Source organism: Kitasatospora sp. NPDC015121 (genome assembly GCF_055562955.1).
Genome location: NZ_JBVHEH010000025.1, coordinates 56,132 through 110,273, shown reverse-complemented (window position 1 = coordinate 110,273; position 54,142 = coordinate 56,132). Strand labels below are relative to the sequence as shown.

Here is a 54,142-nt window from a genome sequence, read left to right as displayed (position 1 = left end):
GCGGGTTCCTCACATCCACTGAACGAGTTGCCACACGATGCCGTTGGGATCGACGAACTGGCAGTAGCGCTCGCCCCACGGTTCGGTCTCCGGCTCGGTGACGACGGAGGCGCCTTCGGCGGCGATGCGGGTGAACTCCGCGTCGACGTCATCGACCACGAATGCGATGAGCATGCCCTGGCCGGCCGGACCTGCGACGAAGTCGGGCTTGAACGTCCCGAGCCCGGTGCGCAGGAAGACCACGTTGACCCCGGTATCCGGATGATTCAGGGAAACGAAGCCGTCGTCGGCCATGGCCTCGGTGAAACCGAAATGAGTTTTCGCGAAGTGGGCCGAGGCGTCCGTGTCGGTGACGTTCAAGGACAGAGCAGTGCTGGTGATTTTCATCGTGGCCTCCATGATCATAAACCTTGTGCAGTGCATACAGTATGCACCGTATAAGGTATACCACCGTTGAGGTATTCCCGATTTCTGGAGACGACTGATGGCACGCGAACTGATCGACCTACTCTGGCGCGATCACCCCCTGGCACCGAAGGGTGGCGCCCGTGGCCCGCGCGCGAAGGTCACCACCTCACAGGCGGTCGACGTCGCCATCTCCGTCGCGAACACCGACGGCCTCGACGCCGTGACCGTGCGTCGCTTGGCCACCGACCTCGGCATCTCGGGAATGGCGCTCTACACCCACGTCGGATCCCGCGACGATCTGCTGGTGCTCATGGTCGACGCCGTACACGCGAACAGCCCACGTCTGCCGTACGGAAACCTGACGTGGCGCCAACGCGTTCGTCGGGTCGCAGAGGAAGAACTTGCCCTCTATGCGGAGCATTGGTGGCTCCTCGACATCACCGATCAGCGCTCCGCGTTGGGTCCGGGAACTATCGCGAAGTACGACCACGAACTTCACGCGTTCGACCGCACGGGACTGACCGACATCGACCGGGACTCCGCCCTGACATTTGTCGCCGACTTCGCCCGATCCTCGGCGCAAGCACGGCGCCCCGACCCTCGCGCAGCCGACATGGCCGAGGTGTGGTCCTCCTGGAACCAACGCCTGGCCGCTTACCTCGGCGACGACTTCCCGTTGGCTCAGCGCGTCGGCGGCGCGGCGGGAGAAGCGAAGAACACCCCGTACAGCCCCGAGGCGGCGTGGGAGTTCGGGCTCGACCGGGTACTGGACGCTCTCGAGGGGCTTGTTCACATCGAATGACTCGTTCAGATCGAATGACATTCTTGCAATTCGTGGGTGACAATATGTCCGTGCAGCGCTTCGCTTGGTCTCGACGGTTCGGTGGGAAACCTTCGTTATTCGAATCGCGAGAGCTGTTGCACGCCTATGAGAATCGGTCGACCCGAGAGGTGCGGGATTCCGGCGAGCTTCTGATCGAGATTCCGCTGAGCGACGCGAGCATCCTGGAGATCACCATCCTCGATCCCTCCGCGGACTGGATCGAGCCCCGAGTTCGAGGGCTCTGCAGTTCGCTGGACGAGATCCACCGACGAGCCCAACGCATCCTCCGCGGGGGATTCAGCATCGGCTGGATCGAACTCGAATCAGAGCGACACGGCATCATCGACTATTGGGAAGACGGCGTGAACAACGAGTACCCCGTCGCCATTGTGTGGAACGGAAATTCCTGGGAAGAAGCGACGACCACCTAGCCCCGAATTCAGCGGCATATATCCGCGAAGACGGGGTAGACGAGTAGATACCAGCGGCACATCGACTCAACTCCAGGCGTGGTGGACAATGTTTCTCAGCGACCAGTCAATTCGTCGTCACACCCGCCGTTTCGGAGCAGCTCTGTCGCCTTCACACAAGTGGCCTCCGCCCACCGAAACACAGCGCATCGCACGCTGGAGTGAGCGGTCGGAGATGCTCGGCGCGCTGTCGGTACTCCTGTTCTGGGCTTTCGGTTTCGGCATCCTGCTCGGGGCGGGCGCGATTACAACAGGAATCTTCGCGCTCCGACGTCACCCGAAGAAGTCTGGCGGGCATCTGCTCTCGAATGCCCGCCAGCTGCCCTGGGATGCAATAGTCGGCCTCTTCACCGGCGTCATCGGTCTTGCCCTGAGCGGTTGGTTCTTCGTCGTGGTCCTACCTAACATGTAGGCGTCCGCTAGCCGAGACCGTTGGCGTGCGTGGCCAATGTTCGGAGTTCCCGTCGCAGTATCTTGCCGGTGGTGGTGAGCGGCAAGCTGTCGATGAACGTGATCTGCCTGGGATACTGATAGAAAGCAAGGCGACTTTTCACGTGGGTCTGCAACTCTTGGCGAAGCTCTTCCGAAGACTCCGTTCCTTCGGACAGAACGACAAAAGCATGAACAGCTTCCCCTCGCAACGGATCCGGCACACCGATGACACCGGCCATGGCTACCTCGTCGTGCGAGAGCAGGCACTCCTCGATCTCTCCGGGACCGATTCGGTACCCGGCGGACGAAATGACGTCATCTGCGCGTCCCTGGTACCAGAAGTTCCCGGCGTCATCGGTTCGACCCAGATCGCCAGTGTGAATCCAACCGTCGTACACCTTTTCATCGGTCTTCGACGGTTGGTTCCAATAGCCGAGGAACTGTCCGGGATTGCCTGCCTTCACACAGATTTCACCTACCTGTCCCACCTCGACCGGCTCGCCGAACGGATCCCGCAGGGTGATCTCGAAGCCGGGAAAGGCCCGACCCATCGAACCGCTGGCGGGGTTCCACCTCGAACGTGAAGTCCCGATGGTCAGATTCATTTCTGTCTGCCCGTAGAACTCGTTGACATCTACGCCGAACGTGCTCGCCACCCAGGCTTGCAGGGCGTCACCGAGCGCCTCGCCACCAGTTCCCAATGCCCGCAACTGAATACCACGCGCAGCAGTCTTGTCGATGCCGATACTTCGCATCTGCTTGAGCGCGGTGGGCGGAATGAAGGCGCCCGTCACCTTGTGACGGCTCAGTATCTCGACCGCACGCGCCGGCGTGAATTTGTCGGGCGTCGCGACCACGGGACACCCCAACGCAAGTGCGGGGAACAGTACGTCGAACAGACCACCGATCCAGGCCCAGTCTGCCGGCGTCCAGAAGACGTCTCCCCGCTGGGGAGCATTGTCGAACGCCGTCCGCACACCGGGCATGTGCGCCAGGAGGATTCGGTGCCCGTGGAGCGCACCTTTCGGATTACCGGTCGTTCCCGAGGTGTAGATGATGATGGCGTGTGAATCGGGGCCCGTCGCTGCCAATTCCGCGCTTTCTGCGGCATTGTCGACGAGGTTGTGGAAATCGAGGAGTTGAACGGGCGTCGGATGAAACTGCTGATCGAACTCTCCGACAACGATTACGGCTTCGAGGCCAGGGATGTCGCTGATTCCGTCGACGACTCGTTCGTAACAGTCCTTGTCGATCACAAGAACCTTTGCACCGGAGTCACGCATTCGATGGACTAGCGCATCCGCGCCGAACTTGACCGAAAGCGGAACGGTGACCATTCCGGATCGGAAGGCGCCCAGATGTGTCGCGAGAACCTCGATCCCCTGTGGGACCATCACACCGACGCGGTCCCCTGAGACAAGGCCGAGGTCCGCGAGCACGGTTGCGAACTTTCGGCTTCTCGTGGCAACTTCACCGAATGTGTACCGAGTCCAGTGTCCAGCGGTGTCTACGACCAAGGCTGGATCATCTGGATTCTGCACATCGACACATGCGTGCGCGATGTTGAATTGCTCTGGCACAGTCCATTCGAAGTGTTCTGCTTCGAGGTCCTGCCACCATGGCATATGCTGCCGAGAACTCACCGAACACCCACTTCGAGGTCGAGGGAATGGGTCTCGCCCACCAGGAAAGAGAATTCGCCGGAGAAGACAAGGTCTCCGTCTTGGTTGACGAGTGAACCTTTCGACGTCACGATCGCGGTCTCACCGTCCGAGCGCGGGCGCACCGACAGCACTTCCGACACCGCATGCACCGAGTCACCGAGGTAGGTCGGCCTGTGGAATCTGACCTGGTCGAGCCCATAGAAGCACTGCAGATACCGGGGATCCAACTCCACCAGGCCGAGCAAGGTGGACAACATGAGAGCACCGTGGGCGATCTGTCGACCGAAGCGCGTCTGCTGCGCGTAGTCGGGGTCGAGGTGAAGAGGATGGCGGTCCCAGGTGAGGTCGGCGAAACTTCGCACATAGTCTTCGGTGACGACTCGCGGGTCCGTTACCGCAATGTCTCCGACAGAGATCTCTTCGAAACTCTTTGTGATCATTGAAGTTTCCTCTATTAGTTGACAACCGTTGAGCGCTGATCGACCGGCGGCAGATACGCCCCGTTGTCATCGATGTACATGTCGCGACTTCCTTCGTCGAGGTCGGTGTCACGGACGAAGTAGACGCTGATCAGCGAAATAACCGACAGGGCAGCGATATACACAGCGACCGCAAACGATCCTCCGGTTGCGCGAACCAACATGGCGGCAACCATCGGCGCGATTGCACCACCCAAGAGCACCCCGATCTGAAAAGCGATGGACGCTGCGCTGTACCGCACCCGTGCGTCGAACAATTCGGCGATGAACGTCGCCTGCGGCCCGTACGAAATGCTGAGCATGAATGCGCCGACTGCCAATGCGCCGGTGGTGATCCAGAAGTTGCCGGTATCTATCGCGGCGAATGCAACGAAGACCCACACTCCCATGCCGGTGATTCCGACCATCAGGATCCGGCGTCGGCCGAATTTCTCGGACAGTTGGCCGAAGATCGGAATGAAGATGACTGCAACGAGCGCGGACACCATGACGGCGCCGAGCATGAGGTTTCCGGACAGCAGATCGAACTGATCGGCGTATGTCAGGCTGTAGGTGTTGAGGATGTAGAAGTAAGCACCCGTGCTTATCATCGAACCTGCGGCAAGAATGATTTGACGAGGATAGTTCTTGAACGCGTCGACCATCGGAATCTTGACCGCGGTGTTCTGCTGCTTCACGCGAGCGAACGCAGGTGTCTCTTCCAACGCGGTGCGAATGTAAAGTCCCACGGCAACCAACGCGATACTCAGCAGGAAGGGAATTCTCCACCCCCACACCAGGAATTGGTCTCCGGTGAGCGCCTTGGTGCCGAACATGACGGCCGTCGCCAGCAGAAGGCCGGCCGGCACACCGACCTGCGGCATGCTGCCGTAGAAGCCGCGGCGATTCTTGGGTGCGTATTCCACAGCAGTCAGAACTGCACCGCCCCACTCACCGCCGACGCCGAAGCCTTGAATCAGTCTCAGCAATACGAGAAGAATCGGGGCCCACACGCCGATCTGGGCGGAGGTCGGAAGGACGCCGACCAGGAACGTCGCGGCTCCCATCAAGAGAAGTGCAAGAACCAGGACCTTCTTGCGTCCGATGCGGTCACCGAAGTGGCCCATCACAACGCCCCCGAGCGGCCGCGCCAGGAAGCCGACCGCGAAGGTGGCGAACGAGAGAATCGTCGCGAGCGCGGGATCTGCACCCGAAAAGAACAGTGGCGCAAAGACCAGCGCGGCGGATGCGCCGTAGATCTGAAAGTCGTACCACTCGATCGTGGTGCCAACCAGAACCGATCCCGCCACACGCCGCAGGGCAGGCCTGTCGACAGTTGCGGGAGATGGAGGATTCGCGTCGTTCATGTCATTGCTCCTTGTATGGAGTGCCCTGTTAGCTCTCGCACCGAGAGGGAGGCTCGACAAGGAGACTATGCAGTGACCCAGGGCACAGTCAAGCTTTTTTCAATCGATCGATTGATTAGTCGAGACGCAATTCGCCAGTATATGAACAGCTATCAATCAACTGATTGACGGTCAGTCGATTTCGGCGGCGATGCTAGCATGATTGGGCAACCAACCGAAATGAGGATCATGGACCTGGGGCGCGTTCAACGGGCGGCAGTCACGCTGTTCGCGACGAAAGGGTTCGCCGCCACCGGCATTCGTGAACTCGGAGCAGAAGCCGGCATCAACTCGGCAACGCTCTATCACTACGTCGGCAGCAAAGAATCACTGTTGGCTTCGATCATTCGGTCGTGCCTCGACGAGCTGACGCAGTCGGGAGAGCGGGCCATGCGTCGCAGCGCCGATCCCGTAGTCCAGCTCGCCGGCTTGGTGTCCTCACACGTCGGCATTACCGCCGTCAACCAACTGACTGCCCGCGTCGCCGAGTACGAGATGCGCGGGTTGACCGGCGACAACAGAATCGAGTTGCAGACGCTGCGCGACGAGTACGAGCTTCTTTTCGGACAGATCCTCGAACGCGGCCAACGCGTGGGAGCCTTCGACATCGAAGATCTGGCCTTGAGTCGACTCGCGATACTCGAGATGTGCACCGGGGTCGCGCACTGGTACCGGCCCGGTGGGCGCCTCGAGTTGGAAGATGTACAACGATTCTTCGTGAGCACGACGTGCAAGCTTCTGTCGGTTCCGTCTGACGAACTGAACGGCGTGGAATTCATTCACGACGTTCGAAAGCTGGACAGCGAGCCCGAGACTCAGTCCTCTGAAATTTGGGGCACCCACGCACAGAGCGACTTCGTGCGCCGGTCCGAACCGTAATCACACCAGAACTCCCGGGCTGTGGTACGCACTGAACATGCACCTACCCGCGGACAGCCATGTTCACAGCGAGTGGTCGTGGGACACCGGCGGACCACAGTCCGACGCTTCCGGGCGAATGCAACAGACTTGCGCGCGTGCCGAAGCAATCGGATTGTCCGCGTTGGTGTTCACCGAACATCTCGACTTCGATGCTCGTTGGCGCACAACCGCCGCAGATCTGATGCCCCATCAAATTCATCTGCTGAGCACCGACGGCTACGTCCGCGTACCGATCCTCGACCTCGACGGCTATCTCGACAGCATCGAACGATGTCGACACCGTTTTCCTGAATTGCAGATTCTCACCGGAGTCGAGTTCGGGCAACCGCACCTGCACGAAGCGCAGGCGACGCAACTCCTTGATCTCGGTGTCATCGACCGAGTATTGGGTTCCTTGCACACGCTCGAAGTCGGCGAAGATCGAAGTGAACCGAACACTCTGTTCCGCATTTGGGACGCCGACGAGGTCATGTGGGCGTACCTCGAAGAGATTCCGCGCATGGTCGCGGGTTCCCGTGTCTTCGAAGTGTTCACCCACATCGACTACGCGGTGCGCGCATGGCCGACCGAAAGTGCGGGACCGTTCGATCCCCGCCGATTCGAAGAGGGATTCCGAAATGCCATGCGCGCCATAGCCAACAGCGACCGAGCCCTCGAGATGAACACCCGTCGGCTGTGGCCCTGGATACCCCAATGGTGGAGCGAAGAGGGAGGCAAAGCGGTGACATTCGGCAGCGATGCACATGTGCCCGAAGCTTTGGCAGCCAACTTCCCGGAAGCGACAGCGATGCTCGAGCACTACGGATTCCGTCCGGGTCAACGTCCGGAAGAGTATTGGACCCGCTGATCCACCTGATTCCAAGACCTACATTTTCCGTGAACTCGGGTTGTCGGAGACGGATCAACCCGCAATAGTCGATGTATGGATCGGTACAAGATCACGATGCCCGACGGCTCTTCGACCGAGGAACCTTTCAACTCCGACATGGAAGCAATCACTTGCGCAGTGGATGCCAACCGAGGAGTCAGCAAGAACCTCGTAGTCGAAAAATACACGGCCGACGGTCATCTGGTTCCTATCGCGCAGGCACCTGCGAAACAAACAGGTCGTCACAAGAAGAACCGTTCGAAGCGTTGAATAGTCGACTAGATCCCAACTCTCGAAATCGGTGTGTGACGACCGGATGCGTGACGCAGAAGTAGTTGGATCGCATGCTCGACGGTCGCTCCCAGGACTGCTTCGGGGTCACCTGAGAAAACCTGTTTCTCTGTTTCCGCGGTCCCATGGTCGACGACACCGAACCACACTGTTCCCGGTGGAACGTTCTCCTGGGTATCCGGACCGGCTTCGCCAGTGACAGCCAGTGCCAACGTCGCGCCGAACAGTGTGGCAGTGCTGTGTGCCATGACCCGAGCAGCGTCCTCGCAGACGACCGGGCCGTCAGGAACATGAAGAACGGAATGCTTGACCGCTCGGGTATAGGCGACGATCCCGCCACAAAACCACGATCCCGCGTTCGGTGCCTTCCCCAGATGTGCAGCGATGTTCCCGGCAGTCAACGATTCCGCTGTGGCGACTGTCAGGCCACGCTCTTCGACCACGGTGGCCAGCCGACGGCACAGCGCGTCGAGGTCCTTGTTCGACTGAATTTCGGGACGTGGATCGTCAGTCATATGTTGCCACTCTTGTCTTCGCTCCTCCCTACGCCGGTCTGATGTGCCGGCCCCACTCCGCTTTCGCTGGAATTCGATTCAGTGGTCTCCGCGGCAGGTTGCTCGTCCGCGGGGGATGCAGTTCGACCACCGGCAGTCTCTTCCGCCGGTGGTGCCTTGAACTCGGAATCGGTGACCGGTTCGCCGGCCCCTCCGGTATTCGGCCCACCAGAACTCTCGGCCTCCTTGAAGGCCGACTTCTTTGCGGACTCCTGACGTCCGTCGTAGGGCGGCACAGCCGGTTCAGACGCGGTGGGCTCGGCAGGAGTCGTCTCAGTTCCTTCCACCCCCGAGATCGTCTCCTCGTCGTCGAACGAGCCGGAAGGGCGATCTACCGGACCGCCTCCGGGTTCATTCGAGCCCGTGCCTCGCGAGCCTACGGCTCCACGCGCAGACTGAGGTTCCTCGGACGCCCGCTCGCCAGATTCGTTTTTCATGACCAACCCTTCGCCATCCTGCAACTCGCGACGCGGCCTACAGACGGGATGACTTCTGCACGGGGAGCCGACAAGTCCTCATTTCCAGTGAACTCGGCACGAAATTGGAAGTCAACGCCTCCCCGTTTCCAGTAGGCCCCGTTATCTGCAGGTCCCGGCTGCCTACAGCTCACTGACCTCTTGCGAACTGCACCCATCGAAAGTGCGTCGGGCGCACTCGCCGATCACATCGGCCACCCGTGACCGGCGTGCGAGTTGCCGGCGCTGCACGATCGCTCCGTTTCCGTTACTGAAGACCTTGTCCAAGGAAGCCGTGACCTGCTCGAATTCTCCGAATGCGGTCAGAGCAGGTTCGACATGATCGACCAGTCGCCGAACCGCCTGGTGCGCAGTCAGCAAGCGTACCGATTCGACGTCGAGCGACCTCCCGTCGAGTCCGTCACGCGCCGCCCGCCAGCAAGCCGCGCGGAGTAGCTCTTGATCGACGGCAGGCGCAACCTCACCTTTGGTGATCGCAGCGGATGCGGTGCCGACGAGCGCCTGCACCAGTGTGGCCAGAGTCATCGTCTCCTCCACGGTGGCGGGAACGTCACTGATCCGAATCTCCACGGTGGGAAGGTGATCCGACATGCGCACGTCCCAATAGACCATGTGCGGATCGAGAATGACCCCAGTCTCCAGCATCGCTGCAACAGCATCTTCGTAGTGCCCCACAGACTCGAAGAAGGGCGGCGGACCCGAACTCGGCCACCTGCCGAACAAAACGTAACGCCAACTCGCATAACCGGTATCGCGTCCGGCACTGATCGGCGAGTTCGCCGTCAATGCCAACAAGGTAGGTAACCACGGACGCAGATGATTGATGATCTGGACCGATCGTTCTCGATCTTCGACACCCACGTGGATATGGCAGCCACACATCACACCTTCGGTGATCGCACCGAATTGACCGGCCATTCGTTGGTATCGCGACTTCTGCGTGATCTCGTCGACCGGTGGATCGTAGAACGGCGTCCCGACTGCGATGAGTTGACATCCCACACGGGAAGCAGCTTCGGCAGTGAGGGCACGAGACTCACAGAGTTGATCACGAAGATCACGAATATGGCTGCCGACCGAAGTGGAAGTCTCCACCTGACAACGTGTGAGTTCGAGTTGCAGAGAGATCCCGAGTTCTTGCCCCGCGGCAGCCACCTCGGCGTTGCGCGGAGCGGGATGCCCAGTCTGCGGATCACAGAGCAAAAACTCCTCTTCGACACCGAGAGTCGGTGCACCTGACAAAAATAGGTCGGGAGTCGCCTTCGCATTCATAGGACTTCCTCGCACCGGTTTCCATCCACATCCGTTACTTAGAGCGTACGTCCTTCTACCTATTTCGGCACTACTCAAACTGTTTCATTCAGCCACCGATCGGGTAGTTGCTTGCGAACCGACCACAGGCCGAAGGATCACAATTCTTCATGAACTCAGGATGGAGTGTGCCATGACAAACGCAAGCGGGAGTTCACCGGTAGACGACGAACACACCAATCGATCGCACGTCGGGGAGGCAATCAGCGACGGTCGCAACTATCCCGGGTACCTGCTGATCGGACTGGGTCTGGCAACACTCGGATTAACCTTGGTAGCAGCAGGTTACGGATTTCGTGGTTGGGCAGTCATTGCCGGCGCCGTGTGCGTGGTGTCCTTCATCGTCGGAACACTGGCCATCTTGATGGAACACCGTCGGGTCAAGCGACTGGAAGGTCAGGAACTCTCCGATCAAGAAGGGCACTGAACGGACGGCTCGAGTCGTATTCTGCACAAGCAGAATACGACTCGAGCAGAATGGAGCTCAGTGATTTCGGAGTTTCTCGATCAGCTCACCCTTGTTCAGCTTCGAATAGCCGTGCAGATCGAGTTCCTTGGCGCGTTCTTTCAGCTCGTCGACCGTCCACTCCTCATAAGGCGAGGATTGCCCGCCCGACTTAGCGACATTCGACCGCCCTCGATTGGCGGCCGCATTGGAGATTCGGGCCGCTTTCTCCTTGGAATCACCCTTCTCGCGTAGCTCTTCGTAGAGTTCTTGATCCTTGAGTTGAGGTTGTGAGTCCTTGCGAGCCACTGTTTCGTCCCTTCACTCGTCTTCACTCCGGCGGTGTGGCCGAATTGGCAGTTCGGCCACACCGCAAGTTCGAACGTACGCCGGCACTCAGGATGTGGGCGGCACCTCGAAACGCCCCCACACGCGGTGCGTCTTCAGAAGCTGAGCCAGCGAGGCCAGGGCCCCTTCCGCGTCCGCATCGACCACGACTCCCAATGCAGACTCGTCGATACCGGCGGCGGCCAGCGCACTCATGCTCTCACCCCAACCACCAATTGCCTTGCTGTGACGATACATTTCGTTCAGCAGAGTCTCCACCCGTGGATCCAACTTGCCCTCGCCGATCCGAGAAACGTCGCCGCTCAGCAGGATTGCGTCGAATTCGATCGATCGAGCTGTGAGGTACGTTCGCTGCACCGTCACCGCGTCGTCACCGTCCCCGATGGTTCCGCCGTGCGGGCCGAGGATCAGCGGCACCATACCGGCATCGAAGATCTTGTCTCTAACGGCGACAACCGTTTCGAGGTCGGAGTTCTCGTCGACCAGTAGTGCGATGATCCTTCCGTCTACCGGCCATTCCTCACCGACCTGGGACAGCGCAGGGCTGAGCTCCGGATCACTCAACGGCTCCGTCGGTTCGGGAACCGGAAGGCCAAGCCCCCCTGCGACGATCGACACGAGACCCGCGTCGATGTTTGCCAAGATTCCCAGATTCCGGGTCTTGATGTTCTCTTCGTAGCACTTGCCCAGTTCGAAGGTATACGCCTGCGCGACGTGCTCCTGTTCGACAGGGGAGAGGCTGCGATAGAAGAGTCGAGCTTGCGAGAAGTGATCGTCGAACGATGCCGGCGCCTGCCTCACCTTTCGCCCTGAAACTTCCTCGGGCACCTCGATGTAGGCCGCGCTGTCCGCCGAGGCCAGGAACGGGCACCCGCCGTCCAACGAATTGGGATGGTACGGCGCGACTCCGGTATGCACACCGTCCTGATGGAAGCCGTCGCGGAGCATGTCGTTGACGGGCGAGTGAGGACGGTTGATCGGAATCTGGTCGAAGTTGGGGCCACCGAGTCGCGTGATCTGGGTGTCGAGGTACGAGAACAAACGCGCCTGCAGGAGACGATCGTTGGTGATGTCGACGCCCGGGACCAAGTGCCCCGGATGGAATGCAACCTGCTCGGTCTCGGCGAAAAAGTTCGTCGGATTGGCATCGAGTGTCATCGTTCCGATGACCTGAACCGGCGCGAGTTCTTCGGGCACGATCTTGGTGGGATCCAAAAGATCTATGCCTTCGAACATTTCGTCTGCGGTATCGGGGAACACCTGCACGCCCAGATCCCAGGACGGATATGCGCCCGCCTCGATGGCGTCGGCAAGATCGCGGCGATGGAAATCCGGATCCACACCGCCGGCGATCTGCGCTTCCTCCCACACGAGTGAATGCACTCCAGCGGCCGGCTTCCAGTGAAATTTCACCAGATTCGTCTCGCCGTCGGCATTCACGAGCCTGAACGTGTGAATGCCGAAGCCCTCCATCATGCGATAGGAGCGCGGGATGCCTCGATCGGACATGTTCCACAATGTGTGCGCCGTGGCTTCGGTGTGCAGCGACACGAAATCCCAGAAGGTGTCGTGAGCACTCTGCGCCTGCGGAATCTCCCGGTCCGGGTGAGGTTTAGCGGCATGGATGATGTCCGGGAACTTGATTCCGTCCTGAATGAAGAACACCGGGATGTTGTTGCCCACCAGATCGAAGACACCTTCGTCGGTGTAGAACTTGGTGGCGAAGCCGCGTGTGTCTCGGACGGTATCCGCCGAACCGCGTGAACCCAGAACTGTGGAGAAGCGTACGAATACCGGGGTTCTGGCACCGGAAGCGAACAACGAGGCTTTACAGATGTTTTCGGCTGCACCATTGGCCAGGAACGTGCCGTGCGCGGCCGCACCGCGAGCGTGGACGACGCGCTCCGGAATTCGCTCGTGATCGAAATGTGTGATCTTCTCACGCAGATGGTGATCCTGGAGAAGAGTCGGGCCCCGCTCGCCTGCGGTGAGTGAGTGGTCGGTCTCGTAAAGCCGTGTACCGGTTGCAGTGGTGAGGTACTCCCCCCGCTGGCCGCGACCGTTTCCCTTCACCTTCTCCTCGGCACCCGCGACGGTACGCACCTCCGGCTGCCGCTGGTCGTCCTTGGGCGGCAATGGCTGTCGAGGCTTGACCGGCTCTTTCAGGTCCGGCGCTTTCGGGGCCGGTGCACCTGGGACGGACTGAGATGAAGGCATCGAACAGCTCCTCTTGATCGTCATGCTGGGCGCACGAATTCTGGTACGCCCTAAGTAAGTAGAGATTTCAAACTGAATGCGGAGCCACGACTCACCCCCGGGCTGGGATCAATCCCAGGCCGAGGGCGACGAGTGCGTCAGGGCTATTGCTCGGACTTCTGTCGCGCTTCGTCCGCGGCCGCTTCAGCGCGAGCCTTCTCGGCTTCTGCCTCTTTCTTCGCGACTTCTCGCTGGCTTTCGGCTTTGTCCTGCTGAGCACGGCCCTCTCGGGTCAAACTGTCGTTTCCGGAGACCGCACCAACGGCTTCCTTCGCCTTACCCTTGACGTCCTCTACAACGCCTTTGATGCCCTCGCTGGGGCCGCTCTTGTCGTCTGGCACGTTGACCCTCCAATTCGTTCGGATTCTCGCTCGGGGTTCCCGCGCAGGCAGGACTCCCACACAGAAGGCCCTACCCCGTCGAAATTCGCATAAACATTTAGTGCTGGGACGAGGTGCGGGCATGACTCCTGTGGTCGAACTGCGACGTTGTTGCACCAGTGCGAATTTCGTTCAGCGTTACGTGCGCGACGCTTTTGTTCAGTCCGGCATCGAGTAGCGATCAACCGTTCTCAGAAACTGTCTACCGGGCACAGGAATTGGCGGGACTCGTTCCAGAAGGGGAAGAGGTCTGTGGTCGTGGCCGCGGGGTGGTCGATCCCGGCGAGAGTGTAGAAATCGAGAATCGTCCGACCAGCGGTTGCGCTGACCTCGCATGCCTGCAAGCTCAGCTTTGCCTCCGCCACGAAGCCGATGCTGCGGGCAAAGGGCCCGAGAGTCCCGGCATTGACGAAGCTCTCGAGATTTTGTCCCCACTGGTTGTAGTCCGACTGCATAGCAAAGCTGCATGTTTCGCCGAACAACTCGGTGCAGGTGGTCGGCTGCCCACCGATCGTGTGCTCCGTATCGGCAAGCTCGTGAGAGGTGCGTTCGCGCGGGGATCCGGAAAGCAACAGCAAGATGGCGACGGCCAAGGCAACCACCAGAAGGATGCTTGCGGCCGTTGCCAGTATCGCCTTCACAATCCCTCGATCCACGTAAGTTCATGAGGGCAACCGATTTTCGAACACCGGCCATTACATTTGTACCCGCGGCGTTCAGGGTCCAAACATCGACCAGGCTGGGAGCCGTCCGTCAGTCCGGGGGATCTGTGAGAGAACCTGTGGGGAGGATCGACACTCCCTTCCACTATCAATGTAATATCTCACCGGGGGCCTTGCGGCAAGGCCCGGGTAGTGCCGCAGAATGGCTCTTCCGATCCCGCACGACCGACTACGGGATCGGAACAGCCAGCGGAAGTGAGGGCACGTGCCAACCCAGGGATACGAAGAAGAACTGCGATCCGAGCGGAACTATGTGGAGGGGCTCTACGCACGCCTCGATGCGGAGCGCGCCCGAGTCAAAGGCAGGTACAACACCGCTCTGCGCGGAAACGGCGAGGCACTCATGGAACGCGACGCCGAGGTGCGCGCACTTGCCAAAGAGGTGAAAAGGCTGGACGTAGCCGACAACGGACTGTGCTTCGGCCGGTTGGACTCGCTGTCGGGTGAGACTTCGTACATCGGCCGAATCGGCCTTCTCGATGCGGACAACGACTACGAACCGGTGCTGCTCGATTGGCGGGCGCCGGCGTCTCGCGCGTTCTATGTGGCCACCGCTGCCAACCCGGAAAACATGCGTCGACGCCGTCAGTTCCACACCCGTAGTCGACGCGTGGTCGATTTCACCGACGAGGTACTCGGACGCCCCGACGGCGTAGAACACGACGCGCACAGCGACTCCGCCCTGCTCGCGGCAGTCAACGCACCCCGCGGTGAAGGAATGCGGGACATCGTGGCGACGATCCAGGCCGAGCAGGACGACATCGTCCGGCTCGAGCACCCAGGGGTGTTGGTGATCGAGGGTGGCCCGGGTACCGGGAAGACCGTCGTCGCCTTGCACCGCGTCGCCTACCTGCTCTACACGCAGCGAGAGCGGATGGAACGTCACGGCGTTCTCGTGGTCGGGCCGAACCCGGCGTTCTTGAACCACATCGGCCGCGTACTGCCCTCGCTGGGAGAGTCCGACGTGGTGTTCATAACCACCGGTGATCTCGTTCCCGGCCTGCGCGTCACCGCCGAGGACACCCCGGCCGCCGCCGAACTCAAAGGTTCGCTGAAGATCCTCGACGTTCTCGGCGCAGCGATTGCCGATCATCAGCGATTACCCGAGAACCCGCTGTTGATCGAATTGGCGGACGTCACCGTGCGAATCGACGCCGAAACCGCGGAGTGGGCCCGAGAAGAAGCCCGTTCGAGCGGACTCCCCCACAACGACGCTCGCACTGTGTTCACCGAAATCCTCACCTGGGCGCTGACCGAACGGGCGATAGCGCGGATCGGCAAGGGGTGGTTGACACGCAGTGACCGTGAAGCCTGGGAGCAAGTGCGAGCAGACCTGACCGCAGAGCTGGTGGGAAACAGCGCGTTTGGCGCGGCGCTCGACACCCTCTGGCCGATCCTGACTCCGAAAGAGCTACTGACACAGCTGTTTACTTCTCCGGCACGACTACGTGCGGCAGGCGCGGACGAGAAGCTGCTTCGCCAGGACGGTGACGGCTGGACCGTCTCGGACGTTCCGTTGCTCGACGAGTTGGCGGACATGCTCGGCCGGGACAAGCCCGTCGACCAAAGTGCCGAACGTGAACGCCGCGACGAGGCTGCGTATGCAGCGGGCGTACTGGACATGATGATCAGCCGCGAGGACCTGATGGACGACGAGGATCACCTTCTCGCCCAGGACATGCTGTACGCCGAGGACCTGGCTGACCGCTTCGTCGAACGTGATACCCGGGAACTCGCCGAACGCGCTGCTGCAGACCGTGACTGGACGTACCGGCATATCGTCGTCGACGAGGCACAAGAACTGTCCGAGATGGATTGGCGGGTCCTGATGCGCCGTTGTCCTGACCGGTCTTTCACCGTGGTAGGCGATCTCGCGCAACGACGTTCACCGGCCGGTGCCCGCTCGTGGTCGACGATGATGGAGCCGTATGTCCCCGGTCGCTGGATCTACCGATCACTGTCGGTGAACTACCGCACGCCGGCCGAGATCATGAGCGTCGCCGCCGCATTGCTCGCCGAGTTCGCGCCGGGAGTCCAACCACCCGAGTCCGTCCGCGCCTGCGGGATCGCGCCGTGGTCCAGACAGATCTCGGCCGACGAACTGGCCTCCGCCATCGACGAATTCAATCAGGACGAGGATGGGCGCGAAGGTACGAGCATCGTCATCGGACCTGCGGATGTGCCCGGCGCCGTGCCGGTTTCGGAAACGAAGGGCCTGGAGTTCGATGCCGTACTCGTGGTGGAACCGGAACGAATCATCGCCGACGGTCCACGCGGCGCATCGGAGCTCTATGTCGCCCTCACCCGCGCCACCCAACGTCTCGGCGTCTTGCACGAGGGTCCGCTGCCGCAAGCCCTGAGCGGACTCGTCCAGTTCGAGACGGCGAGGTCACCGCAATCGTTCGCGACGAGCGATCGTGCTGTGTAGCCCTTCGGCAGCCGCGCGAACGTAAGGCACTTGGCTCTCGGGAACGAAGCGGCTGGTGGGGCCGGTGACACTGATGGCGGCGACCGGTTTGTCGTTGGTTCCGAATACCGGAGCCGCGACACACGCAAGACCAGGGGCCGATTCCTCACGCTCGAACGCAATGCCGGTCTCGACAACTCTGTTCAGTTGAGTGTTGAGAATGCCGGGCGCGACAATTGTGTGCGGGGTGCGCCTGGTCATCGGTTCCGACAGCACTTCGCGGCGAAAATCGCTGTCGGAGAACGCCAGGAGTGCCTTTCCGATCGCAGTGCAGTACAGCGGTATCCGGCCACCGGTCCGAGAGGGGGAGTTCGCTTGTCGATGTCCGCCGATCTTCGCGACGTACACGACGTCGTGGCCGTCACGGACCCCCAGGTGGACTGTCTCGTGGGTCCGCTCGTACAAGTCTTGGAGGAACGGCATCGCCATCTCCAGGAGGCTACGTTCGAGAGAGGCGAGCATGCCGAGTTCGAAGAGACCGCCGCTGAGTCGGTAACCGCCGTCGATGCGGTCGAGTAGTCGGTTCGCGACCAGTTCGTTGGCCAGGCGGTGCACCGTCGCCTTGTGCAGTCCTGTCCGTTGGACCAGGACGGCCAGAGGCAACATGTGGTCGTCGGCCCGAAAAGCTCGCAGGATCGTCACCGCCTTGCCCAGCACGGTGTCGAGGTTTGCGCCGCCAGTCACGTGCCCAGCGTATCGCTGAGTGAGACAGTTCCCTGGCGCAACCTCGGTACTGCGGCGAAGGTAGTGGTCATGAGCCAGCCCACGAATACCAGTACAGCTAGCGAGACCGACATCGCAGCTGCTGCGGACCGCCTCGCAGCCGCCATTGCGAGCGGTACTCCCTGCGCGCCTGTGCGCGATCTGATCGGCGCCGACGATCTCGTCGCCGCCTACGCTGTCCAGCGCCGCGTCGATGAAATCCGTCGGCAGGCGGGTGCCGTCGTCGTAGGCCGCAAGATCGGCCTGACCTCGGTGGCAGTCCAGCAGCAGCTCGGTGTCGACCAGCCCGACCTCGGCGTTCTGTACGCCGACATGGAGTTCCCCGCCGGTGGCGCCATCCCCATGAGTCGTTTGATCCAGCCCAAGGTCGAAGCGGAAGTTGCCTTCGTGCTCGGTGCCGACCTTGTGGACGGACCTCTCGACAGCGCACAGGTGCGCGGCGCAATCGACTACGCCGTCGCCGCGATCGAGATCTGCGACAGCCGCATCGCGTCGTGGGACATCAAGTTCGGTGACACCGTCGCAGACAATGCGTCCTCGGGCGTGTACGTCCTGGGAACCGAACGTCGGACCCTCGACGAGGTGGAGCCCGCCGGCGTCGTCATGTCGATGTCCGTCGACGGCACCGAGGTGTCCTCCGGCGTCGGAACCGCCTGCCTGGGCGATCCGATCGAAGCAGTCGTCTGGCTCGCCCGCACGGCACGCGAGTTGGGGCAGCCACTGACGGCAGGCCAGGTGATCCTGTCCGGCGCACTCGGCCCCATGGCGCCGGTCACCGCAGGCAACGAAGTCACCGTGACCGTCTCCGGGTTCGGTTCCGTCACCACCAGTTTTTCCAGCGAAGAGGACAAAGCATGAGCAAGGTCAAGGTCGCGATCATCGGATCGGGCAACATCGGCACGGATCTGATGATCAAGGTGCTGCGCAACTCCGACTACCTGGAGATGGGCGCGATGGTCGGCATCGACCCGGCGTCGGACGGCCTCGCCCGTGCTGCGCGTCTGAACGTGCCGATCACGGCTGAAGGTGTCGAGGGTTTGATCGGTCTCCCGAACTTCGACGAGATCGAGATCGTCTTCGACGCCACCTCGGCAAAGGCTCACGTCGCCAACAACGCGCGGCTGGCTCCCCTCGGCAAGCGCATGATCGACCTGACGCCTGCAGCGATCGGCCCGTACGTCGTGCCGGCCGTCAACGCGGACGAGCACCTGGATGCACCCAACGTCAACATGGTGACGTGTGGTGGCCAGGCCACGATCCCGATGGTTGCCGCCGTTTCTCGGGTGGTCCCGGTGGCGTATGCGGAGATCGTCGCGTCCATCGCCTCCAAGTCCGCAGGTCCCGGAACGCGCGCCAACATCGACGAGTTCACCGAGACCACGTCCGAGGCGATCGTGGCTGTCGGCGGCGCCCGCCGCGGCAAGGCCATCATCATCCTCAACCCCGCTGAGCCGCCGCTCATCATGCGCGACACGGTCTTCTGCCTCGTCGACGCCCCGGACCCGGCTGTTCACGAGGAGATCCGTCAGTCGATCGAGAAAATGGTCGGCGACGTCTCCGCGTATGTTCCCGGCTACCGGCTCAAGCAGGAAGTCCAGATCACCGAGATCCCGGCCGACCAGCCGGTCGAGACGTTGCTCGTCGACGGCAATCGCCCCACCCATCAGGTGTCGGTGTTCCTCGAGGTCGAGGGTGCTGCACACTACCTGCCTGCGTACGCCGGCAATCTCGACATCATGACGTCCGCCGGAATGCAGATCGCGGAGCGCATCGCCCAGCAGAAGGAAGCAACCAAGTGAGCAACCGCAAGATCTTCGTCCAGGACGTCACCCTTCGCGACGGGATGCACGCTGTCCGCCACCGCATTTCGCCTACCGACGTCAAGCGGATCGTCACAGCTCTCGACGCTGCCGGTGTCGACGCGATCGAAGTTGCACACGGTGACGGCCTCGCCGGCGGCTCGCTCAACTACGGCCCCGGTTCGAACACCGACTGGGAATGGATCGAAGCTGCGGCCGAGGTACTCGAGCACGCTCGCCTCACCACGCTACTGCTTCCGGGTGTCGGCACGATCAGTGAACTCAAGCATGCTTACGACCTCGGTGTGCGGTCGGTTCGCGTTGCCACGCACTGCACCGAGGCCGACGTCTCCGCGCAGCACATCGAGACCGCCCGCGAGATCGGCATGGACGTCTCGGGCTTCCTGATGATGAGCCACATGGCTCCGGCCGAAGAACTGGCGAAGCAGGCCAAGCTGATGGAGTCGTACGGCGCGCACTGCGTCTACGTCACCGACTCGGGTGGACGTCTGGTGATGAACGACGTCGCCGACCGTGTTCGCGCGTACCGCGACATCCTCGACGAGGGCACCGAAATCGGTATCCACGCCCATGAGAATCTCTCACTCTCGGTGGCCAATTCCGTTGTTGCAGTGCAGAACGGCGTCACACGCGTCGACGCTTCACTTGCCGGTCACGGCGCCGGCGCCGGTAACTGCCCCCTCGAGGCCTTCATCGCCGTTGCGAACATCGAGGAGTGGGAGCACGGCTGCGACCTGTTCGCCTTGCAGGATGCTGCCGACGACATCGTCCGTCCGCTGCAGGACCGGCCGGTCCGCGTCGATCGAGAGACCCTCACACTCGGCTACGCAGGCGTGTACTCGAGCTTCCTCCGCCACGCCGAAGCTGCGTCGGAGCGCTACGGAATCGACGTTCGCACACTGCTGCTCGAAGCCGGACGCCGCCGTCTGGTGGGTGGCCAGGAGGACATGATCGTCGACATCGCGCTCACCCTCGCAGCGCAGGCGACAAAGGAAGCTGTCTGACGCACTGCCCAGTTCGCTGATACTCGAGTCCCGCTCCCGTCTCCGGACGGGGGCGGGACTTCTCAGTTGAGCCGAGAGGTTCTGTCATGACGGCGCTCAACCTCTGAAACTGTTGTTGCCCAATAACGCCGAGGGACCGATCTTCGCTACGGTGGATGACATGACCGAACCTGACAGCGACAGGCAGATACACCCAACTGCAACGGTGGGATGTGCCGGCGTCGACATTCCGGACAGCCGGGGTCGCACCGGCCTCGACCGAACAGGCTTCGGGCTGCACGGTAATCCGAATGTCGAGGTCGAACGAGTCGAGGTCACCTCGGACGGTTGGCATGTGTTGCGTCGCAGCACCTTCACTTACCGGCGAAGGGACGGAACCCTCGAGACACAGCAACGGGAAACCTACGACCGCGGGAACGGCGCGACGATCTTGCTGTACGACCCCGAACGGCGCACCGTCCTGTTGACGAAGCAATTCCGCTTTCCCGCTTACGTCAACGCACACCCCGACGGAATGTTGATCGAGACCGCAGCCGGTTTGCTCGATTCCGACACACCGGAAGTAGCCATTCGGCGAGAGACGAGCGAAGAGCTTGGAGTCGCAATCGGTGATGTGCAACATCTGTTCGATCTGTACATGAGCCCCGGATCCGTCACTGAGAGAGTGCATTTCTACGCCGGCCGATACACTCCGGCGGACAGAACCGGCAGTGGTGGCGGAGTGCCGGACGAAGGTGAGGACATCGAAGTCCTGGAGTTGCCGTTCGAGACGGCACTCGACATGATCTCCGGCGGAGAAATCGTCGACGGCAAGACGGTCATTCTTCTTCAATGGGCGGCCATGTCGGGGGCGCTCTGACTCGAAGTCGATTGCCTGAAATTCTAGTTCCTGTACCGATGGAGTCTGCCGAGTACCGTGACGCGCTGAGATCTGTCCTCGACACTGCATCGTCGGTGGCCGAAAGCCGGCTGGCGGCGATGCGCGCCACGGCGACCTCACATACCGAAGGCATTGTCATCGATGTCTCGCTCGACCAAGACGGCGAGGGAACATTCGGCGTCTGGGCACGATTCGAGGGTTCCGACGCATTCAGCCTGAATCAGCAAATCGGTGACGAGAGAGAGCTATTCGGCGTGATCTGGGGCGAGGAAGGCTGGGAACCGCCGGTTCCTACTCGGCCACGAGAATGGTCGCACGCGGAACTGGAGAAAGTAATCGTCGGTGTCGTGGCCGAGTGGATCCACACGCTCATTTCCCCGACTGCATCCGAACTGCGCTGGGAAGTAACAACTCCCGACGGAGCGACCGACCCGGTTCCCGTAGGCCCCGATTTCAGTCGTGGACATTCACCTCGATGAAAGCGCGGAAGCTGTCGGCGAGATGAACGACCTCACCGCCACTGTTGTCGTCCAGGCTCTGCCAGTTGCAGCGACGGATCTATCGGGTGTTGCGATGTCACCGGCCGGTCGAACCGTCGATCAGTTCGCGGAGGATATCGGCGTGCCCGGCATGGCGTCCGGTCTCTTCGATCATGTGCACGAGCGCCCAACGGACACTGGGAGTGGGTCGTTTCGCCCCTGGTCGCGGGATGGGTGCGGCAAGATCTGTGCATCCGTCGAGAACTGCGTTGGCGCGCTCGACCGTCTCGCGATAGCGACGGACGACATCGTCCACGCTTTCTTCCGATGACGGCTGAAAGGTCGCCTTCCAATCCGTCACGTTTTCGGCGAGAAACATCGACCGCTCGACAAAGATCAGATGATTGATCAGCCCGAGCAAGGTTGTTCCCGACGGAACAACTGTGTTGCGCACCTGAGGTTCCGGAGCACCCTCGACCTTGGCGGCAATCGAATCACGGAGGTAGTCGAGAAACGCTCGTAGCGTGGCTGCCTCGCTGTTTCCCGCCCGGGGCGGTGGGACATCACGGCGGCTGCGACGCGACGTAGCCATGGTGGTTCTCCTTCCTCCGCGACGAACAGTCAGAGGCTTCCTGGACGAGCAGGGTCGATTCTTCCGGTTCCACTCCGATCCCGCATCAAGTTTTGCCGTTACAGCAAAGACAACTTGGTTGCCGGTATCAGCGCGCCGAGTTCAGGTCGCGCACAAGTTGGGGTCTCCGCCACTTGCCGACCTCGAAAGGCCACCGCCGCAGCGGATAGGCGAGACGAGCCACGAAGTAATTGACGTACTCGACGACGCCGAAAGCCCACACCGTCACGACGCCCACGGCCGTGCCGGAGTGATCTGGTAACCAGATGACAACGCCGAGAAGAGCTATCGCCAGCAGGAGAACATCGAGGACCCGAAACACGCGGTAAAGCGCTGCGAGGCGGGCCGGCATCGACTCCAACTCGGTCCAGCCTCGTGCAAGCAGCCAATAGACACCTGCTTGCATGAGGATCACAAGCAGTGGGGCCAGCGCCGACCATAGCGCAGCGGAGTCTTGCGGACCTTCGAGGCGAGGAGTCACGACGCCGACAGCCACAGCGGCGAATACGGACGCGGCTGCCAACTCTCCCATGCCAAGGCTCAGGTACCTGCGTCGCACACTCTGTCGCCGTTGATCCACCACGAAAGCAGACACTATCCGCTGATCACTCCGCAGCAGGTGCAAGGTGTTGCCTAAGATCGTTCGAAAGGCATTCACGTGTACAGAGGTTGGTGTGGGATGGTGCGATTGGCCATGGTTACGTTCGATGCAACGGACGCCCGATCGTTGGCCACCTGGTGGTCGGAGCGATTCAGCAACGCGAGCATTGACGGCGACGAAGACTTCCTCACGGTGACGGCCCCGGATCTCCCGCTCACTCTCGGTTTCCAACGAATCGATCAGGCTCGCAGCCAAAGGAATACGCTTCACCTCGACTTCGACCTCGAGTCGCACGATCCTCCACGAGACGAGGTCGTCGCAGCGTTCGTCGCGGCAGGCGCGGCCCACGTCGAGCGCCACGAAGCGGGTGGATCGACTTGGGACGTTCTCGCGGATCCGGCGGGAAACCTTTTCTGCGTAGGTGATCCGCACTAGGGCTTGTTTGACAACGGTCCGAGAACGTGGCCCCTACTCATCCGGCAAGGCCCGAAATCGCGTCACCCGAACAGCTGTACATGCCTTCGTTCGCATACAGTCGGACGTGTCCCGGCGGCACCGTCCGCTGAGTCAAATCTGCCGATTGGGGGCTGGACGGATGGAATCGCCTGACTTACTAGGCCTGACGGCCTCACTTGCGTCGTCGACGCTTATCCTCGCGTTCGTTGCTGGGCTCATGCCGCGACTCGTCGGCGACGAACCGAATCCCGTTGTCGGCATACGGTCCAAGTCGACGACCTCGAGTCCAGAGGCGTGGCGATTGGCCCATCAGATTGCGCGTCCGCTTCTGCGCCTGACGATGTGGACAGCCGTAGCGGGAATGTGCATGCAGGTCACCATCGGCGTCGTGACGGGTTTCGGATCTGTGGTGTCGGCTGTCGCCTCAACAGTCGTGTTTCTAGCGGTTCTCCTTGTCCTGCTCTTCGCAGGGTTGAAGGGCAATGCCGCGGCGAAATCGTTGCAGCCTTGACCGCCTGACCCTGCCGCTGTCAGACGTGCCCAAGGTCTCAGCTCCCGATACGCGGTCGTTCGCGCCGACGTGGTCCTCGATCGCGCATCTCGAGAATCGCCACCGCCGTGGACGCGACCGTCTTGTCGTCGTCGCTGGCGATCCGGGCGAGCGCCTCGCGTGCTGCCGCGCCGGGAATCTCTGCGAGCGCCTGCGTGATTCGCAACCTCGTCGGGGCGTCGCCAGTGCCGTCGAGCTTTGCCTGCACGGCATCGACGACCTCACCGCTGGTCGGTGAGTGCTCCGCGAGAAGACCGAGCACCTCGCCGGCCTCGACGTCGCGTCGCCCGTCGGCGACCATCTCGAGGAGAGCGGGCATCGAGACGGCCTCTCCGCGAGATCCGAGGGCGAGAGCGGCGTCGGCACGGACTATCGCGTCCGAATCATCGAGAGCTCGCTTCAGTGACCGAGTTGCTTCCTCGGCGTGGATCCCGGATATGGCCGACGTCGCGCGGCGTCGAACCTCGACGTCCTCCGATTCGAGCCCCTTCGTGAGACCTGCAAGGCCCGCACCTTCGCTCCTCGCCAACGCCCACTGCAACGCACCCGCCACGTTGGCATCCTTCTCCGACAGGATGGCTTCGACGAGTGCGTCGACGGGCAATGCCGCATTCGCATCCTGCGACAGGATCGCTTGCTGACGGTGGGCGGCGAACTCGGATTCGAGTGCACGCAACAGCGAGACCATGCGCAGGACGTCGTCCCACTCCGAAGGGGCGGTGGCGTCGACCCTTTCGAGTTTGGTCAGCAATTCCTCCTCCGCCGCGATCCGTTGACGAGTGTGTTGCATGAGTTCACCCACCAAATCGGCTGGGGCGAAGTCCGGTTCGTCCAGTGCACGCTTGGCCTCGTTCAACGAGAGCCCCAACGTCCTCAGGCTTTCGACGTGGAAGAGTCGGCGGATGTCGTCGGCGGAGTACTCGCGGTAACCGCCGGACGTGCGGCCCGTCGGCTTCACCAGCCCCAATGTGTCGTAGTGACGCAGCATCCGTGTGCTGACACCACAGCGCCGCGAGACCTCGCCGATCAACATCCGTCTCCCCTTCCTACGCGTCCGGGCCGATTGCCGCGACGCGCTTCGCCAACTCGTGCGAGAGAGCGAACCCACCGTCGGGGTCGTGCCAGAGTTGCTTTGTAGCATCAGCATGCGCCCGAACACGCGGATTCGTGCTTGCGCCGGCCGCCTCGAGCACCGGAAGTACAGCCTCGCCGAGCCCTGTCAGAGCTCTGCTGAGACTGAGCTGCATCTGCAGTTCACCCCGTCCGAGTTCGGTGGCCAGATCGGTCGCGAGTGCACCTTCACCTCCAACGGGCACGAGAGCCACGGCCGCACGCCACGCACTGCGCGCGACTTCGTCGTCCTGGTCGTGAACCAGCGCAGAGACCTCGGGCCACGCGATCGGATCGCCGATCTTGGACAAGGTGTGGAGTGCCTGGCTGCGGGCTTGCGAACCGTCGGTCCCGAGCTCACGAATCAGCTGCGGCACCGTGATTTCAGCCGGCAGGCGGCACAATGCCCAGGTCAACATGTCGCGGACGAAGAAGTCCGGCTCGACGGCACACCGATCGACCAGGGCATTCGTCAGCTCAGGGTCCGGGCGTGTGCCGGCGGCGAGCGCGGCTCGCAGCCGAACCGAGGGGTCGGCTGCGGCCAGTGCGTCGACGAGGTGAGCATTCTGCCCACCGTGGTTGGTTGTGTTCACGACAACCACCTCCTTCGTCGACCATTGGAGTCCTTGTCACTGTGTCAAGGTCAAGCTCCGCTGTCACCGACACGTGAAAATCACCTCGGACTACACGCCGGTTGTCGATCCTGGCCGAAAGATCATCAGGACGACGACAACGACCCACAGCAGATTGAAGATTCCCGTCGAAGTACCCAGTCGACGGGTCAGCCGCGTTGCGACGTCCACACCGGTCCCGGTTCCGTCGATCGCAGCCATCGTCAGCCGTTGGGCAGGGAGCACTACCGCGGTGAGTATCACGGCAGCAACGACGGTGAGTGCAATCGAGGTGAGGATCCACAGGTCACCGAGTACCCCCAGATTGACGGCGGTCGCGACACCGAGCATCGGAACGACGATCCCGATCGTGGCGTACACCCGAACGATGCGATGCAACATTCCCGTCGTCGCAACACTGCCGCTGTCCGGATCGGCGAGCGCTGCGCGGCTCGCCACCGGGAACATACTCGCCGCCACAGCGACGGGGCCGATGGCAAGAATGGCCGCAATCACATGGAGGGACAGCAGGATTCCGGTCATGGGAGTTCTCGCGTTTCGGTACGCGTAAGCGTATTCACGCCGCGCCCGGGGCGAAGGTGATTACAGGCTCGGCGCCTTTGGCCGACCACACCGTTCCACGACGCTCGTAGTCGAAGAGCGCTTCGACCTCGAGACTTATCCGGGGCCCGAGGCATCGTTCCAACAGGTACAGGCCCAGGTCGAGACCGGATGTCACACCGCCGGCGGTGATCAGGTCACCGTCGTCGACGATTCGCGCCTGGATCGGAATTGCCCCGCCGGCCGCCAGTGCGTCCACGGCGAGATGATGCGTCACGGCGCGGCGCCCGACGAGAAGCCCCGCCATCGCCAGTGCCAATGACCCTCCACAGACGGTCGCAACGAGAACACCGGGATCGTCGAGTGCGCGGCGCATCATGACAGGCAGTTCGGTTTTCGTTGTGGCCGCGAGCCTTTCCGGCAAGCTGGTACCCGGCTGGTTCGCGTTGGGTTCGAAGAGACCCGATGCTCCGGGAACGATGATCAAATCCGCGTGTTCTACATCGAGGGTCGCAGTGGCAGTCATCGCAAGTTCACCACTCCCGCTCAGGACGGTCCGAGGCCCCTCCGCGCTGACGAGTTCCACGCTCAACGCCCCACCGCTGGCGAGCCCCCCGGCGTAAAGCACCTCGTACGGGCCCACGACATCCATGGGATCGAATCCGTCGAACAACACGATTTGCGCGTGCACTGCAACCTCCGATTTTGTGCGACGCACTCCTGCGCACGTCGCTGTCCCCCACGACAGTAGGAGGAAATTCGCCTCCGCAGCGACGGCTGAAAGCCAACCTTCGACGGTTTTCAGACAATGTCGAAGATTCTGCAAAATACCAGTTGACGAGCTTTTTCGATTCACGAGTTCGTCGGATCTCGCGCCACATACGCTAAGTTTCAGACATGCATGACGTTGCAGTTCTCGCGTTGCCCGGGGTGGTACCGATGGATCTGGCGGCACCCCTCGAAGTCTTCGGACGATGCAGACTCCCCTCGGGTGCACCGGCGTATCGGACCGCAGTGTGCGCGCTCACCGAGGAGGTGGAGACCGGAACGTTCACAATGCGAGTACCGCACGGACTGCCACGCCTCGCCCAGGCCAGCACGATCATCATTCCCGGCACCGCCGATCTCGACGTGCCGATCGACCCCGCGATCATCGATTCCCTCAGATCAGCCGCGGACCGCGGCACACGCATTGCGTCACTGTGCGTCGGTGCATTCACACTCGCCGACACAGGCTTGCTCGACGGACTTCGCGCGACAACCCACTGGGCGGCAGCGTCGGAGCTGGCCCGCCGGCACCCGGCCATCGACGTCGATGCCGCCGTTCTCTACGTAGACAACGGGCACGTCCTGACTTCCGCCGGCGCCGCGGCCGCACTCGACCTTTGCCTGTACATGGTGCGTCAGGACTACGGGTCTGCGGTCGCCGCCGACACTGCGCGACTGAGCGTGATGCCGCTCGAACGTGCCGGAGGGCAAGCACAATTCATCGTCCACGAACCTCCCGTACCCAGCGGGGCAACCCTTCGACCACTACTGAACTGGATGGAGGAGAATCTCGGGGAGCAGCTCGACATCACGGCGATCGCGGCCAAGGCAACGATGAGCACCCGCACGCTCAACCGCCGGTTCCAGGAACAAATCGGTACGACGCCGTTGCAGTGGCTCCATCACGCGCGGCTCCGCCAAGCGCAATTTCTGCTCGAGACTACCGACCACTCCATCGAACGTGTTGCGGGACAAGTCGGGTTCAATGCCGTCACGACATTCCGCGAACGCTTCCGAGACCTGGTCGGTACCAGTCCACAGCGATACCGGACGCAGTTTCGAACGTCGCGGTAGTCGACCTACTTCTCACTCTGTCTGCTCACCATCTCCGAGATCCAGATCGGCGCAAACGGCGAGGTACAGTTCGGCGGAGTCGGGTAATCCTCGAGCACTCGCAGACGCTCACCGATGTCGATTGCGCGGGCCCGGAACTCGGCATGTTCGATCCCGATCTGAGCCAGGCAGTGGTTCATCGCCCATTGCAGGCGATCAGGAGCATCCTTCATCTCCGCCTCGATGACGTCGAGCAATCCTGAAAGATCAAGTCCCTCAGGCTTCTTCGCTACGCGCTCGGTAGTCAGGGCCCAGCCGGCGCTCGCAACCACAGGATCGGAGTCTGCGGTCCAGGCCACCCGCAATTCCTCCGCGTGCGGGTTCTTCTTCACCACGTAGTTGACGAGCCAGTCCTGCACCTTGGGAGTACGGGCCTCACGCAACATGACGTCCAACTGGTCACGCTCGAACACCTTCGGGCGGCAGATCAGAAGGGCAAGCAGTCTCGCTGCGGTGTCGCCCGTTGCCCAAAGCTGTTGTGCGAGTTCCTGCTGAGTCTTCAATCGCTTCGCAACAGCGCGCAGCTTTGAAAGGTTCACACCGTGATCGTCACCGTGTTTCTCGTTCACCGCGCGCGCCTTCGGATCCTCGAGCGCAGCCAGCTCGTCCATCACCGCGGCAACCGTCGTTTCAGCCACGTCGTCCTCCAGTCACTATTTCTGCGATTCACCTACAAGCAAAGCACGAGAAGGCGAGCGACCCACGTTTGAAACTTCGACCACTGGGTACATGTCTGCTCCTGAGGTGGCGGCACGCCACCATGAAGACAGGACGAACCTTGCATATGCGACGCGCCGCGGGTGCTGAGAACGTGGACGAAACCACACGCGGAGATGAAGGCGGCGGTAAGAACGTTCTCACTCGGGCCATAACCGGCCCACTCCTTTTCATGTTCATCCTCGGAGACGTCCTGGGCGCCGGCATCTACGCATTGGTGGGCGTCATCGCCGGTGAAGTTGGTGGAGCCGTCTGGGTACCACTGCTCGTAGCGCTCGTCATGGCATTGCTGACAGCAACGTCGTATGCCGAACTGGTCACCAAATATCCGCGGGCGGGCGGTGCAGCAGTATTCGCCCAACGGGCGTATCGGAAACCACTGATCTCGTTCCTTGTCGGCTTCTCGATGCTGGCGGCCGGCGTAACCAGTGCGGCGGGACTCGCCCTCGCCTTCTCGGGCGACTATCTCAAAGCCTTCATCGACGTCCCAACCGTTCCAGCGGCGCTCGTCTTCCTGCTCCTGGTGGGACTTCTCAATGCCAGAGGCATCAAGGAGTCGATGCGCGCCAACGTCATCATGACAGTCGTGGAGGTCACCGGGCTCGTCCTCGTTGTCGTCCTCGCTTGCATAGTTCTCGGGCGCGGCGACGGAACCCTGAGCCGCGTCGTGGAGTTCGACGACAGCCGATCGCCTGCACTCGCGGTGCTGGCTGCGGCACTCCTCGCGTACTACTCTTTTGTCGGCTTCGAAACGTCCGCGAACGTCGCCGAAGAAGTGAAGAACGTGAGCAAGGTCTACCCACGCGCACTGTTCGGAGCATTGCTGACAGCCGGCGCCGCCTATGTCCTTGTCGGCCTGGCTGTCTCGGTGGTCCTGCCCGCCGACGAACTTGCCGCATCCTCCGTGCCACTGCTGGAAGTTGTGTCAGCTGCCGACGTCGGCGTTCCACCTCGCCTGTTCAGCCTGATCGCGTTGGTCGCCGTCGCCAACGGCGCACTGCTGACAATGATCATGGCGAGCAGGCTCACGTACGGAATGGCGTCGGAAGGCTTGCTCCCCAGCGTATTCGCGCGGGTGCTGCCGCGGCGCCGGACCCCTTGGGTGGCGATCATCGCGACCACCGCCGTTGCCATGGCCCTGTGCGTCACCGGCTCGTTGTCGGCCCTGGCGGAGACGGTGGTACTCCTGCTGCTTTTCGTATTCATCAGCACCAACATCGCGGTCCTGGTTTTACGTCGTGACGTAGTGCAACACGAACATTTCCGAACGCCGATCATCTTTCCGATCCTCGCCCTCGGGACGTGCGTTGCGTTGCTCACCCAGCAGAGCGCTGCGACATGGTTGCGCGCATCATTACTCTTGGCCGTCGGAGTTGTGCTGTACGCCCTCTCCCACCGGCGATCCACGAAGTAAGGTGCGATGTTCACGAGGGGGTGTGATGACCGACAGTTCTGACGCACCAGATGTAATTCAGCGTCGAGAGCGAAAGATCGACAGGCGAACCCTGACGTACGGCCTGTCAGTCGTTCTGGCTACCGCAGTATTGGTTATCGCGATCGTGTGGTTGGGCTCGCGACGAGGCGAATGCTTCGGCACCGACACCTTGCTGTGCTCACAGAAAGATCGCCGGCTGGCGGTGTTCGTCCCGAGCCTCGTGTTGCTGCTCGGCTCCGTAGGTGCGTTCTTGCGATCTTCCCTGCGATTGCACCGCCTGCGGCGCCTCTACATCCGGCCGTACATGGCATGGCTCCTGACGGGGCTCACCGTCGTGTATCCGGCAGGAGCTTACCTCCTGACCTATGGGTAAAATCTCTGAATATGCCTGTTCGACAAACAGATTCACGGCAAAGGTTCACAACCTTGGGTCAGAATAGTCGGGCGCATCGTATTCACAACGTGATGCACCGGGACCAGGATCCCTCTTCCCCGGTGGCCGCGACGTCGCGGGGCACGTCGAGTCCGTCTTCTGTATTGAGATATTCGAGATGCAGGACAGTCACCGCGAGTCGGTCCTTCCGATAGCCCTCTCCATGCGTCGGCAATGCCGTTGATCGCGAACTTCGATGCACCGAACGCCACTGCCGATCGTTCGCGGGATCAGGCGCTCGGGCAAAGAATCGTGCCCGTGATGTTGGCGCTGAACATTTCCAGCATGTCGACGTTGGATTGATCTGTGAACTCAGAGTCGGAAGTGAAGGCGTCGCCTTCCCGATTCGTGGCCGTCGCTCCTCAGTCCCTCGATCAAAGCACGACCGAGACCTCGGCTCGCACCGACAACAACCGCCCTCGCCACAATTACACCCTTCGTCGTCGCTCGAACCGATCCTATCGATCCAGCCGTCGCCGGTAGTTTCGTCGAGACGCGAGAGACTCAGATTCGCACCGTAGTGCAGCTGGACGACTACGGGCTCGCCAATATTTCAGCCAGGGCACTGGCGAACTCGCGAGCTTGGTCGGAGGTGAGGGTGGAGGCGGTCACACGAAGTGCCCGGTGGCACTGACCCGGCGTCGCCGAGAACTGACTTCCATCCCGCACGAGCCAGCCAGACTCGGCGAGTCGCTCGACAATCGGTTCGGAATCCCGATCCAGCGGAACCCAGACATTGAGTCCGTCGAAAGTGTCAGGAACCTCGATATCATGTTCTGACAGTGCAGATTTCAGAAGGGTTCGGCGGCGCTCGTAGACAGCGCGAGCATCGGCGAGGCCGTCGATCACCGTCGGATCACTCAGCAGTTCAGCACTCAAGCGCTGCTGCAGGTGACTGACCCAGTTGGCGCCCGACCGGAGATGAGTGCTCAGCCGAATGCCGGTGTCGAGGTCCGAGGCGACCACTGCCACGCGCAGGTCGGGCCCGAGAAATTTCGACACGGAACGAACAAGCGCCCACCGCGTCGTGCTCATCGGAGCGAGCCGACAGTACCGATTGCTGGACACGGCAGAGAAGTGATCGTCCTCGATTACCAGAACGTGAGGGAACTCGGCCAGGATGCTTCCGAGAATCGCCGCTCGGTCGGCGCTCATGCTGACCCCGGTGGGGTTGTGCGCACGAGGGGTGCAAATAATCGCGCGCACACCACTTTCGAGAGCACGCAGCAGCCCTTGCGGGGTAATACCCGAAGTGTCGATGTCCATCGGTACCGCTCGGAAGCTGTTGGCTTTGAGCGTTCCGATGCTCGCCAGGAAGCACGGATCCTCGATCGCGACGGCGTCACCTCGGGTCAAATGAGCGGTCAACAGTCGCTCGACCGCGTCAACGGCACCGTTGGTGATGGTGATCGAGCACGGCCTTGGAACCTCGTCCTCGATCGAGGAACGTGCCCAGGAATCGAGTAGAGGCTCGGTGGCTGCGGCGCCGTACAACCGGGGCGTGTAAGTGGTCCGGTCCAACGAGGCTCTGAGATCAGGCAGCAATGCCGGATCAGGATTTCCGCTGGCGAGATCCACGCTGCCAGGAAGAGCGGTACCGCCTTCTCCTTCCAGGAACGGTATGGCTCGCACGAAGCTGCCGCGCCGGCCCTGTGTCTCCACAACTCCCCCCGCCACGAGCAAGCGATAGGCTCCGGCAACTGTGTTCCGGTGAACCTCGAGATCGTCGGCCAAGGCCCGTATGGGCGGCAACGCATCCCCTGGAGCCAGTACCCCAGCACTGATGAGATTGCGGATGCCCTCGGAAATCTCGCCCGCTGTCCCGCGGACGACATAGAGCCTCACCTGGTACGCCACAGTGCTGGTCACAGGCTCACTCTATTAGCACATGACAAAACCTCCACGCTGTGACACATTGTCACATGACAAAAAATCTGCGAGGAGACACATGATACTGCCCGGACAATTCCGTCTCTCGGACGACGCGGTCGGCGACTCTCTCCACGCCGGTGGATTCGGACACCTGGTCACACCGGGCCCCGAGACCCTCGAAGTCACGTCGATGCCACTGCTGTACAACGCCGAAGGAAACGTGTTGGAGGGGCATCTCGCCCGGACGAATCCGCATTGGCGATACACCGGGACATCGGAGTCTCTGGTGATCCTCCCCGGCGCCGACGCCTACGTGAGCCCCGAGTTCTACCCGAGCAAGAGCGTCCACGGGAAGGTCGTCCCGACATGGAACTACGAAGTTCTCTACGTCTACGGCCAACTGGTTGCGCACGACGACGAGCAGTGGCTGCGTGCGCACGTCACCGCACTGACAGCTCGACATGAATCCGGCCGTGAGAACGAATGGAAGGTCACCGACGCGCCGCCGCAGTTCGTCGATGCGCAGCTGCGAGGGATTGTGGGGATCGAACTGAACGTGACCCGTGTCTACGGAAAAGCGAAGTTGAACCAAAACCGTTCCCCCGCTGATCGCTCCGGCGTCATCCGGGGTCTGGAGAAGGGCTCATTCTCCGAACGAGAGACCGCCGCAGCGATGGTCGCAGCGGGTCTCGACAACGGTTGACCGTTACGCCGTCGTCGTACGCCTTGTCTAGTCGCACATTCAGGTGAGCGGTTTTCCACCCGTCACGCCGATGACTTCCCCAGTGGTGTAACTGGATTCGCCAGAGGCGAGAAATACATAGGCGGGAGCAAGTTCGGCCGGCTGACCTGCCCGCCCGAGCGGAACGTCGTCCCCGAACGTCTCGAACTTCTCCTTGGGCATCGTCGCCGGAATCAGTGGCGTCCAAATCGGTCCAGGTGCAACAGCATTGACCCTGATTCCCTTTCGTGCGACATCGGCGGCCAGTCCCTTGGTGAAGTCGATGATGCCCGCCTATGTCGTGGCGTAATCGAGCAGCTCGGGCGACGGGGACGCACCTTGGATGGACGAGGTATTCACGATCGTCGATCCGGGCTCCATCTGCGCGATCGCTGCTTTGGAGAGCCAGAATAGTGCGTAGAGGTTGGTTTTCATCACACGGTCGAATTGTTCGGTGGTGATATCGGCGATGCCGCCCATCTGCACCATCTGAAACGCGGCGTTGTTCACCAAGATGTCCAGTCCGCCGAGTTCACGCACCGCGGTTTCGACCAAAGTAGAACAGTGTTCCTCGCTTCGGAGATCTCCCGGCACCGAGACGGCTTTGCGACCTGCCTCCTCGACCCAGCGAGCGGTTTCCCGAGCGTCCTGTTCTTCCTCGTCGAGATAACTCAGGACAACGTCCGCGCCTTCTCTGGCAAATGCAATCGCGACCGCACGCCCGATGCCCGAATCTGCTCCGGTGACAATCGCACGCCTTCCTTCGAGTCGACCGCTTCCTCGATAGGTGTTTTCACCGTGGTCGGGAGGAGAAATCATGTCTGCGGTGAGACCGGGGTGTGCGATCTCCGCCTGCCGCTCACGCACAGGAGCGGGGAACCGCGTGGTCGGGTCCTGCATTGCGAACTGGTCCGGCATATCGATACTCCTCGGGTGACGCAGTTTCTCGTGGGCTTCTGGATGGATGCACTGCACATGCCTCCTTCCCGCCGAATAGAAATCGAAACCTCGGGGTGGCCGGGATCTCACTCGTCCTGGCGCCGACGATCTCGGTGCGTCGACCCCACTTGTTCGTTGTGGTTACTACGCGGTAGGTCGGGGTAGCCCGCGTAGCGGCGGTGGCTCCGCGACCCGCGGAGCACGCGTCGAGCAGAAGCTGAACATCATGTAAAGCACGCACCGACGAAGGGACGACCCCGTTATGAGCAACTCCGAAACCACGTCCGCCTTGATCACGCAGCTACGCATCCTCCTCGGACTGACGCACGCCGAGATCCAGGTCGCCGAAACGCGCGTCGCTCAGGCCAGAACCGAAGCTGTTCGACGCGAACTCACGGAAAACGCAGAGAACGGTCGTGAAAGGGCCGGTTCCATCGAGTCCACAATTCGCGATCTGGGTGGCGTACCTGAATTGGTCGGTCCGTTCATCGGGCGAGCGACAGCAGGAGTGAAAGCGATGGTCGAACAGGCCCAACCTTTCGACGAAGCTGTACTGGGTGACCTTGCGCTCGAACATCAACTCCTCGACCGCTCGCGCTACCTCAAAGCCCTGGCCACAGCCGGCGGCGATCAGACCGTCGCCACATTGGCCGATCGACTCATCACTGCGCACTCGGCGACTGTGGAGTGGCTGACCACCGTCCTGGCCGAAGAGGCGCTCGGGGGCCCGGCGGCTTTGCGTCGCACTCCCTTCCAAGCGGCCACAGGCGCAGCCATTCGACTGGTGAACGTTCCCGTCTCCTGGTCCACTCGCAGCCTCGACCGTGCGATCGACGCCGTTCGCACCTCGCCGCCGGTATTGGGTGAGCTGATCAGCTGGGGTGCGTATGCCGGCGACGTGACCGTGAAAACGCTGTCTGCCAGTAGGGACGCGGCCATTGCCACTGCAGAGAAGGTCACTCGCCGAGAGGGCGCGGACGGCGCCGCAGACGTCTTCCGTTCGGTGCGAAAGTCGAGTGGGCTACTCGACCCCACTGAACTTCCCATCGAAGACTTCGACGAACTCAACGTCGCGCAGGCCGTCTCCGCGGTGAAGGAACTGACCGAGGCCGCCCAAGTGCGAGATATCGTCGCGTACGAGGAAGCGCACAAGAACCGACATGGCGTTGTCTCCGCTGCTCAGGCAAGGCTGGCAGCGATCGCCCAGGAAGTCGTCGGTATCAACTAGATCGTTCGACCGCGACGCTCGGCGTTGTCTCGTCGAACCCGATGCGCGAGATCCAGACTTACGAAACCGAATCGAAAGGCACGAAACATGGTCGAAGTCACCCGAAAGTTCACCGCCGAAGTACCGATCGAGAAGGCGGCCGCGTTTCTCCGCGACTTCGCCAACGCCCCACTGTGGGATCCGGGCACCGAGAGTTGCACCCAGACCTCGGATGGCCCGATCGGTATCGGAACCCAGTGGCACAACGTGTCCAAGCTGTTCGGCATCGGCACCGAACTGACCTACACCTTGGTGACCGACGAGCCGAATCACATTGTGCTCGAAGGAAAGAACAAGACCGCCACGAGTACTGACGACATCACCTTGACCGCAATCGGCGCGAACTCGACTGAAATCGACTACCGAGCGAACGTCGAATTCAACGGCGCTGCCAAGATCGCCTCCCCACTGTTGAAAGCGGGATTCGAGGCCAAGGTGGCACCCGAGACAGTCAAGAAGATGACCGGGGCTCTCGAGGCCCTCTGATCGGCAAGTTGCGTCAGGGTTTGGTCGCCGACGTCAGCGCCGATTCGCGATCCGTCGAACCCAGCGCAGCGCGCGCGGAATCGAGAATTGCCTCGGAGAGGGGGGATCCCTTCGTAGCTCGCGCGAGGACCAATGCGCCGAGCATGGTGGAGAGCCGGACGAGACCGTCCGCTTCCTCGTCAGCCAGGGCTGCGGCAAAATCACCCACGCCCTCCGTGTAAACCCGACGGGCCCCGCTGTCTGCAGGCTCGCGCGCCATGTCGGCGGCGAGCGCGGCAGCGGGGCATCCGTCTGCCGGGTTGTCGCGATGCTCCACCGAGAGATAAGTGTCGATCAGAGCTTTCCGGGCAGAGTCACGTTGCCCTGCATGCTCTTCGAGCCCCGCACTGTGAAGCTGAGCCAGCTCGGCAAAAGCATGGGCGGTAGCTTCGTCGATCAGCGCATCCTTGGACGCGAACTGCTTGTAGAAACCACCGTGGGTCAGTCCCGACGCCTTCATCAAGTCTGCGACGCTGAGGTGAGTGCCCTTCTCACGGAACAGACGGGCGGCATTTTCCACGACGCGTCGACGGTTCTCTTCCGCTTGCTGCTGCGATACGCGACCCATCAGCATCCCTCCGGCTTGGATTTCACTTGACATCTATCTTAACTCGATCTTAGATTACATTCATAATCTAAATGTCGGAGCAGCCGACGCTAGCCGCAGCACTGGGAGAAATCATGGACCTGAACAACACCGTTGCCGTTGTGACCGGAGCCAATCGTGGACTCGGACGGCATTTGGCCGCGGGACTCGTCGAGCGCGGCGCGAAGGTGTACGCAGCTGCCCGCAATCCGGAAACTGTCGACCTGCCCGGCGTGATTCCCCTGAAATTGGACGTGACGGACGCCGAATCGATCACGGCTGCGGCCCGAATCGCATCGGATGCGACCTTGCTGGTCAACAACGCCGGTATCTCCACCTCCGCGGCCTTGATCAGCGGCGACATCGATGACGTTCGACGCGAGATGGACGTCAATTTCTACGGCCCACTCGCCGTGACCCGAGCGTTTGCTCCCGTCATCGAAAACAACGGAGGCGGAACAGTACTCAATGTTCTCTCAGTGCTGTCCTGGTTCCATCCTGCCGCACTGGGGTCTTACGCGTCATCGAAGGCAGCGGCATGGGCGATGAGTGACGCCGTTCGAGAAGAACTGGCGCCGCGCGGAATCTCCGTCTCGGCACTCCATGTCGCGTACATGGACACCGACATGGCCGCGGGCGTACCCGCCGAACAGAAGATCGATCCTGCTGATGTCGCGGCGCAAGCACTGGACGGCATCGAAAGCGGGCTCGCCGAAATTCTCGCCGACGACACCACCCGGTACGTCAAGCAGAGCCTGTCGTCGTCGAACTCCGAGTGACCGAGAGACTGTCGACGGGCGACACTCATCCCACCGATTTGAGACTGGCCAATCTGCTCAGAATCGGTGCCCGCCAAGCCTCGAGATCTTCGGGACCGTTCTCTTCCCACAACTCGTGCAACTCCGACGTGTCGCTGTCGGAGACTGCGCGCTCGAGAGCGTTGAGGATCCAGGTTTTCTGCTCCGGGCTCAAGGTTCCGGCGTACCCCGCGGCGTCAATCTCGTCCAGCTGCACGGGCTTCGGCGCAACCCCGTGCGCAACCGCAAGAATCTCGGCGACAGCGATGGCTGTTTGAGCATCATCGGCATCGAGGTAGCCGTCGTCGGGGTGGCGAGCGTAATCGTCGATGTCGTAGTCACCCGCCTGTATCGCGCTGAGCAGGTCGCCCGCTACGTCGTTGTCGAAAGGTCCTGAACCCCAAGTCCCCATGCTGTCTCTCCGATCCGTGCCCGCGTCATCTGTCGTAGCGATAGTAGTGAATCACCGGCCTCGGCCAGGCTCGTCCGGCTGAAAGTGCTGCGTTCGCCGTATATCGACTCAGCGCAACGGGACGCGAATGATGCGGTCGTCACCGGGGTTCGGGTCGCCACGACCGTCCGTGTTGTTCGTCAATATCCACAGCGACCCATCGGGAGCGAGGGCCACGTCTCGAAGGCGTCCGTATGTGTCGACGAAGTGCTCGTCGGCCGTTGCGAGATCGGTCAGCGGCACAACCCGGAGCCGCTCGCCACGAAGATTGGCGATGTAGATCGTGCCGTCGTGGATGGCGATTCCGCTGGGGCTGGCATCATCCGGTGACCATTGCTGGAGCGGGTCGATGAACGCGTCCTCGCCGGCAATGCCTTCGACCTCGGGCCACCCGTAGTTTCCGCCTGCTTCGATTTCATTGAGCTCGTCCCAGGTATCCTGCCCGAACTCGCTGGCGTACATCGTGCCGTCCTCGGCCCAGGCTATGCCCTGCGAGTTGCGGTGGCCATAGCTGTAGACGCGCGAGCCGGCATACGGATTATCTTGCGGTACACCGCCATCCGGAGTCATTCGGAGGATTTTCCCGGACATCGAGTCGAGGTCCTGAGCCCTGTCTCGACTACCGGCATCACCGACGGTCACGTACAGCATCCCGTCCGGGCCGAACGCGATGCGACCACCGTTGTGGTAGTTGGCCGAAGCGAGCCCGTCGAGAATCGTCTCGGCCGGCCCGAGCGCGAATTCCCCCGAAGCACCGATGATGTCGAAGCGTTCGATCCGGTTCTCCCCGTTCGCGGTGAAGTACGCGTACAGGCGGTTTTCACGTACTGCGATCCCTAGTAAACCGCCCTCACCTCTTGGGCTGACGCCGTCGACGACTCCCACCTCGCGGCTGTTTCCGCCGGCGTCGAGTTCGAGGATTCGCGCGCTGTCGCGCTCACTGACAAGTGGTGTGTCGCCGTGGAATGCGATCGACCAGGGCGCGTCCAAGCCGTCGGTGACGGTCTCGGGTTCACCGAAGGCCGCGGCGGGCGCCGATCGTGTTGTCGTGCTTGCCTGCGGACGGGGCCCTTCAGGATCCTCGCTACCGCAGGCCGTCAGGAAGGCCGAGACGAGCACGGCGGTGCCCAGTCCTCGGATCTGTCGTCGTGTCATGGGCGCGTCTCCCGGGTGCAGGCAGTCTTTGCGCCGACGGTAGCGCGCAATCGGCCACACCGGGAGTCCCTTCGAGTACCCCCAACGAACGGGACTCCCTCGCAGGCGACAGGCGTGATGCCCTGGACGGGTGCGCCACGACATGCGCGTCGTCAACAGAAAGAGAACTGACCACCTCATGATTTCCGTCCCGACAGTCGAAGGAACCGGCCGCCTGCCGCTCGTGATCTACGTGCTGGCCGTCGGCGTTTTCCTTATGGGCACAACCGAATTCGTCGTCGCCGGCATTCTCCCTGAGATCGCGAGCGACCTCGACACGTCGATCGCGAACGTCGGGCTGATGATCACCGTCTTCGCGATCGGAATGATCGTCGGCACGCCGACGATGGCGATCTTGACACTCAGGGTTCCCCGACGCGTGACCTTGAGTTGGGCGCTGGTTGTCTTCGCGATCGGACACGTCGTCGTCGCGCTCTCGTCCAACTTCGGACTCATTCTCGGCGCCCGCTTCCTCACCGCCGTGGCGACGGGCGCATTCTGGGCAGTCGCCGCAGTGGTCGGAGCGAAAGCGGCAGGCCCGGCGTCTTCCTCGCGCGCACTCGGCATCGTCTTGGGCGGAGGCATGCTCGCGAACGTCATCGGTGTTCCGCTCGGCGCTCTGTCCGGCCAAACCATCGGGTGGCGTGGTCCTTTCTGGACACTCGCAGCCCTCGCACTCGTTGCCGCGGCCGTTGTCCATCGATTGGTGCCCGCCGACTCCGATTCCGATGCGGTGCCGTCTTGGCGAGCGGAGATCGCGAGCCTGCGGGACGGACGTATCTGGCTCGTTCTGTCCGGCTGCACCGTCGTATGCGGTTCGTCGCTGGCGGCATACAGTTTCATCTCGCCGCTGTTGACCGAGAACACGGGCCTTGTCGCGTCGGCAGTGCCACTGGTACTTGTCGGCTACGGACTCGGTGCGTTCGTCGGCTCCAATCTCGGCGGCCGACTCGGTGCAAAGCATCAGTACGGCGTCTTGTTCGCCTCGGCAACGATGACGTTTCTCGTACTCGGTGCGCTCTGCCTCTTCTCGTACAACTCATTCGTGACAGTGATTCTCGTGGTCATGCTGGGACTGTTCGGCATGTCGACCAATCCCATCCTGATCGGGATGGCTGTGCGGTATGCCGATCAGGCGCCGACGATGGCTTCTGCTCTCAGCACCTCGTCGTTCAATCTGGGCACAGCGGTCGGCTCCTGGATCGCCGGGTTCGCGTTCGCCTCGAGTCTCGGTGCCACTGGGCCGGTGTTGGTAGGCACCGGCTTCGCCGCTCTCTACTTTCTGCCGCTGATGATCCTGTTGCGTAAGGAACGCACGAAGCGCACCGTCGTCGACTGACGACGCACATCAACCGTCGCGCAGTTCGTCAGCCGTCCGTCAGCGAACGCTCCGACACGTGAGGCGCAGAGTCCGCATTGCCACTGGCTGCCAACGAGGCGAGTAGCTGCATCCGCTCGGCGGAGGGCGATCCCGGCTCTGCGGTGTAGATCGTGAGCGTCAACCCTGGCTCGGCGGCCATCTCCAAACCTTCGAAAGCAAGCGTCAACTCCCCCACTGCGGAGTGGTGAAAAGTCTTGAATCCGGCCCCGTGATGGCGGACGTCGTGCGCGCCCCACCGCCGCCGGAATTCCTCACTCCGAGTGCTGAGTTCACCGATCAGATCGTGCAATTCCTTGTTGTGCGGATCTCGCCCAGCCTCGGTTCGCAGAATCGAGACAGTCACCTCGGCAAACGCGTTCCAGTCCGGATAGAACTCGAAAGCTCTTTCGTCGAGGAACGTGAAGCGTGCGATGTTCGGCGGCTGCCCCGGCATGTCGTACACATCCTTGTAAAATGCACGCGCGAGTGTGTTGACCGCAAGAAGATCCATGCGACCGTTCCGTACGAAAGCGGGTCCCGCTGTGACTGCATCGAGCGCCCACTGCAGGCTCTGATGGGGCTTCCAGCACTTCGTATTTCGCCGACGCGGGGGCCTGGCTACCGGGCTTGCCGCGTGCGCGAGATCAAAAAGGTGGGCTCGCTCGGCGTCGTCGAGTCGTAGTGCCTTCGCAATGCTGTCGAGCACTCCCGGCGACGCGCCGCTGATCGCTCCGCGCTCGAGCCTCGTGTAGTACTCGACGCTCACTCCGGCAAGGGTTGCCACTTCACTTCGACGCAAACCTTCCACGCGGCGGTTCGATCCGGCCGGAAGTCCAACTTGCTCAGGCGTGACTCGGGCGCGCCGCGAGGTGAGGAATTCGCGTACCTGCGCTCGATCGTCCATGCCATCGAGGGTAAGTCAGTGACCGGTAGCGAGGGAGTCCCTCGCAGTACCACTATCGCGCAGGACTCCCGCAGGCCGCCAAATCGTGATCAGGTTGAAGGGACACGAAGAAACCGATGGTGAGGAGCCACGTCATGCGCGCTGTCGTCATGCATGCCCCCGGCGATGTCCGGGTTGAAGAGATCGAAGCACCGGTGATCGTCGAACCGACCGACGCGATCATTCGCGTTACAGCCACCTGCGTCTGCGGTTCCGACCTTTGGCCGTACCGCGGCATCGAAGAGCTGAATGGCCCGACGCCGATGGGACACGAATACGTGGGCGTCGTCGAACAGGTCGGCCCTGACGTCAACGACATCGAAGTTGGGGACTTCGTCGTGGGCTCGTTCGTCGCGTCGGACAACACCTGCGAAATCTGCGCGGCCGGCTTTCAGTCTCGCTGTATCCACCAGGTCATGATGGGCTCGGTCGGCACCCAATCCGAATACGCTCGCATCCCGCTCGCGGACGGAACCCTCGTCCCTGTCCGCGGAGAACCGACTGAGCGGCAGGCCCGCAGTCTCCTTGCAGCCTCCGACGTACTCGGCACCGGTTGGTTCGCCGCGGTAGCCGCGGAAGCTGGACCTGGCAAAACGGTCGCCGTCGTCGGCGACGGCGCAGTCGGACTCCTGGCGATCCTCGCTGCCAGACAACTCGGCGCCGAGCGGATCATCGCCATGTCACGTCATGCCGAACGGCAGGCACTCGCCACGCAATTCGGCGCCACCGACATCGTCGAAGAGCGGGGCGACGCGGGCATCGCGAAGATCAAGGAACTCACCGGCGGCTACGGCGCCCACTCGACCGTCGAAGCTGTAGGCACCCAAGAATCGATGATGCAGGCTATCGGAGCTACCCGTCCCGGCGGACACGTCGGCTACGTCGGGGTATCCCACGGCGTCGAACTCGACGGCATGAACCTGTTCTTCGCGACGGTGAGCCTGCTCGGCGGTCCTGCGCCGGTGAGGCGATTCCTACCCGAACTGATCGAGCTCATCATGACCGACCAGATCGACCCGGGCATCGTCTTCGACCTCACTCTCCCGTTGGAGGACGCCGCCGCCGGCTACCAGGCAATGGACGAGCGGCGCGCCACCAAAGTGCTACTCACCCTCTGACCGATACCGAAGGCGCGCACGGCAGAACTCGGGCTCCACGCGTAGATCGAGGAAGGTCTCGGCTACCAACGAGAGGCACCTATCGTTTACCGAGCAGCATGTTCACTGATCACCGCAAATGCGTACGACACCGAAGGTGAGGTTGGGCACTTCGCTTGGCGTGCAGCTGCTTTGAGCCAAAGGTTGCCACGCGACTGATCTGCACCCCGACAGCGGAAACCGATTGTACGAGTGAATGTTTCAAAGCAATCTACGGCTGCGCTACTTCGCAGCAAAGTCACTCGTCGCTACCTACGGTTGCGTACTGAATTCCTTGTGGGGCAGGCTTTCTGTGTACCGCTGACGAGCCGTATTGCTGACAAGCCGTATTGCTGACGAACCAAGGTCGGAGAACAATGGGTCACTACAAAAGCAACGTCCGTGATATCGAGTTCAATCTGTTCGAGGTACTCGGGATCGGCGAACTGTTGGATGCCGGTGCTTACGGGGATCTCGACACCGACACTGTGCGCAACATTCTTGCCGAGGTAGCGAGGCTGGCGGAGGGCCCGGTCGCCGCGTCCTTCGCCGACGCAGATCGGAACCCTGTCGAATTCGACGCACCCAATCACGCGGTCGTGGTCCCGGAACCGCTACGCAAGACCGTCGAGGCGGTGAACGAGGCCGGTTGGTCTCGGCTCGGTTTACCAGAAGGCATGGGCGGTGTTCCCGCTCCGGCGCCGCTGGTCTGGGCGATCGGCGAAATGTTGGTCGCGGCAAACGGATCGGCGAGCTTCTTCAACATGGGCCCGCTGATGGCAAGCGTGCTCTACTCCATCGGAAACGAACAGCAGAAACATTGGGCCAAAGAGGGATTCGAGCGCGGCTGGGCTGGAACCATGGTGCTGACGGAACCCGACGCCGGATCCGATGTGGGCGCAGGCCGAACAAAGGCGATCGAGCAGGGCGACGGTACGTGGCACATCGAGGGTGTCAAGCGGTTCATCTCCGGCGGCGACGTCGGAGACACTGCCGAGAACCTCTTCCACTTGGTGCTTGCACGACCCGAAGGAGCAGGCCCCGGAACCAAAGGGCTGAGCCTGTTCTACGTTCCGAAGTTCCACTTCGACTCGGAGACACTCGAACTGGGCGAGCGCAACGGCGTATACGTCACCGGCGTCGAACACAAGATGGGCCTCAAGTCATCCCCGACCTGCGAACTCACATTCGGGGCCACGGACGTTCCCGCGGTCGGCTGGCTCGTGGGTGACGTGCACAACGGTATCGCCCAGATGTTCCAGGTAATCGAGAATGCCCGGATGATGGTGGGTACCAAGGCAACAGGAACACTGTCCACCGGCTATCTCAATGCTCTGGAGTACGCAAAAGAACGAATTCAAGGTGCGGACCTCACCGAACTGACAAACAAAACCGCACCCCGAGTCGCGATCACGCACCACCCCGACGTCCGACGCAGTCTGGCGATGCAGAAGGCCTACGCCGAAGGCCTCAGAGCGGTCTACCTCTACACCGCTGCCCATCAGAATGCCGATGTCGCCGAATTGGTTTCCGGTGCAGACGCCGAATTGGCCGCGCGGGTCAACGACCTACTGCTGCCGATCGTCAAGGGCGTCGGCTCCGAGAAGGCCTACGAACTGCTCACCGAGAGCCTGCAGACCCTGGGCGGCTCGGGCTATCTTCAGGACTACCCCATCGAGCAGTACATCCGCGACGCCAAGATCGACACCCTGTACGAGGGCACCACGGCAATCCAGGCGCAGGACTTCTTCTTTCGAAAGATTGCCCGCGACCGCGGTGTTGCACTCGCTCACGTAGCCGGTCGCATACGAGAGTTCATCGACAGCGAGGCCGGGAACGGTCGTCTCAAGGCCGAACGAGTCCTACTCGAGACCGCGTTGACCGACGTGCAGGAGATGGCCGGGACGCTCACGGGCTACCTGATGGCTTCCCAAGACCAGCCTTCCGAGTTGTACAAGATAGGCCTCGGCTCGGTGCGCTTTCTGTACGCGGTAGGTGACCTGCTCATCGGATGGCGACTGCTGGTGCAAGCCGAAGTCGCGTTGGCAGCCTTGGATCGTGATGCGTCGGCAAAGGACCGGTCGTTCTATCGGGGCAAGGTGGTCGTCGCGTCGTACTTCGCGAAGAACATCCTGCCCGTCCTGGCGTCGACCAAAGAAATCCTGGGTTCCCTGGACAACGAGATCATGGAACTCGAGGAGGACGCGTTCTGACAACGTGCCATAGTGAAGGCATGTATATGCCCGACTTCGACTACGTGGGGGTATGGAGCTTTCCGATCATGGGGCCGGATGCACCAGACGACGCCCCTACCAACGTCGTCGAGGCGTGCCAGGCCGTCGGCAGGGATCTGCAATGCCGATGGCAAGGCCCTGATACGTACATGCAGAACTGCGTGTGGACGGTGTCGATGCTCGATGACGGTCAGTGCCACCTCGCGCTCGACGCTGGACCGCGGCCAAAAGACAAGAGTGCAGGAACCAGTTCTCTGATCGGTATCAGGTGCGTCGGGCCGCACGTCGAACAGTCTGCACAGGAACTGAGGGCCTTGATCGCCGGAGAAGTCCAGGATGAGCTGGCCGGCGGATTTCCGTTTGTGCACTGGCCCATTGAGAAGGACCGATTTCTGATGCCGTCATTGCGAGACGGGCGCGCGGTATGGGTGGTTCGTAGCTCGAATCGCATTGTCTCCGAGATCGGCGAACTCTGCCCGAGATGAGGATGCTTGCAGCGTGATTCAACCGTGGTCGGGGACCGGCGACGGAATCTTGTTGGAACGGTACGAGTCTCCGCGACGGGTCGGCCGCCAGAGACGCCAGTGTTTCGCTGACAGCCGGAACGGGAGATGGTCTTGTAGGTGACGAGCGCCGGACGACAACCGTTCGTCTGCAGGCAGATTGAGCCACAGGGACAGTGAGGATGCCGCGTTGCCGAGGGTTGCGCGTATTCCAGATTCGCCCAGAGTCCGGCCGTATCCATCCACGGCAAAACCGCCGAACATGTCCGGGGTGATGTCGGGAAACGGCACGCGGGTGTCCGGGTCGATCAGGCGTACGGGCGCGCTGTACGTCAGTGCCGCCAAAGAATGTCCGTAGGTTGTGACCGCATCGGACCGGACAAGCACACCGAGCGCGTCGTCGACGGAACCAGGTGGGACGTTCCATTCGGTATGGGTTTGCGCTTTGAGTCGTGGCCCACCGAAGATCCCGGTGGCAAGCTCGAACAACTGCTCGGTCGGCGCGGGCGGCCCGCCCTTGTGAATCTCGAACGTCCAGGACGGCAACCGGACTGGTTCGACACAGGCCTCCAGGAATGTGTGCAGGCGTTGAAATGCCACGTCGGGACGCTTGGCTCGAAGCGAGTGTGCGCCACCGGGCAACCCGTCGTACGTCACTACCTCCGGCACTGTGATGTCGGGTGTCCGCGCCATCACAGATTGATCAATCGCGTAAGCACGACCTCTGCCGGTTCGGCAGTGGCGTGACGGTACCCGGTGCCGGCCCACAGGTGCATGCGCTCGGGGTCTCCCTGTGCAACAGCGGCTTTGCGCATCGGGTTGGTCAGATGATGGATGGCCGGGTATCCGACGGGCGCCTGTGAATCGTAGCGGTCGATGAACTCGTTCCGAAGTGCCCGTGCGGGACGTCCCGTGAAAGCTCTTGTGACGACGGTCTTTCCACGCGAGTCGTCGGCCAGGGCCGACTTGTGTGGAGCCGAGGCACCACTTTCCTCGGTGCGCAGCAACACAGTACCGACTACTGCCGCCTCCGCTCCGGCGTGCAAGGCCGCTGCGACGTCGGCGGACGTTGCGAGTCCACCTGCCGCCAACAGTGGAACCGACGTGCGGTGACGGATCCGAGCGATCAGTTCGGTGATCGGTGTTTCTGCCGGAACCTGCAGGGGAGTAATGGTTCCGGAGTGACCACCGGCAGCCGCAGATTGCACGACGAGCAGATCAGCACCGGCGTCGACGGCAAGAAGTGCCTCTGCCTCCGAGGTCACGGTGAACACGACAGTCGAACCGGCCGCGCGCAGTGCCTTGACGACGCCGGGGGCGGGAAAGCCGAAAGTGAAACTGACCACCGGAACCGGGTTTGCCAGGAGGAGATCGATCTTGTCCTCGAAATAGTCGTCGTCCTCGACCGGTTCCCCGACGGGAAGTGTGACGCCGTAACGATCTGCCTCTACCTGAATCGCCTCGGCATAGGTTCGGAAGGCGGCGGCGTCGACAGGTACCGGGTTGGGCGCAAAAACATTGACACCGAACGAGACTCCCTCGGTACGCATGGTGTCCATCTGGTCGGAGAGAGCCTGTGGCGTCTTGTATCCGGCGGCAAGGAAGCCGAGGCCGCCGGCGCGCGCGGCGGCCACGACAAGAGCCGGAGTCGAGGCTCCTCCGGCCATAGGGGCCGCGATGACAGGGACTTTCAGGTCGAGATCGGTTGTGAGTGCACTCATTCGAACATCTCCAGTCCTACGCCGGACAGTGCTCCGGCGGTTTCGTCATCTGACATCAAAAACTACCTTCTCATTCGAGGTGACCGTCCGAGGGCCCGCATCGAGATCGGAAGGGAATCGGTATCGCAAGGCTGCGGCAGCCACTGCCGCGGCAAAGACGACGGCACTTCCGAGCAGCAGAGCGTCGCGGTACCCGTCTCGTAGCAGCGGAGTGACAACGAGCGGACCAAGAATCTGACCGACGCTGTACCCAGCAGTCAGCAACGCCACTGCGCGAGGGAACTGCAGGTGCGCGCCGATGGCCAACACGATCGACCCGACACCGAGGAAGGTCACTCCGAACAGGAAAGCGGAGATCAACGCAGGGCCGACGCCGCCGATCACAGCAGGAAGCGCTATGCCCACCGCCTGAATCAACAGTGCAGCCAGCAGCAGAGTCGGCCGCGACCAACGCAGGCTGAGCCACGCCCACAAGGCGCATGACGGAAATGCAGCCAACCCGACCACTATCCAAGCACCACTGCCCACCCATTCGGGTGCGGCGAGATCGATTGCGGCAACAAGGAACGTGCCCGCGATGATGTAGCCGACGCCTTCCAGGAAATAGCTGATGAACAAGGGCGTGAACCACCGGCGTGTGCGTTGGGAACCGATAGTTGCGGGTGCGTCCGGTGTGATGATCGGACGTGGTTCCGGTGTCAGTCTCCAGGCTACGACCGCGCACACCGCTGCGAGGGTCGCAGATGCCAGCCAGGCTGTACTCCAGGTGCCGATGAAGCGGATGACGAACACGAGGACACCGGACAAGGCGATACCCAGCCCGACTCCGCCGAACCCCCACCCGGCCAGGAAGTGGGACGTTCCCCGAAGGTGGGCGTGCAAAGCGCTGACGGCGATCATGAAGACGAGTGCGCTGGCGACGCCTGCGACGAGCCTGAGGACAAACCACATCGATCCGTCGTGTGTGGTGGGCATGAGCACCAACGTCGCAATGAGAACCACCAACGACGTACGCATCACCGCTGCCGAACGCACCACCCCGGGAATGAAGATTCCCGCGAGCGCACCGATGAGGTACCCGACGTAGTTGGCCGTGGCCAGGGTGGCGCCGAGCGAGGCGGACATACCAGCCTGAGAGTGCATCAGCGGCAGGATCGGTGTGTAGACGAACCGACCGATGCCCATGCTCGCGGCCAACGCAGCGCCGGCTTGGACTGCGTGCGTTCGCGGAGAAGTCGCGCTCTGGGCTGAGGTCATGGACTTATCCTGTGCCTCGTTCGTGCCGGACCGCCACGACCGCTTTGCTCCTGACTGATAGGCGCAACCTCCCACCGCACGTAGCATCCGGGCACGTAGCATCTGGGATTGTGGAGCTGCGTCAGCTGAGATACTTCGAGGTCGTCGCCGAGGAACTGCACTTCGGCCGAGCCGCGGCACGGCTACTGATAGCCGGACCCTCGTTGTCGCAGCAGATCAAGGCACTCGAACGCGACCTCGGCGTCAAGCTGTTCGTCCGCGACCGCCGCTCCGTCGCCCTGACCCCGGCCGGCGCTGCGCTGCTCCCCGACGTCCGCGCGCTGCTCGAGCGAGCCGAGAATCTACGCCGTCGCGCGGAACGTCTGTCCGGAGCTGAGCCCGTCCGGATCGGCTACGTCAACTGGCTTCCCACGGATCTCGTCGCGCGCACCTCAGGGGTTGCGCAACTGCACGTCGACCCGTGGGTGGTGCCCTCGCACGCGCAGGCCACGCGGGTGGCAGACGGTAGCCTCGACCTTGCTATCGCCTGGGTGCGGAAAACCGATGTAGCCCAACATGGTTTGAAGGCCCGCCTGCTCGGCGCGGATCGGATTCACGCGGTCTCCTCCGGTGCGGACACCACGCCGGTGCAGGCGCGAGACGTCGTCCTACTGGTCGACGACGACACCACCTCCTGGTGGTCGTGGAATGTATTTGCCGAAGAATTCGCCCGCGATACCGGCGCGCAGATCCTGCGCATCAACGATGGCGGGATCACCGGCCCCGCATTCTTCGATCACGTCCGAGCTATCGGCCGCCCCGTGGTCAACTCACCCAAGGGTCAGACCACAACGCTGCCAACCGACCTCACCGCACGTTCAATGGTCGACCCGGCAGCAGTCTGGACGTGGTCGCTCCTGTGCCGCGAGAACGAGACGCGCTCTGCTGTTCTCGCCGCCGTCGACGCTCTCACTCGGGACGTCACTGATCTCGGAATCCAAGAAGACGGAATATGGCTACCCAAGGACGATCCCTACCGGAGGAATTGATGGCACGACGTGCAATTCGTGTGTTCTGGGGACGGCGGCCCGAATCGGTTCAGGCCGTGTCGATCCGGTGGCGGCGAACCCTGGAACAAGTCGAGTTCCTGTTGCCGGAGGCAGTCGGTGGGTCGTGGCAACAGGTCCACTCATCCGGACCTGCCACCACCCTGACCGTCGAACAACTGACCCAGGTGCTCGACAATGCACGGACTGCCGAGAATTGGTCGGATCGTCTGGGAATCGGATTGAGACTCACATCCGGCGGTGGCCCAGAATGGGAACTCGAACTCTCCGGGCTGGCGGGCGGCGAACCTGAAATCGTCCTTCAGTCGATGGTTCTCGCTGTCAGCGCGCCAGCTGCCGCCGAAGTTCCTGAGACAGAACTACTTCGGATGCTCGCCGCTGTCTGGGAACCGGACTTCGGAGACGTCACCGACGACAACATCCTCGACGCTCTCGAAGACGAGTCCGACTATCGCGTCGGTGATCCCGTAGTGGGCCGAGTCGGTTTTCTCTCGGCAGCCAGGGCAGATGCGCTCCCTGCCGAGTTGGGAGTCACAACCTCCGCAGTGCCGGGCCGGGGCGTACTGCTTCAGATCGGATCCGTCGATACAGTCCTTCGGGCATACGAACGCCTCCGTGACGCCGGGGCGCTGGAACCGCTGCCCCGTCCATTGGATCGGGCAGTCTTCTGAAACGTTGCTATCGACGATGACCGCGAATCGGTAAAGAACTCAGCCCTCTCCCGGCTGTCTCTTCGCGCCGCCGTTGCGAGCTTCGATGGCCTCGATGGACTTCGTGAACGACTTTCCCAACACCTGAGTGCCGAAGAGCCCGAGTACCGATGCCAGGAGCTTTCCTTTGATGTTCTTGCCGTCGCGGACCACGACGGCGTCGACATCGGTCAGGCCGGTGGGCTGCTGGGTCAGGGTGTAGGTGTGGCTCGAGGCACCACCCCACAGATTGGAATCGGTGGTTGTCATCACGACGCGATGCGGGTCGGTCCAGTCGTAGTGCAGGCGTTCCCAGATGCCGCTCGAGCCCTCGGTTACATCAGCCTCGTGGGGGCCCTGTTGGTGCACTTTCAGGTAACTGTCCGCGCTGCGGCCGAAGATTTCCTCACGGCCCGGCCCGAAGTCGGTCAGGCCGGCGAGGACCTGTTCGGGCGTCGCGGTGGTCGTCTGGTGAAGATGGATCGTGGTCATGGCGCCTTCCTTCAACTGTGGATGATCCGGTGCTGAAATACGGAGGAGTGACTCATCCAGCACACCACTCGGACGAAATGAATGAAAGAGGACAGTTCCGCTCTGCCTCGAACCGTTATTCGCCGCTGCGCCGACTGGCAGTGATTGCGCCGTGCGGCCGGTAGCCGCTCCCCGTCCGGGTATGGGTCTCGATCACGTCGAAACCAGCTGTGACCAGCACTTGGGAAAGTTCAGCCACCGGCCATCGATAGCCAGTTGTCGCCGCGTGATCAAAAGCCTCGACGCTTGCGCCTTCGAAGAAGCCGACCAGCAACCCACCGCCTGGGCGGATCACACGCGCGAATTCCGCGAGCGGTGTCTCGATATCTTGCGGGTGGTGGTGAATGAGTGAGTACCAGGACAGCACGCCGCCCAGAGAATCCGCTTCGACGTCCAATGCCTCGAAGCCACCGACCTCGAAGGAAAGGTCTGGGTATTGATCGCGAGCGCGTTCGACGAACTCCGGCACCAGATCGATCCCACTCACGGCCAGCCCGCGCTGGGCCAGGAAGTCCGTCCACTGCCCCGGCCCACACCCGGCGTCGAGCACACGGCCGGTCAATGTGGCGGCCCAACTGGTCACCAGTGCCCGATCAGATGCGTGCGTCGAATCCATGTGGCCGAAGAGATCTGTGTACTCCTGGGATCGGGCTGAGTACGAATCTCGGACGATGTCTCTTCGTAGTGCGCTCGCGTTCTCCATTCCGTCAATGATCGTCGATGCGAGCCGACCTGATTCGCAACTCGCCGAAGTAAAGCCTGCCGCGGTGTTGACTGCGAACGGTCACGATCGGAAGCTGGCTCATATGGTGGCAGAAAAGGATCTGTCCGCGAAGATCCGCGAATTGCTCAGTGCGCGATCGCCCACGTCGAGCATTTGCCCCTCTGACGTGGCTCGCGCAGCGGCACCCGACAATTGGCGTCCGCTGATGGAACCCGTCCGAGAGGCTGCCCGCCACATGGTCGCCGACGGCGAAGTACAGATCACCCAGGGCGGCGAAGTCGTCGACCCGGAATCCGCACGAGGTCCGATCAGAATTCGGTGGGCTCGTTGATCAACCGCGTGACTTCTGGCGACACCGCTCTCGCAGCGTGAAATCAGCGGAAACGGTCCAGATGCTCACGCAGGAACGCATCCAGGCTTCGTGGCTCACGCCCCAGCACACGTGTCACCGTGTCGGTGGGTGACTCCGGGCGCGAGATGGCAAGCTCCTGGATCTCCAGAATGTGCTCAGCCAGCCACGGAGGCATGTGGGCATGATCGACGAGGTTTTGCCGCAGTTCGTGCGGTGGCAGGTCGATGTATCGGACGGGGCGACCGAGCATGCGGGTCAGAGAATCGGCGATGCCGCCGTAGCCGACCGCCTCGCTGCCCGTCAGGACGTAGGTGCCGCCGGCGAGGTCGGCGCGTGTGAGCACGGCGGCGGCGACGTCGGCGATGTCTCGGCAGTCGATCCAGTTGCACGGCGCGTCTCGCATCGCGCCCAGAATGACCCCCTGCGCAGCCACCCCCGGGGCGAGGAGCAACAAATTCTGCATGAACGCGTAAGGGCGGAGCAGGGTGTGACGGAGTCCGGATGCGCGCAGGTGTTCGCCGACGGCATGGTGGCCGCGGGAGAGAGCGATGGGGGAGTCGGCCGCGGCGGCAGGGTCGGAGATCTTGACGATGTGTTCGACGCCGCTCTCAGCGGCTACGTCGATCACACGCGTTTCGAGCTCGACCTGGTCGAGGCCGTTGGCCATGGCGAGGAAAAGCTGTTCGGCCCCTTGGAAAGCCGTACGTAGCGAAGTTGGGTCTGCGGCGTCGGCCGGCACTACTTCGACCACACCGTCGGCCAAGTCGCCCAGGTGAGCGCGCAGCCTGTCCGGGTCGCGGGACAGGGCTCTACTCGGCACACCCGAGGATGCGAGACTGCGTAGCAACGCGCCGCCTGTGGTTCCGGACGCTCCCATGATGACGATCATCGTGTTCCTTTCGGTCGTCCCCAGGAAACCTGGGGATCTTTGACATGTGTTGTCGGTCAGGGATTCTGACGGCGCCATCGCCAACTCACGATGACGGCAGCCACAGCGGCAGATATCGGCAGGTCGATGTGCAGGCGAGCAAGCCAAGCAGTGTCGACCACGCTCGTGTGATCTGGTAGCCAACGGGAGGCGAACCACCCGACGAGGCCTGCGATTACAGCGGCTCCGACGGCAAGAATTGCCGCCACCATGATGCGAGGCAGGGCCGTCGTCCACGGTCGTGACCTCCCGTGACGCTGCAGCCAGGAGCCGATCAGCAACGCCACCACAGCCGACGTGCCCGCGATGGACGTAAAGGCCGCCATCGTGAGGCCCGATTGGCCGGATGCGACTCCGCCAGCACCCGCCATCAATGCAGGGGCAAGGTAGGCGACCAGCACCTCTCTCCACAGGGTGAAAGGTCGTGCGGTGCGACGACCGGCAACCGGGACGCGTCGATTGGAATCTGTTATCTCCCTATTGTTTTCGTGACGGATCGGTGGGGTGAGTCCGGACATGAAGGAGACCAACTTTCCGATTGTAATTAGGTGGCTAACTATTTGGGCATGGAAAGAGAAGCCTTTGTCGAGAATCAACGACGATTCGAATCGCTATGCGAATGCCTGGAATCCCAGCCGACTACTCCGCAGTCAGCGCACCGATACCGCGAACGACCCGCGAGAGCAGATCCAGAAAGACCGCACGCTCGTCGACAGTGAGCTCGTCGACCATTTCCTCGAGACGGGCAAAGTGCTCTGGCGCCATGTCACGTAAACGCTGAGCGCCACGAGCAGTCAGGACGACCACCGCACCACGCCCATCCTCGGCGGACGGACGCCGAGCAACCAAACCCTCCTGCTCGAGCCCATCGACCAGCCCGGTGACCGTGGCTCGCGAGACGCCGAGATCAGCGGCCAGCCGCGAGGGAGACTTCTCCCCGTCGTGATCTTCCAGATCCGCAAGCAGTCGATAACGGCCGGTCGACAGTCCATACCTCGCGAAGTGAACCTCGGTCGCTCGACCGAGTCGCGCCCCCGCCGAGATCAGCCGCACCGCAACCAGCACCGCCTGCGGATCGGACCCGAGGCCGTAATGCTCCAACTGCCTCCGCGCCTGATCCAACGTGGGTGAGTCGTGATCGGTTCCGTCCACTGCCATGCAACTAATATGGCACCTAACTACATTCTGGTCAACCCTCCACCATTAACTTGAAACGCCGAACAATTCCTACGGAGTCGCGCAGCAGTCTGGATGCTCATTCGGATACAGCAAAACCCCTTCCAGGGCGAGACCAATGGCGAAGGCCGTATGGTCGTCGTACGGCCGCGTGACGATCTGTGTGCCCGTGGGGATTCCGTTCCGAGCGAATCCGGTGGGGATTGTCAGCACCGGGCAACTGCTCAGGATGTTGAAGGTGATTGCCGGTACAGCCTCGAGGTAGAACTCCAATTCTGTTCCAGCCACCTTGATTCCGTGCGCGACGTAGTCGTCACCGGCAAGAAGCCCGTCCGTCGCCACTGCCGGTGTGATCAACGCGTCATAGGTGTCGAACAGGGATCCGATCGACGAATACAGTTCGGCTTCGATCGCGAGTCCGTCGAGGAAAGTCGCGTCACCACGGGTGCGGCGTGCCCATCGGGCGAATTCCTTCGCGTACTCCGTGACCTTGTCGGGGTGCGCGGACGCTTCGGCAGAAATCGAAGCACCGAATACGTGGTCGTAGTGAATGGCAGCAGCGCGCATGATTGCAGCGCGTGACAGGTCGATTTCGACG

Annotated in this window: 63 protein-coding genes and 1 pseudogene (2 of these 64 cut by a window edge); 31 read left to right on the top strand and 33 right to left on the bottom strand. The window is 62.1% G+C overall.

The features are described from left to right. Positions 1–22, top strand: the final stretch of a protein-coding gene (locus ACZ3J7_RS31145; protein ID WP_465626754.1) for a helix-turn-helix domain-containing protein. The gene continues 1,559 nt to the left of window position 1, outside the view; the window shows 22 of its 1,581 coding nt (coding positions 1,560–1,581); its start codon lies beyond the left edge, outside the window; it ends in the stop codon at positions 20–22. On the opposite strand, the gene ACZ3J7_RS31140 is transcribed toward ACZ3J7_RS31145, so the two are convergent. Beyond that, on the bottom strand, positions 10–399 hold the full coding sequence (locus tag ACZ3J7_RS31140) for a VOC family protein (RefSeq protein ID WP_465626752.1): 390 nt from the start codon (positions 397–399) through the stop codon (positions 10–12). The two genes, ACZ3J7_RS31145 and ACZ3J7_RS31140, sit on opposite strands and share 13 nt — an antisense overlap. 85 nt (positions 400–484) lie before the next feature. On the opposite strand from ACZ3J7_RS31140, the gene ACZ3J7_RS31135 reads away from it, so the two are divergent. From ACZ3J7_RS31135 to ACZ3J7_RS31125, 3 genes are all read left to right on the top strand, one after another. Next, positions 485–1,210 (top strand): TetR/AcrR family transcriptional regulator, encoded by a 726-nt coding sequence (locus ACZ3J7_RS31135; protein ID WP_166809947.1) that lies wholly within the window; start codon positions 485–487, stop codon positions 1,208–1,210. Positions 1,211–1,260: 50 nt separating this feature from the next. Further along, the gene (locus ACZ3J7_RS31130; RefSeq protein ID WP_366054243.1) at positions 1,261–1,662 is read left to right on the top strand and encodes a hypothetical protein; all 402 of its coding nucleotides are present in this window, start codon (positions 1,261–1,263) and stop codon (positions 1,660–1,662) included. 88 nt (positions 1,663–1,750) lie between these two features. Beyond that, entirely contained in the window at positions 1,751–2,113 is a 363-nt protein-coding gene (locus tag ACZ3J7_RS31125) for a hypothetical protein (RefSeq protein WP_234036585.1), read from the top strand. Between the two features lie 7 nt (positions 2,114–2,120). On the opposite strand, the gene ACZ3J7_RS31120 is transcribed toward ACZ3J7_RS31125, so the two are convergent. From ACZ3J7_RS31120 to ACZ3J7_RS31110, 3 genes are read right to left on the bottom strand one after another with little or no spacing between them, the layout of a single operon-like run. Next, the gene (locus ACZ3J7_RS31120) at positions 2,121–3,758 is read right to left on the bottom strand and encodes an AMP-binding protein (RefSeq protein ID WP_296554134.1); all 1,638 of its coding nucleotides are present in this window, start codon (positions 3,756–3,758) and stop codon (positions 2,121–2,123) included. Positions 3,759–3,772: 14 nt separating this feature from the next. Continuing rightward, positions 3,773–4,237 (bottom strand): MaoC family dehydratase, encoded by a 465-nt coding sequence (locus ACZ3J7_RS31115; protein WP_200312966.1) that lies wholly within the window; start codon positions 4,235–4,237, stop codon positions 3,773–3,775. Between the two features lie 14 nt (positions 4,238–4,251). After that, on the bottom strand, positions 4,252–5,622 hold the full coding sequence (locus ACZ3J7_RS31110; RefSeq protein ID WP_042448184.1) for an MFS transporter: 1,371 nt from the start codon (positions 5,620–5,622) through the stop codon (positions 4,252–4,254). 219 nt (positions 5,623–5,841) lie between these two features. On the opposite strand from ACZ3J7_RS31110, the gene ACZ3J7_RS31105 reads away from it, so the two are divergent. From ACZ3J7_RS31105 to ACZ3J7_RS31095, 3 genes are all read left to right on the top strand, one after another. Then, entirely contained in the window at positions 5,842–6,540 is a 699-nt protein-coding gene (locus ACZ3J7_RS31105; protein ID WP_240952064.1) for a TetR/AcrR family transcriptional regulator, read from the top strand. A gap of 37 nt (positions 6,541–6,577) precedes the next feature. After that, a complete protein-coding gene (locus ACZ3J7_RS31100; protein ID WP_166809951.1) occupies positions 6,578–7,429 on the top strand; it encodes a PHP domain-containing protein in 852 nt (283 codons plus the stop codon). 75 nt (positions 7,430–7,504) lie between these two features. Beyond that, positions 7,505–7,720, top strand: a complete 216-nt coding sequence (locus ACZ3J7_RS31095; protein ID WP_235170663.1) for a hypothetical protein — start codon at positions 7,505–7,507, stop codon at positions 7,718–7,720. 8 nt (positions 7,721–7,728) lie between these two features. Here the strand turns inward: ACZ3J7_RS31095 and ACZ3J7_RS31090 are convergent, their stop codons facing one another. Both ACZ3J7_RS31090 and ACZ3J7_RS31085 read right to left on the bottom strand, forming a co-directional pair. Then, entirely contained in the window at positions 7,729–8,256 is a 528-nt protein-coding gene (locus tag ACZ3J7_RS31090; protein WP_095971748.1) for a CinA family protein, read from the bottom strand. A 638-nt stretch (positions 8,257–8,894) separates the two neighbouring features. Then, the gene (locus tag ACZ3J7_RS31085) at positions 8,895–10,043 is read right to left on the bottom strand and encodes a glutamate--cysteine ligase 2 (protein ID WP_298772859.1); all 1,149 of its coding nucleotides are present in this window, start codon (positions 10,041–10,043) and stop codon (positions 8,895–8,897) included. A 172-nt stretch (positions 10,044–10,215) separates the two neighbouring features. Here ACZ3J7_RS31085 and ACZ3J7_RS31080 point away from each other — a divergent pair, with 172 nt between their 5' ends. Continuing rightward, positions 10,216–10,509, top strand: coding sequence for a hypothetical protein (locus ACZ3J7_RS31080; RefSeq protein ID WP_465626747.1), 294 nt, complete (start codon positions 10,216–10,218; stop codon positions 10,507–10,509). A 57-nt stretch (positions 10,510–10,566) separates the two neighbouring features. Here ACZ3J7_RS31080 and ACZ3J7_RS31075 read toward each other — a convergent pair whose 3' ends face one another. The 4 genes from ACZ3J7_RS31075 to ACZ3J7_RS31060 all read right to left on the bottom strand — a co-directional run bounded on the left by ACZ3J7_RS31075 (position 10,567) and on the right by ACZ3J7_RS31060 (position 14,152). Beyond that, positions 10,567–10,836, bottom strand: a complete 270-nt coding sequence (locus ACZ3J7_RS31075) for a DUF7218 family protein (protein WP_095971744.1) — start codon at positions 10,834–10,836, stop codon at positions 10,567–10,569. An 87-nt stretch (positions 10,837–10,923) separates the two neighbouring features. Then, a complete protein-coding gene (locus ACZ3J7_RS31070; protein ID WP_298772854.1) occupies positions 10,924–13,092 on the bottom strand; it encodes a catalase in 2,169 nt (722 codons plus the stop codon). A 143-nt stretch (positions 13,093–13,235) separates the two neighbouring features. Further along, positions 13,236–13,472, bottom strand: coding sequence for a microaggregate-binding protein 1 (mbp1, locus tag ACZ3J7_RS31065; RefSeq protein WP_003943084.1), 237 nt, complete (start codon positions 13,470–13,472; stop codon positions 13,236–13,238). 230 nt (positions 13,473–13,702) lie between these two features. After that, positions 13,703–14,152 (bottom strand): hypothetical protein, encoded by a 450-nt coding sequence (locus ACZ3J7_RS31060; RefSeq protein ID WP_465626744.1) that lies wholly within the window; start codon positions 14,150–14,152, stop codon positions 13,703–13,705. A 286-nt stretch (positions 14,153–14,438) separates the two neighbouring features. On the opposite strand from ACZ3J7_RS31060, the gene helR reads away from it, so the two are divergent. Further along, positions 14,439–16,661, top strand: a complete 2,223-nt coding sequence (gene helR / locus ACZ3J7_RS31055; RefSeq protein ID WP_298772850.1) for an RNA polymerase recycling motor ATPase HelR — start codon at positions 14,439–14,441, stop codon at positions 16,659–16,661. Here helR and ACZ3J7_RS31050 read toward each other — a convergent pair. Then, positions 16,623–17,384, bottom strand: coding sequence for an IclR family transcriptional regulator (locus ACZ3J7_RS31050; protein WP_095971733.1), 762 nt, complete (start codon positions 17,382–17,384; stop codon positions 16,623–16,625). The two genes, helR and ACZ3J7_RS31050, sit on opposite strands and share 39 nt — an antisense overlap. Positions 17,385–17,453: 69 nt before the next feature. Here ACZ3J7_RS31050 and ACZ3J7_RS31045 point away from each other — a divergent pair, with 69 nt between their 5' ends. The 5 genes from ACZ3J7_RS31045 (at position 17,454) to ACZ3J7_RS31025 (ending at position 21,606) form a co-directional block, all read left to right on the top strand. Continuing rightward, positions 17,454–18,281 carry a 2-keto-4-pentenoate hydratase gene (locus ACZ3J7_RS31045; protein WP_298772846.1) on the top strand — a complete coding sequence of 276 codons (828 nt, stop codon included), beginning with the start codon at positions 17,454–17,456 and terminating at the stop codon, positions 18,279–18,281. After that, entirely contained in the window at positions 18,278–19,222 is a 945-nt protein-coding gene (locus ACZ3J7_RS31040) for an acetaldehyde dehydrogenase (acetylating) (protein ID WP_020909649.1), read from the top strand. The genes ACZ3J7_RS31045 and ACZ3J7_RS31040 overlap by 4 nt, the downstream gene beginning before the upstream one ends. After that, positions 19,219–20,247 (top strand): 4-hydroxy-2-oxovalerate aldolase, encoded by a 1,029-nt coding sequence (gene dmpG, locus ACZ3J7_RS31035; RefSeq protein ID WP_020909650.1) that lies wholly within the window; start codon positions 19,219–19,221, stop codon positions 20,245–20,247. The genes ACZ3J7_RS31040 and dmpG overlap by 4 nt, the downstream gene beginning before the upstream one ends. A 160-nt stretch (positions 20,248–20,407) precedes the next feature. Beyond that, a complete protein-coding gene (locus tag ACZ3J7_RS31030) occupies positions 20,408–21,106 on the top strand; it encodes an NUDIX domain-containing protein (RefSeq protein ID WP_298772844.1) in 699 nt (232 codons plus the stop codon). A 38-nt stretch (positions 21,107–21,144) separates the two neighbouring features. Continuing rightward, the gene (locus tag ACZ3J7_RS31025) at positions 21,145–21,606 is read left to right on the top strand and encodes a DUF6389 family protein (protein WP_298772842.1); all 462 of its coding nucleotides are present in this window, start codon (positions 21,145–21,147) and stop codon (positions 21,604–21,606) included. Between the two features lie 97 nt (positions 21,607–21,703). Here ACZ3J7_RS31025 and ACZ3J7_RS31020 read toward each other — a convergent pair whose 3' ends face one another. Then, a complete protein-coding gene (locus ACZ3J7_RS31020) occupies positions 21,704–22,198 on the bottom strand; it encodes a DinB family protein (protein WP_296554114.1) in 495 nt (164 codons plus the stop codon). Between the two features lie 127 nt (positions 22,199–22,325). Then, a complete protein-coding gene (locus ACZ3J7_RS31015) occupies positions 22,326–22,832 on the bottom strand; it encodes a hypothetical protein (RefSeq protein WP_465626738.1) in 507 nt (168 codons plus the stop codon). An 84-nt stretch (positions 22,833–22,916) separates the two neighbouring features. Here ACZ3J7_RS31015 and ACZ3J7_RS31010 point away from each other — a divergent pair, with 84 nt between their 5' ends. Together ACZ3J7_RS31010 and ACZ3J7_RS31005 are read left to right on the top strand one after the other, a co-directional pair. Continuing rightward, positions 22,917–23,273 carry a VOC family protein gene (locus tag ACZ3J7_RS31010; RefSeq protein ID WP_465626736.1) on the top strand — a complete coding sequence of 119 codons (357 nt, stop codon included), beginning with the start codon at positions 22,917–22,919 and terminating at the stop codon, positions 23,271–23,273. 160 nt (positions 23,274–23,433) lie between these two features. Continuing rightward, positions 23,434–23,805, top strand: coding sequence for an SdpI family protein (locus ACZ3J7_RS31005; RefSeq protein ID WP_298772835.1), 372 nt, complete (start codon positions 23,434–23,436; stop codon positions 23,803–23,805). Positions 23,806–23,842: 37 nt separating this feature from the next. Here ACZ3J7_RS31005 and ACZ3J7_RS31000 read toward each other — a convergent pair whose 3' ends face one another. From ACZ3J7_RS31000 to ACZ3J7_RS30985, 4 genes are all read right to left on the bottom strand, one after another. Then, entirely contained in the window at positions 23,843–24,877 is a 1,035-nt protein-coding gene (locus ACZ3J7_RS31000; RefSeq protein WP_298772834.1) for a MerR family transcriptional regulator, read from the bottom strand. 13 nt (positions 24,878–24,890) lie between these two features. Next, on the bottom strand, positions 24,891–25,547 hold the full coding sequence (locus tag ACZ3J7_RS30995) for a HEAT repeat domain-containing protein (RefSeq protein ID WP_366054485.1): 657 nt from the start codon (positions 25,545–25,547) through the stop codon (positions 24,891–24,893). Between the two features lie 90 nt (positions 25,548–25,637). Next, a complete protein-coding gene (locus tag ACZ3J7_RS30990) occupies positions 25,638–26,108 on the bottom strand; it encodes a DUF2269 family protein (RefSeq protein ID WP_298772831.1) in 471 nt (156 codons plus the stop codon). Positions 26,109–26,142: 34 nt separating this feature from the next. Beyond that, the gene (locus ACZ3J7_RS30985; protein ID WP_298772829.1) at positions 26,143–26,817 is read right to left on the bottom strand and encodes a DJ-1/PfpI family protein; all 675 of its coding nucleotides are present in this window, start codon (positions 26,815–26,817) and stop codon (positions 26,143–26,145) included. Positions 26,818–27,023: 206 nt separating this feature from the next. Here ACZ3J7_RS30985 and ACZ3J7_RS30980 point away from each other — a divergent pair, with 206 nt between their 5' ends. Further along, the gene (locus ACZ3J7_RS30980) at positions 27,024–27,968 is read left to right on the top strand and encodes a GlxA family transcriptional regulator (protein ID WP_298772827.1); all 945 of its coding nucleotides are present in this window, start codon (positions 27,024–27,026) and stop codon (positions 27,966–27,968) included. A gap of 5 nt (positions 27,969–27,973) precedes the next feature. Here the strand turns inward: ACZ3J7_RS30980 and ACZ3J7_RS30975 are convergent, their stop codons facing one another. Next, positions 27,974–28,645, bottom strand: a complete 672-nt coding sequence (locus tag ACZ3J7_RS30975) for a DNA alkylation repair protein (protein ID WP_298772825.1) — start codon at positions 28,643–28,645, stop codon at positions 27,974–27,976. Positions 28,646–28,896: 251 nt separating this feature from the next. On the opposite strand from ACZ3J7_RS30975, the gene ACZ3J7_RS30970 reads away from it, so the two are divergent. The 3 genes from ACZ3J7_RS30970 (at position 28,897) to ACZ3J7_RS30960 (ending at position 30,895) form a co-directional block, all read left to right on the top strand. Next, the gene (locus ACZ3J7_RS30970) at positions 28,897–30,138 is read left to right on the top strand and encodes an APC family permease (protein WP_465626731.1); all 1,242 of its coding nucleotides are present in this window, start codon (positions 28,897–28,899) and stop codon (positions 30,136–30,138) included. Positions 30,139–30,163: 25 nt separating this feature from the next. Next, entirely contained in the window at positions 30,164–30,532 is a 369-nt protein-coding gene (locus ACZ3J7_RS30965) for a hypothetical protein (protein ID WP_296554105.1), read from the top strand. Positions 30,533–30,766: 234 nt separating this feature from the next. Continuing rightward, on the top strand, positions 30,767–30,895 hold the full coding sequence (locus ACZ3J7_RS30960) for a hypothetical protein (RefSeq protein WP_366054480.1): 129 nt from the start codon (positions 30,767–30,769) through the stop codon (positions 30,893–30,895). Positions 30,896–31,126: 231 nt separating this feature from the next. On the opposite strand, the gene ACZ3J7_RS30955 is transcribed toward ACZ3J7_RS30960, so the two are convergent. Continuing rightward, the gene (locus ACZ3J7_RS30955; RefSeq protein WP_296554104.1) at positions 31,127–32,461 is read right to left on the bottom strand and encodes an aminotransferase class I/II-fold pyridoxal phosphate-dependent enzyme; all 1,335 of its coding nucleotides are present in this window, start codon (positions 32,459–32,461) and stop codon (positions 31,127–31,129) included. Between the two features lie 79 nt (positions 32,462–32,540). Here ACZ3J7_RS30955 and ACZ3J7_RS30950 point away from each other — a divergent pair, with 79 nt between their 5' ends. Next, on the top strand, positions 32,541–33,167 hold the full coding sequence (locus ACZ3J7_RS30950) for an FMN-binding negative transcriptional regulator (RefSeq protein ID WP_296554103.1): 627 nt from the start codon (positions 32,541–32,543) through the stop codon (positions 33,165–33,167). Positions 33,168–33,206: 39 nt separating this feature from the next. Here the strand turns inward: ACZ3J7_RS30950 and ACZ3J7_RS30945 are convergent. Beyond that, positions 33,207–34,103: pseudogene (locus ACZ3J7_RS30945) on the bottom strand (SDR family oxidoreductase). Positions 34,104–34,386: 283 nt separating this feature from the next. On the opposite strand from ACZ3J7_RS30945, the gene ACZ3J7_RS30940 reads away from it, so the two are divergent. Next, positions 34,387–35,352 (top strand): DUF8129 domain-containing protein, encoded by a 966-nt coding sequence (locus ACZ3J7_RS30940; RefSeq protein ID WP_095971719.1) that lies wholly within the window; start codon positions 34,387–34,389, stop codon positions 35,350–35,352. Positions 35,353–35,439: 87 nt separating this feature from the next. After that, complete coding sequence (locus ACZ3J7_RS30935) at positions 35,440–35,877, top strand: SRPBCC family protein (RefSeq protein ID WP_095971718.1); 438 nt, start codon at positions 35,440–35,442, stop codon at positions 35,875–35,877. Positions 35,878–35,890: 13 nt separating this feature from the next. Here ACZ3J7_RS30935 and ACZ3J7_RS30930 read toward each other — a convergent pair whose 3' ends face one another. After that, entirely contained in the window at positions 35,891–36,484 is a 594-nt protein-coding gene (locus ACZ3J7_RS30930; RefSeq protein WP_423678166.1) for a TetR/AcrR family transcriptional regulator, read from the bottom strand. 113 nt (positions 36,485–36,597) lie between these two features. Between ACZ3J7_RS30930 and ACZ3J7_RS30925 the strand changes: the two genes are divergently transcribed. Beyond that, positions 36,598–37,281 carry an SDR family oxidoreductase gene (locus tag ACZ3J7_RS30925; protein ID WP_095971784.1) on the top strand — a complete coding sequence of 228 codons (684 nt, stop codon included), beginning with the start codon at positions 36,598–36,600 and terminating at the stop codon, positions 37,279–37,281. Between the two features lie 25 nt (positions 37,282–37,306). Here ACZ3J7_RS30925 and ACZ3J7_RS30920 read toward each other — a convergent pair whose 3' ends face one another. Together ACZ3J7_RS30920 and ACZ3J7_RS30915 are read right to left on the bottom strand one after the other, a co-directional pair. Further along, the gene (locus ACZ3J7_RS30920) at positions 37,307–37,711 is read right to left on the bottom strand and encodes a DUF4259 domain-containing protein (protein WP_124567230.1); all 405 of its coding nucleotides are present in this window, start codon (positions 37,709–37,711) and stop codon (positions 37,307–37,309) included. Positions 37,712–37,819: 108 nt separating this feature from the next. Then, entirely contained in the window at positions 37,820–38,905 is a 1,086-nt protein-coding gene (locus tag ACZ3J7_RS30915) for a PQQ-dependent sugar dehydrogenase (protein ID WP_298772820.1), read from the bottom strand. 130 nt (positions 38,906–39,035) lie between these two features. Between ACZ3J7_RS30915 and ACZ3J7_RS30910 the strand changes: the two genes are divergently transcribed. After that, on the top strand, positions 39,036–40,283 hold the full coding sequence (locus tag ACZ3J7_RS30910) for an MFS transporter (RefSeq protein WP_465626727.1): 1,248 nt from the start codon (positions 39,036–39,038) through the stop codon (positions 40,281–40,283). 28 nt (positions 40,284–40,311) lie between these two features. On the opposite strand, the gene ACZ3J7_RS30905 is transcribed toward ACZ3J7_RS30910, so the two are convergent. Next, positions 40,312–41,208, bottom strand: coding sequence for a helix-turn-helix transcriptional regulator (locus ACZ3J7_RS30905; RefSeq protein ID WP_298772816.1), 897 nt, complete (start codon positions 41,206–41,208; stop codon positions 40,312–40,314). A 134-nt stretch (positions 41,209–41,342) separates the two neighbouring features. Here ACZ3J7_RS30905 and ACZ3J7_RS30900 point away from each other — a divergent pair, with 134 nt between their 5' ends. From ACZ3J7_RS30900 to ACZ3J7_RS30890, 3 genes are all read left to right on the top strand, one after another. Next, complete coding sequence (locus ACZ3J7_RS30900; RefSeq protein WP_200312988.1) at positions 41,343–42,365, top strand: zinc-dependent alcohol dehydrogenase family protein; 1,023 nt, start codon at positions 41,343–41,345, stop codon at positions 42,363–42,365. Positions 42,366–42,760: 395 nt separating this feature from the next. Continuing rightward, positions 42,761–44,596 (top strand): acyl-CoA dehydrogenase, encoded by a 1,836-nt coding sequence (locus ACZ3J7_RS30895; protein ID WP_296554096.1) that lies wholly within the window; start codon positions 42,761–42,763, stop codon positions 44,594–44,596. 26 nt (positions 44,597–44,622) lie between these two features. Beyond that, positions 44,623–45,102, top strand: coding sequence for a hypothetical protein (locus tag ACZ3J7_RS30890; protein ID WP_465626724.1), 480 nt, complete (start codon positions 44,623–44,625; stop codon positions 45,100–45,102). An 18-nt stretch (positions 45,103–45,120) separates the two neighbouring features. Here ACZ3J7_RS30890 and ACZ3J7_RS30885 read toward each other — a convergent pair whose 3' ends face one another. From ACZ3J7_RS30885 to ACZ3J7_RS30875, 3 genes are all read right to left on the bottom strand, one after another. Continuing rightward, positions 45,121–45,720 (bottom strand): hypothetical protein, encoded by a 600-nt coding sequence (locus tag ACZ3J7_RS30885; protein WP_465626722.1) that lies wholly within the window; start codon positions 45,718–45,720, stop codon positions 45,121–45,123. 92 nt (positions 45,721–45,812) lie between these two features. After that, on the bottom strand, positions 45,813–46,841 hold the full coding sequence (locus ACZ3J7_RS30880) for an NAD(P)H-dependent flavin oxidoreductase (RefSeq protein WP_298772808.1): 1,029 nt from the start codon (positions 46,839–46,841) through the stop codon (positions 45,813–45,815). Between the two features lie 45 nt (positions 46,842–46,886). After that, positions 46,887–48,098 carry a YbfB/YjiJ family MFS transporter gene (locus ACZ3J7_RS30875; RefSeq protein ID WP_298772806.1) on the bottom strand — a complete coding sequence of 404 codons (1,212 nt, stop codon included), beginning with the start codon at positions 48,096–48,098 and terminating at the stop codon, positions 46,887–46,889. Between the two features lie 110 nt (positions 48,099–48,208). Between ACZ3J7_RS30875 and ACZ3J7_RS30870 the strand changes: the two genes are divergently transcribed. Together ACZ3J7_RS30870 and ACZ3J7_RS30865 are read left to right on the top strand one after the other, a co-directional pair. Further along, the gene (locus ACZ3J7_RS30870) at positions 48,209–49,126 is read left to right on the top strand and encodes a LysR family transcriptional regulator (protein ID WP_235170687.1); all 918 of its coding nucleotides are present in this window, start codon (positions 48,209–48,211) and stop codon (positions 49,124–49,126) included. Further along, complete coding sequence (locus ACZ3J7_RS30865) at positions 49,126–49,815, top strand: Imm52 family immunity protein (protein WP_298772803.1); 690 nt, start codon at positions 49,126–49,128, stop codon at positions 49,813–49,815. The genes ACZ3J7_RS30870 and ACZ3J7_RS30865 overlap by 1 nt, the downstream gene beginning before the upstream one ends. Before the next feature lie 39 nt (positions 49,816–49,854). Here the strand turns inward: ACZ3J7_RS30865 and ACZ3J7_RS30860 are convergent, their stop codons facing one another. Next, positions 49,855–50,325 (bottom strand): hypothetical protein, encoded by a 471-nt coding sequence (locus ACZ3J7_RS30860; RefSeq protein WP_095971782.1) that lies wholly within the window; start codon positions 50,323–50,325, stop codon positions 49,855–49,857. A 115-nt stretch (positions 50,326–50,440) separates the two neighbouring features. Continuing rightward, positions 50,441–50,980 (bottom strand): class I SAM-dependent methyltransferase, encoded by a 540-nt coding sequence (locus tag ACZ3J7_RS30855; protein ID WP_366055378.1) that lies wholly within the window; start codon positions 50,978–50,980, stop codon positions 50,441–50,443. A 94-nt stretch (positions 50,981–51,074) separates the two neighbouring features. Between ACZ3J7_RS30855 and ACZ3J7_RS30850 the strand changes: the two genes are divergently transcribed. Next, positions 51,075–51,419: a DUF3253 domain-containing protein gene (locus ACZ3J7_RS30850; RefSeq protein WP_465626719.1), complete on the top strand. Its 345-nt coding sequence runs from the start codon at positions 51,075–51,077 to the stop codon at positions 51,417–51,419. A 43-nt stretch (positions 51,420–51,462) separates the two neighbouring features. On the opposite strand, the gene ACZ3J7_RS30845 is transcribed toward ACZ3J7_RS30850, so the two are convergent. The 4 genes from ACZ3J7_RS30845 to ACZ3J7_RS30830 all read right to left on the bottom strand — a co-directional run. After that, positions 51,463–52,329, bottom strand: coding sequence for an SDR family oxidoreductase (locus tag ACZ3J7_RS30845; protein WP_298772793.1), 867 nt, complete (start codon positions 52,327–52,329; stop codon positions 51,463–51,465). A gap of 56 nt (positions 52,330–52,385) precedes the next feature. After that, a complete protein-coding gene (locus ACZ3J7_RS30840; protein ID WP_465626717.1) occupies positions 52,386–52,898 on the bottom strand; it encodes a hypothetical protein in 513 nt (170 codons plus the stop codon). 109 nt (positions 52,899–53,007) lie between these two features. Further along, positions 53,008–53,526 carry a MarR family winged helix-turn-helix transcriptional regulator gene (locus ACZ3J7_RS30835; RefSeq protein ID WP_003943230.1) on the bottom strand — a complete coding sequence of 173 codons (519 nt, stop codon included), beginning with the start codon at positions 53,524–53,526 and terminating at the stop codon, positions 53,008–53,010. 69 nt (positions 53,527–53,595) lie between these two features. Continuing rightward, positions 53,596–54,142, bottom strand: the end of a protein-coding gene (locus ACZ3J7_RS30830) for an amidase (RefSeq protein WP_423678073.1). It continues 854 nt past the right edge of the window; 547 of the gene's 1,401 nt are visible here — the last part of the coding sequence; the start codon falls outside the window, past its right edge — the gene reads right to left on this strand; it ends in the stop codon at positions 53,596–53,598.

What these genes read in the sequence shown, in the direction of transcription:
- ACZ3J7_RS31005 (WP_298772835.1), top strand. Translation starts at nt 23,434, where the DNA reads ATGGAATCGCCTGACTTACTAGGCCTGACGGCCTCACTTGCGTCGTCG.
- ACZ3J7_RS30860 (WP_095971782.1), bottom strand. Translation starts at nt 50,325, where the DNA reads ATGACCACGATCCATCTTCACCAGACGACCACCGCGACGCCCGAACAG.
- ACZ3J7_RS30895 (WP_296554096.1), top strand. Translation starts at nt 42,761, where the DNA reads ATGGGTCACTACAAAAGCAACGTCCGTGATATCGAGTTCAATCTGTTC.
- ACZ3J7_RS30990 (WP_298772831.1), bottom strand. Translation starts at nt 26,108, where the DNA reads ATGACCGGAATCCTGCTGTCCCTCCATGTGATTGCGGCCATTCTTGCC.
- ACZ3J7_RS30965 (WP_296554105.1), top strand. Translation starts at nt 30,164, where the DNA reads ATGACCGACAGTTCTGACGCACCAGATGTAATTCAGCGTCGAGAGCGA.
- ACZ3J7_RS30835 (WP_003943230.1), bottom strand. Translation starts at nt 53,526, where the DNA reads ATGGCAGTGGACGGAACCGATCACGACTCACCCACGTTGGATCAGGCG.
- ACZ3J7_RS31125 (WP_234036585.1), top strand. Translation starts at nt 1,751, where the DNA reads ATGTTTCTCAGCGACCAGTCAATTCGTCGTCACACCCGCCGTTTCGGA.
- ACZ3J7_RS31030 (WP_298772844.1), top strand. Translation starts at nt 20,408, where the DNA reads ATGACCGAACCTGACAGCGACAGGCAGATACACCCAACTGCAACGGTG.
- ACZ3J7_RS31070 (WP_298772854.1), bottom strand. Translation starts at nt 13,092, where the DNA reads ATGCCTTCATCTCAGTCCGTCCCAGGTGCACCGGCCCCGAAAGCGCCG.
- ACZ3J7_RS30915 (WP_298772820.1), bottom strand. Translation starts at nt 38,905, where the DNA reads ATGACACGACGACAGATCCGAGGACTGGGCACCGCCGTGCTCGTCTCG.
- ACZ3J7_RS30905 (WP_298772816.1), bottom strand. Translation starts at nt 41,208, where the DNA reads ATGGACGATCGAGCGCAGGTACGCGAATTCCTCACCTCGCGGCGCGCC.
- ACZ3J7_RS31135 (WP_166809947.1), top strand. Translation starts at nt 485, where the DNA reads ATGGCACGCGAACTGATCGACCTACTCTGGCGCGATCACCCCCTGGCA.
- ACZ3J7_RS31100 (WP_166809951.1), top strand. Translation starts at nt 6,578, where the DNA reads ATGCACCTACCCGCGGACAGCCATGTTCACAGCGAGTGGTCGTGGGAC.
- ACZ3J7_RS30850 (WP_465626719.1), top strand. Translation starts at nt 51,075, where the DNA reads ATGATCGTCGATGCGAGCCGACCTGATTCGCAACTCGCCGAAGTAAAG.
- ACZ3J7_RS31095 (WP_235170663.1), top strand. Translation starts at nt 7,505, where the DNA reads ATGGATCGGTACAAGATCACGATGCCCGACGGCTCTTCGACCGAGGAA.
- ACZ3J7_RS30970 (WP_465626731.1), top strand. Translation starts at nt 28,897, where the DNA reads ATGTTCATCCTCGGAGACGTCCTGGGCGCCGGCATCTACGCATTGGTG.
- ACZ3J7_RS30925 (WP_095971784.1), top strand. Translation starts at nt 36,598, where the DNA reads ATGGACCTGAACAACACCGTTGCCGTTGTGACCGGAGCCAATCGTGGA.
- ACZ3J7_RS31110 (WP_042448184.1), bottom strand. Translation starts at nt 5,622, where the DNA reads ATGAACGACGCGAATCCTCCATCTCCCGCAACTGTCGACAGGCCTGCC.
- ACZ3J7_RS31010 (WP_465626736.1), top strand. Translation starts at nt 22,917, where the DNA reads ATGGTGCGATTGGCCATGGTTACGTTCGATGCAACGGACGCCCGATCG.
- ACZ3J7_RS30935 (WP_095971718.1), top strand. Translation starts at nt 35,440, where the DNA reads ATGGTCGAAGTCACCCGAAAGTTCACCGCCGAAGTACCGATCGAGAAG.
- ACZ3J7_RS31115 (WP_200312966.1), bottom strand. Translation starts at nt 4,237, where the DNA reads ATGATCACAAAGAGTTTCGAAGAGATCTCTGTCGGAGACATTGCGGTA.
- ACZ3J7_RS31140 (WP_465626752.1), bottom strand. Translation starts at nt 399, where the DNA reads ATGGAGGCCACGATGAAAATCACCAGCACTGCTCTGTCCTTGAACGTC.
- ACZ3J7_RS30845 (WP_298772793.1), bottom strand. Translation starts at nt 52,329, where the DNA reads ATGATCGTCATCATGGGAGCGTCCGGAACCACAGGCGGCGCGTTGCTA.
- ACZ3J7_RS30960 (WP_366054480.1), top strand. Translation starts at nt 30,767, where the DNA reads ATGCCGTTGATCGCGAACTTCGATGCACCGAACGCCACTGCCGATCGT.
- ACZ3J7_RS30865 (WP_298772803.1), top strand. Translation starts at nt 49,126, where the DNA reads ATGGCACGACGTGCAATTCGTGTGTTCTGGGGACGGCGGCCCGAATCG.
- ACZ3J7_RS31000 (WP_298772834.1), bottom strand. Translation starts at nt 24,877, where the DNA reads ATGTTGATCGGCGAGGTCTCGCGGCGCTGTGGTGTCAGCACACGGATG.
- ACZ3J7_RS30920 (WP_124567230.1), bottom strand. Translation starts at nt 37,711, where the DNA reads ATGGGGACTTGGGGTTCAGGACCTTTCGACAACGACGTAGCGGGCGAC.
- ACZ3J7_RS31020 (WP_296554114.1), bottom strand. Translation starts at nt 22,198, where the DNA reads ATGGCTACGTCGCGTCGCAGCCGCCGTGATGTCCCACCGCCCCGGGCG.
- ACZ3J7_RS30890 (WP_465626724.1), top strand. Translation starts at nt 44,623, where the DNA reads ATGCCCGACTTCGACTACGTGGGGGTATGGAGCTTTCCGATCATGGGG.
- ACZ3J7_RS31120 (WP_296554134.1), bottom strand. Translation starts at nt 3,758, where the DNA reads ATGCCATGGTGGCAGGACCTCGAAGCAGAACACTTCGAATGGACTGTG.
- ACZ3J7_RS30930 (WP_423678166.1), bottom strand. Translation starts at nt 36,484, where the DNA reads ATGGGTCGCGTATCGCAGCAGCAAGCGGAAGAGAACCGTCGACGCGTC.
- ACZ3J7_RS30950 (WP_296554103.1), top strand. Translation starts at nt 32,541, where the DNA reads ATGATACTGCCCGGACAATTCCGTCTCTCGGACGACGCGGTCGGCGAC.
- ACZ3J7_RS31090 (WP_095971748.1), bottom strand. Translation starts at nt 8,256, where the DNA reads ATGACTGACGATCCACGTCCCGAAATTCAGTCGAACAAGGACCTCGAC.
- ACZ3J7_RS31045 (WP_298772846.1), top strand. Translation starts at nt 17,454, where the DNA reads ATGAGCCAGCCCACGAATACCAGTACAGCTAGCGAGACCGACATCGCA.
- ACZ3J7_RS31025 (WP_298772842.1), top strand. Translation starts at nt 21,145, where the DNA reads ATGGAGTCTGCCGAGTACCGTGACGCGCTGAGATCTGTCCTCGACACT.
- ACZ3J7_RS31040 (WP_020909649.1), top strand. Translation starts at nt 18,278, where the DNA reads ATGAGCAAGGTCAAGGTCGCGATCATCGGATCGGGCAACATCGGCACG.
- ACZ3J7_RS31085 (WP_298772859.1), bottom strand. Translation starts at nt 10,043, where the DNA reads ATGAATGCGAAGGCGACTCCCGACCTATTTTTGTCAGGTGCACCGACT.
- ACZ3J7_RS30875 (WP_298772806.1), bottom strand. Translation starts at nt 48,098, where the DNA reads ATGACCTCAGCCCAGAGCGCGACTTCTCCGCGAACGCACGCAGTCCAA.
- ACZ3J7_RS31105 (WP_240952064.1), top strand. Translation starts at nt 5,842, where the DNA reads ATGAGGATCATGGACCTGGGGCGCGTTCAACGGGCGGCAGTCACGCTG.
- ACZ3J7_RS30855 (WP_366055378.1), bottom strand. Translation starts at nt 50,980, where the DNA reads ATGGATTCGACGCACGCATCTGATCGGGCACTGGTGACCAGTTGGGCC.
- ACZ3J7_RS31080 (WP_465626747.1), top strand. Translation starts at nt 10,216, where the DNA reads ATGACAAACGCAAGCGGGAGTTCACCGGTAGACGACGAACACACCAAT.
- ACZ3J7_RS30980 (WP_298772827.1), top strand. Translation starts at nt 27,024, where the DNA reads ATGCATGACGTTGCAGTTCTCGCGTTGCCCGGGGTGGTACCGATGGAT.
- ACZ3J7_RS30900 (WP_200312988.1), top strand. Translation starts at nt 41,343, where the DNA reads ATGCGCGCTGTCGTCATGCATGCCCCCGGCGATGTCCGGGTTGAAGAG.
- ACZ3J7_RS30880 (WP_298772808.1), bottom strand. Translation starts at nt 46,841, where the DNA reads ATGAGTGCACTCACAACCGATCTCGACCTGAAAGTCCCTGTCATCGCG.
- ACZ3J7_RS30940 (WP_095971719.1), top strand. Translation starts at nt 34,387, where the DNA reads ATGAGCAACTCCGAAACCACGTCCGCCTTGATCACGCAGCTACGCATC.